At 69.2% G+C, this 57,671-nt stretch carries 45 protein-coding genes (1 of these 45 running past the window's edge); 26 read left to right on the top strand and 19 right to left on the bottom strand.

Annotated features, from left to right (window positions below; translation table 11 throughout):
• A protein-coding gene (locus tag Q664_RS36945) for a response regulator (protein ID WP_043406936.1) crosses the window boundary here: on the bottom strand, positions 1–1,805 show its 5' portion. It extends 256 nt beyond the left edge of the window; only the first 1,805 of its 2,061 coding nucleotides appear in the window; it begins with the start codon at positions 1,803–1,805; its stop codon lies beyond the left edge, outside the window.
• A gap of 83 nt (positions 1,806–1,888) precedes the next feature.
• Between Q664_RS36945 and Q664_RS36940 the strand changes: the two genes are divergently transcribed.
• Together Q664_RS36940 and Q664_RS36935 are read left to right on the top strand one after the other, a co-directional pair.
• The gene (locus tag Q664_RS36940; RefSeq protein ID WP_043406933.1) at positions 1,889–2,698 is read left to right on the top strand and encodes a DUF2270 domain-containing protein; all 810 of its coding nucleotides are present in this window, start codon (positions 1,889–1,891) and stop codon (positions 2,696–2,698) included.
• A 65-nt stretch (positions 2,699–2,763) separates the two neighbouring features.
• On the top strand, positions 2,764–3,768 hold the full coding sequence (locus Q664_RS36935) for an isocitrate dehydrogenase (NAD(+)) (protein WP_043406931.1): 1,005 nt from the start codon (positions 2,764–2,766) through the stop codon (positions 3,766–3,768).
• A gap of 62 nt (positions 3,769–3,830) precedes the next feature.
• Here the strand turns inward: Q664_RS36935 and Q664_RS36930 are convergent, their stop codons facing one another.
• The 3 genes from Q664_RS36930 to Q664_RS36920 are packed head-to-tail and all read right to left on the bottom strand — an operon-like array spanning position 3,831 to position 5,897.
• Positions 3,831–4,217, bottom strand: coding sequence for a translation initiation factor (locus tag Q664_RS36930; RefSeq protein ID WP_043406928.1), 387 nt, complete (start codon positions 4,215–4,217; stop codon positions 3,831–3,833).
• 13 nt (positions 4,218–4,230) lie between these two features.
• Positions 4,231–5,574: a vitamin K epoxide reductase/DsbA family protein gene (locus Q664_RS36925; RefSeq protein ID WP_052519130.1), complete on the bottom strand. Its 1,344-nt coding sequence runs from the start codon at positions 5,572–5,574 to the stop codon at positions 4,231–4,233.
• Positions 5,571–5,897 (bottom strand): cupin domain-containing protein, encoded by a 327-nt coding sequence (locus Q664_RS36920; RefSeq protein ID WP_043406925.1) that lies wholly within the window; start codon positions 5,895–5,897, stop codon positions 5,571–5,573. Before Q664_RS36920 ends, Q664_RS36925 begins: the two co-directional genes overlap by 4 nt.
• A gap of 38 nt (positions 5,898–5,935) precedes the next feature.
• On the opposite strand from Q664_RS36920, the gene ygfZ reads away from it, so the two are divergent.
• The 3 genes from ygfZ to Q664_RS36905 all read left to right on the top strand — a co-directional run bounded on the left by ygfZ (position 5,936) and on the right by Q664_RS36905 (position 10,567).
• Positions 5,936–7,000 (top strand): CAF17-like 4Fe-4S cluster assembly/insertion protein YgfZ, encoded by a 1,065-nt coding sequence (gene ygfZ, locus Q664_RS36915; protein WP_043406923.1) that lies wholly within the window; start codon positions 5,936–5,938, stop codon positions 6,998–7,000.
• A gap of 152 nt (positions 7,001–7,152) precedes the next feature.
• Positions 7,153–8,418 (top strand): phospholipase D-like domain-containing protein, encoded by a 1,266-nt coding sequence (locus tag Q664_RS36910; RefSeq protein WP_235217024.1) that lies wholly within the window; start codon positions 7,153–7,155, stop codon positions 8,416–8,418.
• An 85-nt stretch (positions 8,419–8,503) separates the two neighbouring features.
• Positions 8,504–10,567 (top strand): sulfatase-like hydrolase/transferase, encoded by a 2,064-nt coding sequence (locus tag Q664_RS36905; RefSeq protein WP_043406920.1) that lies wholly within the window; start codon positions 8,504–8,506, stop codon positions 10,565–10,567.
• 54 nt (positions 10,568–10,621) lie between these two features.
• Here the strand turns inward: Q664_RS36905 and Q664_RS36900 are convergent, their stop codons facing one another.
• Positions 10,622–11,785, bottom strand: a complete 1,164-nt coding sequence (locus Q664_RS36900; protein ID WP_043406917.1) for a 4-hydroxyphenylpyruvate dioxygenase family protein — start codon at positions 11,783–11,785, stop codon at positions 10,622–10,624.
• A gap of 16 nt (positions 11,786–11,801) precedes the next feature.
• On the bottom strand, positions 11,802–12,449 hold the full coding sequence (maiA, locus tag Q664_RS36895) for a maleylacetoacetate isomerase (RefSeq protein WP_043406914.1): 648 nt from the start codon (positions 12,447–12,449) through the stop codon (positions 11,802–11,804).
• Positions 12,450–12,598: 149 nt separating this feature from the next.
• Here maiA and Q664_RS36890 point away from each other — a divergent pair, with 149 nt between their 5' ends.
• Entirely contained in the window at positions 12,599–13,180 is a 582-nt protein-coding gene (locus Q664_RS36890; RefSeq protein WP_043406912.1) for a TIGR02265 family protein, read from the top strand.
• 3 nt (positions 13,181–13,183) lie between these two features.
• Here Q664_RS36890 and Q664_RS36885 read toward each other — a convergent pair whose 3' ends face one another.
• A complete protein-coding gene (locus tag Q664_RS36885; protein ID WP_043406909.1) occupies positions 13,184–14,248 on the bottom strand; it encodes a hypothetical protein in 1,065 nt (354 codons plus the stop codon).
• A gap of 175 nt (positions 14,249–14,423) precedes the next feature.
• Positions 14,424–16,796, bottom strand: coding sequence for an FG-GAP-like repeat-containing protein (locus Q664_RS36880; RefSeq protein WP_043406906.1), 2,373 nt, complete (start codon positions 16,794–16,796; stop codon positions 14,424–14,426).
• Between the two features lie 224 nt (positions 16,797–17,020).
• On the opposite strand from Q664_RS36880, the gene Q664_RS36875 reads away from it, so the two are divergent.
• Genes Q664_RS36875 through Q664_RS36855 form a run of 5 tightly spaced genes read left to right on the top strand, consistent with a single transcriptional unit; the run spans position 17,021 to position 22,880 of the window.
• Positions 17,021–18,619 carry a CotH kinase family protein gene (locus tag Q664_RS36875; RefSeq protein WP_043406903.1) on the top strand — a complete coding sequence of 533 codons (1,599 nt, stop codon included), beginning with the start codon at positions 17,021–17,023 and terminating at the stop codon, positions 18,617–18,619.
• A 29-nt stretch (positions 18,620–18,648) separates the two neighbouring features.
• On the top strand, positions 18,649–19,380 hold the full coding sequence (locus tag Q664_RS36870) for a VTC domain-containing protein (RefSeq protein ID WP_235217023.1): 732 nt from the start codon (positions 18,649–18,651) through the stop codon (positions 19,378–19,380).
• Positions 19,377–20,537, top strand: a complete 1,161-nt coding sequence (locus Q664_RS36865) for a porin (RefSeq protein ID WP_084610591.1) — start codon at positions 19,377–19,379, stop codon at positions 20,535–20,537. The genes Q664_RS36870 and Q664_RS36865 overlap by 4 nt, the downstream gene beginning before the upstream one ends.
• Positions 20,537–22,225: a dTMP kinase gene (tmk, locus tag Q664_RS36860; protein ID WP_043406995.1), complete on the top strand. Its 1,689-nt coding sequence runs from the start codon at positions 20,537–20,539 to the stop codon at positions 22,223–22,225. Before Q664_RS36865 ends, tmk begins: the two co-directional genes overlap by 1 nt.
• Positions 22,212–22,880, top strand: coding sequence for a DUF4956 domain-containing protein (locus Q664_RS36855; RefSeq protein WP_043406893.1), 669 nt, complete (start codon positions 22,212–22,214; stop codon positions 22,878–22,880). Before tmk ends, Q664_RS36855 begins: the two co-directional genes overlap by 14 nt.
• Positions 22,881–22,896: 16 nt before the next feature.
• Here Q664_RS36855 and Q664_RS36850 read toward each other — a convergent pair whose 3' ends face one another.
• The gene (locus Q664_RS36850) at positions 22,897–23,817 is read right to left on the bottom strand and encodes a DUF3616 domain-containing protein (RefSeq protein ID WP_235217022.1); all 921 of its coding nucleotides are present in this window, start codon (positions 23,815–23,817) and stop codon (positions 22,897–22,899) included.
• Between the two features lie 294 nt (positions 23,818–24,111).
• Here Q664_RS36850 and Q664_RS36845 point away from each other — a divergent pair, with 294 nt between their 5' ends.
• The 8 genes from Q664_RS36845 to Q664_RS36810 all read left to right on the top strand — a co-directional run bounded on the left by Q664_RS36845 (position 24,112) and on the right by Q664_RS36810 (position 32,272).
• On the top strand, positions 24,112–24,840 hold the full coding sequence (locus Q664_RS36845) for a response regulator transcription factor (RefSeq protein ID WP_052519129.1): 729 nt from the start codon (positions 24,112–24,114) through the stop codon (positions 24,838–24,840).
• Positions 24,837–26,228 (top strand): sensor histidine kinase, encoded by a 1,392-nt coding sequence (locus tag Q664_RS36840; protein ID WP_043406891.1) that lies wholly within the window; start codon positions 24,837–24,839, stop codon positions 26,226–26,228. The genes Q664_RS36845 and Q664_RS36840 overlap by 4 nt, the downstream gene beginning before the upstream one ends.
• Before the next feature lie 82 nt (positions 26,229–26,310).
• Positions 26,311–26,736: a hypothetical protein gene (locus Q664_RS58335; protein ID WP_152622556.1), complete on the top strand. Its 426-nt coding sequence runs from the start codon at positions 26,311–26,313 to the stop codon at positions 26,734–26,736.
• Positions 26,737–26,740: 4 nt separating this feature from the next.
• Positions 26,741–27,322, top strand: a complete 582-nt coding sequence (locus tag Q664_RS36830; RefSeq protein ID WP_043406885.1) for a hypothetical protein — start codon at positions 26,741–26,743, stop codon at positions 27,320–27,322.
• A gap of 248 nt (positions 27,323–27,570) precedes the next feature.
• Positions 27,571–28,983 carry an efflux RND transporter periplasmic adaptor subunit gene (locus Q664_RS36825; protein WP_052519128.1) on the top strand — a complete coding sequence of 471 codons (1,413 nt, stop codon included), beginning with the start codon at positions 27,571–27,573 and terminating at the stop codon, positions 28,981–28,983.
• Positions 28,984–29,001: 18 nt separating this feature from the next.
• Complete coding sequence (locus Q664_RS36820) at positions 29,002–29,748, top strand: ABC transporter ATP-binding protein (RefSeq protein WP_043406882.1); 747 nt, start codon at positions 29,002–29,004, stop codon at positions 29,746–29,748.
• Entirely contained in the window at positions 29,745–30,977 is a 1,233-nt protein-coding gene (locus Q664_RS36815; RefSeq protein WP_043406880.1) for an ABC transporter permease, read from the top strand. Before Q664_RS36820 ends, Q664_RS36815 begins: the two co-directional genes overlap by 4 nt.
• Positions 30,977–32,272, top strand: a complete 1,296-nt coding sequence (locus Q664_RS36810; RefSeq protein WP_043406877.1) for a TolC family protein — start codon at positions 30,977–30,979, stop codon at positions 32,270–32,272. The genes Q664_RS36815 and Q664_RS36810 overlap by 1 nt, the downstream gene beginning before the upstream one ends.
• A gap of 566 nt (positions 32,273–32,838) precedes the next feature.
• Here the strand turns inward: Q664_RS36810 and Q664_RS36800 are convergent.
• Entirely contained in the window at positions 32,839–33,225 is a 387-nt protein-coding gene (locus Q664_RS36800) for a hypothetical protein (RefSeq protein ID WP_160174580.1), read from the bottom strand.
• Positions 33,226–33,708: 483 nt separating this feature from the next.
• On the opposite strand from Q664_RS36800, the gene Q664_RS36795 reads away from it, so the two are divergent.
• On the top strand, positions 33,709–34,593 hold the full coding sequence (locus Q664_RS36795) for a hypothetical protein (protein WP_043406872.1): 885 nt from the start codon (positions 33,709–33,711) through the stop codon (positions 34,591–34,593).
• Positions 34,594–34,606: 13 nt separating this feature from the next.
• Here Q664_RS36795 and Q664_RS36790 read toward each other — a convergent pair whose 3' ends face one another.
• The 4 genes from Q664_RS36790 to Q664_RS36775 form a co-directional block, all read right to left on the bottom strand.
• Positions 34,607–35,998: an MFS transporter gene (locus Q664_RS36790; RefSeq protein ID WP_052519127.1), complete on the bottom strand. Its 1,392-nt coding sequence runs from the start codon at positions 35,996–35,998 to the stop codon at positions 34,607–34,609.
• A 14-nt stretch (positions 35,999–36,012) separates the two neighbouring features.
• The gene (locus tag Q664_RS36785) at positions 36,013–36,783 is read right to left on the bottom strand and encodes a 3-hydroxybutyrate dehydrogenase (RefSeq protein WP_043406979.1); all 771 of its coding nucleotides are present in this window, start codon (positions 36,781–36,783) and stop codon (positions 36,013–36,015) included.
• Between the two features lie 11 nt (positions 36,784–36,794).
• Positions 36,795–38,219, bottom strand: a complete 1,425-nt coding sequence (locus Q664_RS53160; RefSeq protein ID WP_052519126.1) for a hypothetical protein — start codon at positions 38,217–38,219, stop codon at positions 36,795–36,797.
• Positions 38,220–38,317: 98 nt separating this feature from the next.
• Positions 38,318–39,760 carry an esterase/lipase family protein gene (locus Q664_RS36775; protein WP_043406869.1) on the bottom strand — a complete coding sequence of 481 codons (1,443 nt, stop codon included), beginning with the start codon at positions 39,758–39,760 and terminating at the stop codon, positions 38,318–38,320.
• A gap of 318 nt (positions 39,761–40,078) precedes the next feature.
• Between Q664_RS36775 and Q664_RS36770 the strand changes: the two genes are divergently transcribed.
• A complete protein-coding gene (locus Q664_RS36770) occupies positions 40,079–42,991 on the top strand; it encodes an extracellular catalytic domain type 1 short-chain-length polyhydroxyalkanoate depolymerase (protein WP_235217021.1) in 2,913 nt (970 codons plus the stop codon).
• Positions 42,992–43,350: 359 nt separating this feature from the next.
• Complete coding sequence (locus tag Q664_RS36760; RefSeq protein WP_235217020.1) at positions 43,351–48,246, top strand: ATP-binding protein; 4,896 nt, start codon at positions 43,351–43,353, stop codon at positions 48,244–48,246.
• Positions 48,247–48,249: 3 nt separating this feature from the next.
• Here Q664_RS36760 and Q664_RS36755 read toward each other — a convergent pair whose 3' ends face one another.
• Together Q664_RS36755 and Q664_RS36750 are read right to left on the bottom strand one after the other, a co-directional pair.
• Positions 48,250–49,095 (bottom strand): class I SAM-dependent methyltransferase, encoded by an 846-nt coding sequence (locus Q664_RS36755; RefSeq protein ID WP_235217019.1) that lies wholly within the window; start codon positions 49,093–49,095, stop codon positions 48,250–48,252.
• Positions 49,096–49,426: 331 nt separating this feature from the next.
• Positions 49,427–49,990: a GspE/PulE/PilB domain-containing protein gene (locus tag Q664_RS36750; RefSeq protein WP_052519125.1), complete on the bottom strand. Its 564-nt coding sequence runs from the start codon at positions 49,988–49,990 to the stop codon at positions 49,427–49,429.
• A gap of 302 nt (positions 49,991–50,292) precedes the next feature.
• Here Q664_RS36750 and Q664_RS36745 point away from each other — a divergent pair, with 302 nt between their 5' ends.
• A complete protein-coding gene (locus tag Q664_RS36745) occupies positions 50,293–52,239 on the top strand; it encodes a S9 family peptidase (protein WP_043406861.1) in 1,947 nt (648 codons plus the stop codon).
• 18 nt (positions 52,240–52,257) lie between these two features.
• On the opposite strand, the gene Q664_RS36740 is transcribed toward Q664_RS36745, so the two are convergent.
• The 3 genes from Q664_RS36740 to Q664_RS36730 form a co-directional block, all read right to left on the bottom strand.
• Positions 52,258–52,887, bottom strand: coding sequence for a hypothetical protein (locus tag Q664_RS36740; RefSeq protein WP_043406858.1), 630 nt, complete (start codon positions 52,885–52,887; stop codon positions 52,258–52,260).
• Between the two features lie 32 nt (positions 52,888–52,919).
• Entirely contained in the window at positions 52,920–53,312 is a 393-nt protein-coding gene (locus Q664_RS36735; RefSeq protein WP_152622555.1) for a hypothetical protein, read from the bottom strand.
• 206 nt (positions 53,313–53,518) lie between these two features.
• The gene (locus Q664_RS36730; protein ID WP_043406852.1) at positions 53,519–53,845 is read right to left on the bottom strand and encodes a hypothetical protein; all 327 of its coding nucleotides are present in this window, start codon (positions 53,843–53,845) and stop codon (positions 53,519–53,521) included.
• A gap of 106 nt (positions 53,846–53,951) precedes the next feature.
• Here Q664_RS36730 and Q664_RS36725 point away from each other — a divergent pair, with 106 nt between their 5' ends.
• The 3 genes from Q664_RS36725 to serA all read left to right on the top strand — a co-directional run bounded on the left by Q664_RS36725 (position 53,952) and on the right by serA (position 57,510).
• Positions 53,952–54,329 (top strand): SpoIIAA family protein, encoded by a 378-nt coding sequence (locus Q664_RS36725; protein ID WP_043406850.1) that lies wholly within the window; start codon positions 53,952–53,954, stop codon positions 54,327–54,329.
• A 146-nt stretch (positions 54,330–54,475) separates the two neighbouring features.
• On the top strand, positions 54,476–56,152 hold the full coding sequence (locus Q664_RS36720; RefSeq protein ID WP_043406847.1) for a trypsin-like serine peptidase: 1,677 nt from the start codon (positions 54,476–54,478) through the stop codon (positions 56,150–56,152).
• Positions 56,153–56,259: 107 nt separating this feature from the next.
• Positions 56,260–57,510, top strand: a complete 1,251-nt coding sequence (gene serA / locus Q664_RS36715; protein ID WP_043406844.1) for a phosphoglycerate dehydrogenase — start codon at positions 56,260–56,262, stop codon at positions 57,508–57,510.
• Positions 57,511–57,671 lie beyond the last annotated feature (161 nt).

The following is a 57,671-nucleotide window of genomic DNA, read 5'->3' as shown; positions in this document are numbered from 1 at the left end:
GCGGCGTCGTAACGGCGCTCGTCCCACATCTTCAGCGCCACGTCCCCGCTGTTGGCCACCTTGACGTCGTAGCCCTCCTCGCCGAGCACCTCCGCCATCATCCGCGCGTTGTCCGGATCGTCGTCCACCACCAGCACCCGGCGCGTCTGCTGGAAGCGCCGCGGGCCCGCCGCCGCCTCCGGGCTCTCCCGCCCCCGCTCCGCCTCCTCCTCGGACCGGGCCAGGGGCAGCCGCACCACGAAGGCGGCCCCGCCCTCGGGCAGGTTCTCCACCGTCAGCTCACCGCCCCAGCGCTGCACCTGGTTGCGCGCCACCGCCAGCAGCAGCGAGAGCTGCGGCGCGCCCGCCTCGCGGTTGAGCGGATCGAACATGCGCGTCATGTCCTCCGCCTCGTACTGCGTGCTGGAGTCCGCCACCCGCAGAGACACCCAGCCGTCCGCCTCCCGGCGCGTCTCCACCAGCACCCGCCCGCCCTGGTCGCTCAGACGCTCGCGCTCGGCCAGCAGCAGGTTCACCACCAGCTCGCGGAAGAAGCCCGGGTCCGCCCTCACCGCCCCCGGCTCGCCCAGCCGCTGCTCCACCGTCACCGGGTGCTCGCGCCCCTCCAGCTCCGCCCGCGCCAGCTCCAACGCCTCGCGCACCGTCGCGTCCACCTGCACGTCCGACAGCTGCTCCTCGGTGCGCTGGACGTTGAACTCCTGGAGCCGCGCCACCAGCTCGCCCACCTGCCCCACCGTCTTGTCCAGCGCGTCCAGGTGCTCGGGCTTGAACTCGCGGCGCAGCAGGGTGATCCGCAGGCGCAGCACGTTGAGGAAGTTGTTGAGCGCGTGCGCCGCGCCACTGGCCAGTTGCCCCAGGGCCTGGGTGCGCGTGCGCTGCAACAGCCGGCCCTGCAGCCGTCGCACCGCGTCGTTGGCGCTCATCAGCGCCTTCGTCTTGGTGGCGGCCTCGGTGCGGTCGGTGAAGGTCTGGATGACCCCGGCCAGCTCGCCCTCCTCCTCCCAGATGGGCGTGGCGCTCATCTCCAGGGTGGCCTCGCCCCCGCCGGGCCGCTCCACCACCATCATCACGCCGCGCACCGGCCCCCGCTCCTTCAGCGCCCGCATGAAGGGCATGTCCGCCACCTTGAAGGACTCGCCATTGGGCTGGCGCGCATTCACCTGCGAGAGCACCACCGACAGCGGCGACTGCGAGCGCGAGCCCACCACCGCCCGCATGGGCACGCCGATGAGCCGGCTCACCGGCGGCGTGGCGAAGGACACCGTGCCGTCCACCTCGGCCAGCAGGATGCCCACCTCCACGTGGTGCAGCACCGACTCCATCACCGCCGCCTCGCGGAAGCGCACCTCCTCCGTCCTCAACACCCGCGCGAAGGAGGCCTGCGCCGAGGCGTGCGCCTCGCCCACCAGCTCCACGATGAAGGTGGCCACCTCCGGCTCCAGCACCCCCTCGTTGCGCCGGGCGTAGACGTAGAGGAGCACCTCCTCCAGCGACTTGAACTCGCGCGCCAGGTCCTCCACCTCGAAGCGCTGGTTGTACCGGCGCGCCCCGTGCGAGCGCACCACCTCCGGCCAGAGGGCCAGGGCGTCCCTGCCCCGGTCCCTGAGCAGGCGGACGAGCTCGTCGATCAACCGGCGCAGGGGCGCCCGCAGGTTGCGCCCGGAGATGTCCAGCTCATACGTCTCGGCGCGGATCCGCTTGGACCACAGACGCACCACGCGCTCCGACTCCTCTTCCAGGAGCTGGAGCACGGCGGCCACCGCATCCACGGGTGGCGGGGTGTCATGGAGGAAAGGGATGGCCATGGTTCCTCCGGGAGAGAGTGGGCACGGCGGCCCGCCCCGGCCACCCGTGCGTCCGGGCCGCACACACCAGGGGAGAGCAACCGATGGCGAGTGACGGCAACGAGCGCGACAAGAACGAATACGAGGCCCTGCCGCTCTCGGACGCGTCCATGGCGCAGCTGTTCCGGGGCGAGCTCAGCCGCTCGGACACCTGGCGGTCGCGCCTGGACAACACCACCAACTGGTCCATGACGACCACCGCCGCCGTCGTCTCCTTCGGCTTCTCCGGCGGCGCCGAGCCCGTCGTCTTCCTGGTGGGCATCGGCATGGTGCTCTCGTTCCTCTTCATCGAGGCGCGCCGCTACCGCTACTACGACTTGTGGATCCGCCGCGTGCGCCTGCTGGAGGAAGGCTACTGGGTGCCCATGCTGCGCCGCGAGCCGGTGGACCCGGACGCCCTGCGCGAGCTGGCCGGCATCATGGAGCGGCCACAAATCCAGCTCTCGGTCTTCTCCGCCATCTCCACGCGCCTCAACCGCGCGTACGGCCCCATCCTGCTGGTGCTGACGCTCTCCTGGTTCGTCAAGGTGTACAGCCAGCCGTGGCCGGCGAGGAACTTCACCGAGTTCGTGGAACGCGCGCACATCGGGCCCATCCACGGCGGCTTCGTGATGGGCTTCTTCTTCCTGCTGGTGCTCGTCTTCTCCTACCTCTTCGTGGCCTCGTTCTTCACCAAGGCCCCGCTGGGCGAGCTGCGCACCCGGCCACGCGGACGCCGCGCCGCGTTGTGGGAGTCCTTCTACCGGCCCTACGCCACGCTCGCCCCGCGCCGCCGGGGCCGCCGCAGGAGCCCGCCCCGGCCTCCGGAGCCGCCCTCCGAGCCGCCACCCATCCAGACTCCACCGATGCATTAGCCAGGCTGCGCCCGGCGCGTTTTCCCGCTTTCGGGGCCCTGTCTTTTGTGCTTGAAGCGCGAGACATGGCGAATACGCGTACGGTTACGGTCATCAATGGCGACGGCATCGGCCCCGAGGTAATGGCGGCCACCATCCGCGTCCTGGAGGCGCTCAAGGCCCCGCTCGAGTTCGAGTTCAAGGACGCGGGAGCCGAGGTCATCGCCAAGTACGGCACCAACCTGCCCCACGAGACGGTGGAGGCGGTGCTGCGCAGCGGCGTGGCCCTCAAGGGTCCCACGGGCACGGTGGTGGGCGGCGGCATGGCGTCGGCCAACGTGGGCCTGCGCAAGCGCCTGGACCTGTACTCCTCGCTGCGGCCCGTCAAGAGCGTGCCCGGCGTGAAGACGCGCTACGACAACGTGGACCTGGTGGTGGTGCGCGAGAACACCGAGTCGCTCTACGCCGGCCTCGAGCACATCATCGTCCCGGGCGTGGTGGAGTCGCTGAAGATCATCACCGAGAAGGCCTCCACGCGCATCGCCCGCTTCGCCTTCGAGTACGCCCGGAAGCACGGGCGCAAGAAGGTGACGAGCGTCCACAAGGCCAACATCATGAAGCTGTCGGATGGCCTCTTCCTCGACTGCACCCGCAAGGTGGGCCGGGAGTTCCCGGAGATCCAGTACGAGGAGGTCATCGTCGACAACATGTGCATGCAGCTGGTGAAGGACCCGACGCGCTACGACGTGCTGGTGATGGAGAACCTGTACGGGGACATCCTCAGCGACCTGTGCGCGGGCCTGGTGGGCGGCCTGGGGCTGGTGCCGGGCGCCAACATCGGCGAGCGCACGGCGATGTTCGAGGCGGTGCACGGCACGGCGCCGGACATCGCGGGCAAGGGCCTGGCCAACCCCACCGCGCTGATGATGTCGGCGGTGATGATGCTGGACTGGCTGGACATGCGGGACGAGGCGCGCAAGTTCGAGAACGCGCTGGCCAAGGTGCACGGCGAGGGCAAGGCGCGCACGGGCGACCTGGGCGGCAGCGCCACCACGCGCGAGTTCACCGACGCCGTCATCTCGGCGCTGTAGTCCACTCCCCTCTCCCCCTGGGAGGGTGTCGAGCCTCCCGGGCTCCACCCTCCGCCCCCGCGTCACCCCACCGTGACGCGGCGCACGCCGCGGGCTTCCAGGAGCGCGGGGAGGCGCTCGCGCTGGTCGCCCTGCAACACCAGGGTGTCCTCCTCCACGGTGCCGCCGCAGCCCAGGCCGCCCTTGAGGGCCTTGAGCCACTTCTCCAGCTCGGCGGCGGACAGCCCCAGCTGCTCCACCACCGTCACCTCCTTGCCACCCCGCCCCTTGCGCTCCATGCGCACCACGGCACGGGCGGGGCCCTTGGGCCCTTCGGACACCTCGGCCTTCACGGGCGCGGGAGCCGGCCCCGCGGGCAGCTCCTCGCGCTTGAGGCTCAGCGCGGCGAAGGGGTTGTGGAAGGGCGCCGCCGGAGCGGGCGCCTCGGGCTTCTTGTCGCGCTTGCCCATGGCGTCCGTCCGCTCAGTGGGGGTGATCGTGCGCCTGCAGCGCCCGCTGCTGCGGCGCGGGCAGCACCTTGAAGGCCGCCGCGTCCGGGTTCCCGTCCGACATGATGAGGGCGTAGAGGAAGGACGGGATGGGCAGCGCCTCGCGGCCGTTGATGACCACCAGCGGCGTGCCGTGCAGGTCGTGCTGCTGGGCGTACGCGATGTCCTCCGCCAGCTTCTTCTGCGTCTCCTCGCTGGAGATGCACGCCTCGAGCTGCGAGCGCGTCACCGTGCCGGAGGACATGATGCTCAGCACGTTCTGCGGATTGAGCGTGGACTGGGCGGCGAAGAGCTTCTCGCGCAGCTCCCAGTAGTCCGGAGCGTCCTCGGTGCAGATCTGCGCCTTGGCGGCCATGCAGCGGGTGCCGGAGCCATCGGTGGCCTGCGGCGGCAGGGCGCTGTTGCACTGCGAGTCGAGCGGGTACTGGCGCGCCTCCAGCGACAGCTTGCCCTCGGGGATGCGCTTCTTCATGAGGGCGAGCACCTCCACCAGGCTCTTGCAGTGCGGGCAGCGGCTGTCCGTCCACTCCACCATCTTCACCGGCGCGTTCTCGGGGCCATGGCGGCGGCGCGCGGCGGACAGGGCCGGCAGCGGCGTGTCCATCTTGTAGCGGGCGAGCGCGTTGGAGACGGCCTGCTTCTCCTGCGGGGGCAGGCTGAGCAGGTACGCCTCCAGCGAGCCGGGAGCGGCGGGGGAGGTCATGGAGGCCAGCTGCTCCGCGGCGGCGTTGGCCTTGGGCGTCTGCATGCCGGGTATCAGCAGCGCCACGTAGGCGGCGACGGCGAAGCCACCCGTCCACTGAAGGGCGCGGCCCCACTCACCCGTCTGCGGCACCACCGGGCCGGGCAGGCCCTTCCAGGCCACGGCGGCGAAGGCGAGCGTGAGGGCATAGGTGCCCAGACACGTGGGACACAGCGCACCGGAGCTCGCGCTCGCGAGGCCGAAGACGAGGCTGGCCGCCACACCGGCCGCGGCCGTCAGACGCAGGCCGTTGGTGGCGGGACGCACGGTGTGCCCGCTGCCGCGCCACGCCAGGAAGAGCGCCGCGAGCGCCATGGCGACGATGCCCCACACCAGGCCGAGCACGGCCACGGGCATGCCCAACCGCTCATGCACGCCGCTGGCGAAGGCGGAGTTCCACACCGTCTCGCAGTTGATCTGCTCGGAGATGCCACAGCTGGTGGTACCGCCGCCGCGCAGGGTGAGGAGCTCCTTCCACTGGTAGATGGAGAGCGCCGCCTCGGCGAGAGCCAGGCCCAGCAGCGCCGCGGCACCACGGACGGGGACAGGAGGGGGCGGATTGGCCTTCTTGCTCATGCGTGCTCCGGAGGGGGGGTCATCAGGACGAGGAGGCGGGCGTTGTCGGGGCTGTCATTGGTGACGCCGTGTTCGACGCCCGCGGGTGCGAAGAGGGAGGCGCCGGGGCCATGCGAGGCCTCGTCGGCGCCGATGCGGAAGCGGCACCGCCCCTCGAGGACGAGGTACACCTTGTCCGAGGTGGCGTGCCGGTGGGGCTTCTGGCTCTGGCCGGGCGTCAGGCAGTACACGTCCAGGAAGAAGCGCTCGGACTTGAAGAGGTTGTGCTTCTGGAGCTTCTCGGCCGAGAAGCCCAGGAAGTCGGACAGGTGTTTCACATCCATCGTGGCATTCACTCCCGGCCCTCTATATAGCGACGGTCATGGAACCGCTGTCTCTGCATTTTCTTCATGAGCAGGCAGGAGCCCATTTCCTGGAGATCAACGGCCGGGAGGCCGTGGCCGACTACGGGGATGTGGAAGCCGAGTACCGGGCGGCCCGGCAGGCGGTGGCCCTCCATGATGCCACCTACCGGGAAGCGCTGCGGATAACCGGCGAGGACCGCGTGTCCTTCCTGCACGGGATGGTGACGCAGGACGTGAAGGGGCTGGCGGCCGGGGCGGCCACCTACGCGGCGATGATCACCGTGAAGGGCTCCATGGTGGGTGACGCGCGCATCCTCCGGCGCGAGGCGGACCTGCTGCTGGACATGGAGCCCGGGATGGGCGCCAAGGTCCAGGAATTCCTGGGGAAATTCCTCATCTCCGAGGACGCCGAGCTGCTCGAGGCCACGGGCGAGCTGGGGGTGCTGCGGCTGCTCGGCCCCCGGACAGCCGAGCTGCTGGGCGCCGTGTCGGGCGGTCCCTTCGCTCCCCTGCCCCCGGACGCCACCCGGACCCTGTCCCTGGCGGGCCCGGAGGTGCTGGCGGTGGGCGGCTCCGGACAGGAGCCGGGGGTGGACCTGCTGGTGCCCCGGGGAGGGCTGGAGGCGGTGTGGAAGGCGCTGGCGGCGGCGGGTGGGGCCTTCGGGCTGAAACCGCTGGGCTGGCGGGCGCACGAGATGCTGCGGGTGGAGGCGGGGGTGCCGCGCTACGGCCAGGACATGGTGGACACCACCATTCCGCTGGAGGCGAACCTCACGAACGCCATCTCCTACAACAAGGGGTGCTACATCGGGCAGGAGGTCATCGCCCGAGCCACCTTCCGGGGACACATGAACCGGAAGCTGTCGGGTCTGCTGCTGGGGAGCACCGAGGCGGCGCCGGGCACCGAGCTGAAGAAGGACGGCAAGAAGGTGGGTTGGGTGACGAGCGTGGTGCGCTCGCCGCTGAAGGGCCAGACGGTGGCGCTGGGGTACGTACACCGGGACCACCTGGAGCCGGGGACGGTGCTGGCGGTGGGCGACGGCCCCGCCGAGGCCACCGTGGCGGCCCTGCCCTTCACCTGAGCCCATCTCCCCTCTCCCTCTGGGAGAGGGACGGGGTGAGGGTATTGGAATCACCCGGGTTGGCTCACCGGGTGGACCTCATTTGACTTTCAGGTTTCGCCTCTCTATACGGCAAATCGACTTTTCTCGATTTTCCAGAATCAGGAGAGGATATGCCGCGTTCGAAGCCGGGCGTTCGCTTTCTGAGGGCGCTGACCGTGGGTCTCTGCACGTGGGTGGCCACGGGGTGCGAGCCCTTCGCGGAGCAGGACAGCGGTGAGGTGGACGTGGGCGCCATCCGGTCGGGAGTGAGCGTCGCGTCCGGGACGGTGGGCGGCAAGGCGGTCTGGGCGCACTTCAGCAACCCGCCCGCGTTCGCTGGCCGGGACTACACCATCATCACGGAGCTGAGGCGGCTCATCGACTCGACGCCCGCGGGCGCCACCATCCGGGGCACCATCCACTCCATCAGCATCGACGGGGTGGCAGATTCGCTCCTCGCGGCGCAGAACCGCGGCGTCTCGGTGTCCGTCGTGCTCGACGGGAAGAACGCGAGCTCCACGGACCCCGCGGTGGTCACCATCAAGAAGCTCACCAACCACCGGTTCTGCACCAACTCGAGCGGCGGTGGCGGCTGCATCGGCACGAGCGCGGCCGGCAACATGCACACGAAGATGTTCACGTTCAGCCAGGCCAAGGACCCCAATGGGGTGGCCCGTCCGTACGTGGTGTGGTTCGGCTCGTCCAACCTGACCTATGCGAGCGGCCCGGACGCGTTCAACAACACCCTCACCATCTACGACGCCGTGACGCTGTACGACGGCTTCAACGCCAACTTCTCGGACATGTGGAACCGCCGGCACTTCTCCGGCAACGACTACTACGACTCCGCCAGCGGCCGAGGCTACTACCTGGCCAACCCCGCGGATGGCTACGCCTCGCCCGAGGGGCTGAACCAGACGGACACCATCGTCACCCGCCTCAACGACGTCACGCCCGACGCGAACTGCCGGCTGCGCATCGGCATGGCGTTCGTCACCACCGGGCGTCCGGAAATCCTCGCGCAGGTGAAGCACTACCGGGCCGGCGGCTGCGCGGTGTGGATGGTGGTGGGCGGAGACTCCACGGATGGCATCAGCATGCCGCAGTCCGTCTACAACGAGCTGCTCGACGCGGGCGTCAAGATCCGCCGCAAGGACAAGGTCCACGACAAGTTCTTCCTCGTCTACGGCAAGTACGGCACCAGCTACGGCTACCGGGTCTACTCCGGCTCGCAGAACTGGTCCCAGGACGCGCTCAACGAGAACGAGGAGATGTTCGTGAAGATGGCGCCCGAGACCGGCACCGTGCACCCGCTCTACGACGGGTACTACAACCACTTCAACGACGCCTATAACAACGGCGTCACATGCACCAAGGCCAACTACCCCTGCCGGTAGTAGGCGATCCACTCATGAGGGGGCACACTGGGGCGTGCCGGGGCTACTCCAGGCCTCGCGAAGGGAAGCATCCGGAAAAGGACCCATGCCCACTCGCCCCAACATCCTGTTGATCACCTGCGATCAGTACCGCTTCCCGCGCTTCTCCTACGGACCCGATGGCGGCTTCCCCGAGCCGCTCAAGCAGATCCTCGGCTTCCAGGGAGAGGTGGACGAAAGCAATCCCTACGCGAAGTTCTTCCCCGGCCTGCTGCGGCTGCGAAAGAACGCGGTCGTCCTGCGCAATCACACCATCGCCGCCAGCGCGTGCACGCCGAGCCGCGCCGTCATCTACACGGGCCAGTACGGCACGCGCACGGGCGTCACGCAGACGGATGGCCTGTTCAAGAACGGTGACTCCTCCAACTTCCCCTGGCTGGACGCCGATGGCATTCCGACGCTCGGCACCTGGATGCGCGAGGCCGGCTACAGCACGCACTATTTCGGCAAGTGGCACGTGAGCAATCCGCCGGAGCACTCGCTCCAGCGCTACGGCTTCGATGACTGGGAGATGTCCTACCCCGAGCCCCACGGCTCGCAGCCCAACAACCTGGGCATCTACCGCGACGAGGGCTTCACGGACTCGGCCTGCGCCTTCATCCGGCGCAAGGGCCTGGCGCTCAACTACAACCGCGCCTATGCCTCGGACCAGGCCAGGGATCCCAACTCGACCGGCCCCGATACCCAGGACATCAAGCCCTGGTTCGCGGTCGCCTCCTTCACCAACCCGCATGACATCGCGACCTACCCGGGAGTGATCGCCCAGGCCCTGCCCGCCGACAAGCCGGCGGAGCCCATCACCCTGCCCAATGGGAAGACGCTTCCCGTGCCCACCACGCAGTCCCTGTTCGGACCGCTCACCGTGCCGAACCAGGGAGACGTCACGCCGCCCCCCATCGCGGGCACCATGCGGCTCCCCCTCAACCCCCTGGACTTCCCCAAGGACCGTGCCCGGGCCTCCCCCACGCAGAACGAGTCGCTGGCCGACAAGCCGACCTGCCAGCACGACTACGCCTACAAGATGGGCCTCGCGTTGTCCGCGAAGGCCGGCTTCAACATCGCCAGCGCCGTGCCCACGGCCAATCCCGAGCAGGCCCTGGAGCTCGCCGTCTTCCTGGCCCTGCGCAACTGCATCCCCTTCCAGCTCACGGACAAGCCCGACGAGGGCTGCCTGCTCTTCCTCCAGCTCTATGCCTGGCTGCACTCGGTCGTGGATGCGCACATCGACGCGGTGCTCACCGCCCTGGAGGAGTCCGGGCAGGCAGACAACACCCTCGTCGTCTTCCTCACCGACCACGGCGAGTACGGCGCCGCCCACGGCATGATGCTCGAGAAGTGGCACACCGCCTATCAGGAGGCGCTGCACGTCCCCGTGGTGGTGAACTACCGGCCCTGGGTGAGGAATCAGCTGGAGCAGCACGGCAAGGAACCGGCCAACCCCGGCATACCGCCCCCCGGGCAGGTGCTGCGCCAGGTGGACGCCCTCACCAGCCACATCGACATCCTGCCGACCATCCTCGGCCTGGCCGGCGTCGGCCCCGAGCAGCGCGAGAAGATCAGCCGCACGCTCGCCGAGCGCCGGCCCGTGCCTCCGCTGCCGGGAATCGATCTGTCACCGCTCATCCGGGGCGAGTGGGCGCCCCACGTCGTGAAGCATCCGGACGGCAGCCCGCGCGAGGGCGTCCTCTTCATCACCGACGATGAGATCACCGCGCCCCTGCCCCCCTCGCGCACGTTGCAGGAGGCCCACTCGTACAAGGAGTTCGAGGTCTACAAGGCCACCGTGGACGCCGTGCGCACGGGCAAACACGGCAAGCAACCCGTGGACCTCGCTCCGGGCTCCGTCCGGCAACCCAATCACGTGCGGTGCGTCCGCACGATGGAATACAAGCTCGCGCGCTACTTCGATCCTTCCGGCAAGGCCGCGCAGGAGTGGGAGCTGTACGACCTCGCGAAGGACCCCAACGAGACGACCAATCTGGTCCAGGTCGCCGTCACACCCCCCACGGCCCGGACGGATCTGCCCTCCTGGACGAATCAGGCCACCGTCCAGGCCACGGCCGACCAGCTGGCCAGCCTCCTGGCGAAGCTCGAGAAGCGGGACCTGTAGGCCGGCTGGAGGGCAACGGCCCCTCGCGAGCCGTTGCCTCCCGCCCGTCCGCCGTCAGGCGCGCCCTTCCGACTTCTGCTGACGCTCGATGCTCTCGAACAGGGCTCGGAAGTTGCCCCCACCGAAGCCCTGGTCTCCCTTGCGCTGGATGATCTCGTAGAAGAACGGGCCGGCACCCGGGTCCTTGTAGAGCGACGCCGCGTCCTTCATGAAGATCTGCAGCAGGTAGCTGTGCTCCCCCGCGCCGTCCACGAGCACCTCCAGGTCGCGCAGCACCTGGATGTCCTCGTCGATCTTCTTGATGCCCAGGTCCTGGATGCGCTGGGGCAGCGCGTCGTAGTACGTGCCCGGGGTGGGCATGAAGGAGATCCCCGCCTTCTCGCGCATCGCCTTCACCGAGGTGAGGATGTCCTTCACCACCAGCGCCAGGTGCTGCACGCCGTCACCCCGGTGGTCCTCGTTGAAGATGTTGATCTGCGAGGCCTTGAAGAAGGGCCGCAACGGCTCGTTGTTGGCGAACTTCACCCGGCTCACGGGATCCCACACCACCTCGGAGCGCAACCCCGAGCCGTGCGCGCGCTTCTGCTGCGCGGCCACGTCGTCGGTGTGGAACTGAATCTCCCAGAACTTCTCGAAGCCCATCACGTGCTCCATCCACAGGAGCATGGGCTTCATCGTCTGGAAGTTGGACGTGATGTGGTCGATGTGCGTGAAGCCGTAGCGATTGGTGCCGCCGCGCGGCTTGTCGTGCTGCACGAAGCCCGGGAAGAGCGCCTTGTACCCATCCCGCTGGATGAAGCGGAACGTGGTGTCGCCGAACGGCGTGGTGATGGAGAACTGCGCCAGCCTGCCACCCTTGTCGTCCGTGTGGCGCTGGATGTCCGTGATGAAGGTGGCGCCGCGCTGCTCCAGCAGGCGGTACGTCTTGTCGATGTCCTCCACCTGGTAGTTGAGCGTGCCCACCCCATCCGGGTGCTTGCGCAGGAAGCGCCACGCACGGCCGCCCTCGCCCACCGGCTCACTCACCACCAGCACCACGTTGCCCGCCTGGAAGACGGCCGACTTCTGCCGCCCCTCCTTCTCCAACTGTGGCGAGGACACGCCCTGCTCGGCGAAGTCCAGCCCGTCCACGTAGAAGCGCCGGCTGCGCTCCAGGTCGTGCACGTACCAGTGGACGCTCTCCAATCCCTTGATGCCCAGCGACTCGAGCTTCGCCATTGTCGACTCCTTCAGTTCAAGCCGGCACCGCGTCGGGCTGCCGGTCCGCATGTGCCACCTGGAAGGCGGGAAGGCTGGCGCACGCCGCTTCGATACGGGTGAGCAGCGGGTACGGCTGCAGGTCTACTCCGAAACGCCGGGCCCCGTAGAGTTGGGGCACCAGGAAGACGTCCGCGAACGACACTGTGTCACCCAGGCAGTACGTCCCCGCCGTCTCCTGCGCGACCTCCTGGAAGGCCGCCAGGCCCCGGTCTATCCAGTACGCGCACCACGCCTTGTCGTCCCCCTTCAGTTCCCCCTTGATGCGCTGCAGCACGGACAGGTTCTGCAGCGGTTGGATCCCCGAGTTCACCATCTCCGACAACATCCGGCAGCGGGCCCGGAGGAAGGGGTCCGCCGGCAGCAGGGCGGGCGAGGGGTGGCGCTCCTCCAGGTACTCGAGGATGGCCATGGACTGGGCCAGGCGGTGCACCCTGCCTCCCTCGGAGACCTCCAGCGTGGGCACGGTGCGCATGGGGTTGATGGCACGGTAGGCGTCGGAGTTCTGCTGGCCCCCGTCCTTCACCAGGTGCACGGGCACGTACTCGTACGGCAGACCCTTGAGGTTGAGCGCGATGCGCACGCGCCAGGAGCACGACGAACGCCAGTAGCTGTGGAGCTTCATGGTTTCACCACCTTCTGGAGGAAGTGCCTGAAAGACATGCGCGTCATGCCAAAGGCCCCCACTCCGAGTAAAGGTTGTCCAGTTGTCCCCTACCCGGAGTCGCGATTTCTCGACCCGGCGTGGAGTACCGGTAAGCTGTCACCCCAGCCATGCCCTCGAACAAGACCGAGCTCGCTGCCCGCATCGCCCTGACCAAGCCCCCGGACTCCGTGCGGGGCATCTTCTTCCGGGTGGTCTTCGAGCTCATCGAACGCAAGGGAGGCCCCCAGGCGCTGCGCCAGGTGCGCACCGGCGCCCTGGCCAAGGACATCGCGGACCTGCGGACCTACCCCGCCTCGGACTACCTCACCATGCTCTACGGCGCGGTGGACGCGCTCGAGTGGAAGCTGGGCAACGAGAACCAGGTCTTCAACGCCTGCGGCCGCGCCTGCGTGCAGAACTTCTCCACCGGCCCGGGCCAGGTCGTCTTCGGCATCCTCGGCAAGGGGGATCCGCAGCGGCTCTTCGCCCAGACGCGCGTGGCCTTCAGCACCGTGGTGACGTACGGCAAGCGCGAGCACCGCCCCGCCGGCCCCAAGGGCTGCATCCTCTCCTACCGCGGCGACATGCAGCCCGCCGCCTACCACGTGGGCATCTTCGAGGGCGCGCTGGAGTCCCTCGGCTTCAAGGGCACCGTGAGGGCCAACGTGCTCGGCCTGGACTCGGTGGACTACGAAATCACCTGGGAGTGAGGCTCACTCCAGGCAGGTGAGCGTCAGCTCCATCACGCCCACCAGGCGCTCGCCCACCGAGGCCCAGCAGTAGAAGCGGTAATCGCGGCCCTCCACCCCGTGGAGGTGGGAACCGAACGTCACCGACTCACCGGCGTAGGCCAGGCTGTCGGCGCGCACCTCGCCCTGCTTCACCAGGTAGCGCACGGCCGGGTTGCCCACCAGCTCGCGCAGCAGCGAGCCCGCCAGTCCGGACAGGCCGCTCATCACCACCGCCACCGGCAGCACCGGGTGCAGGGCGAAGTGGCCCTTGCACAGCTCCGCGCTCACCGGGCCCAGGGTGGCCTTCAGGCACTCCCCGTCCCGCACGTAGCCGTGGAGCGGCGGCGGCTGGCGGTGGGGGTTCGTCCGCATCGCGGCGAAGTCGCCGGACGTGCAGCGGGGCCCGCGCTCGGCCCGGGGCTCGCGGCGCATCTCCTGGCGCGCTCCCTGGAAGAGGCGCAGGAAGGCCGCCGCGGACAGCACGTTGTAGTCCACCTCCAGCGAGAAGAGCGCCTGGCCCCGCGCGTCCAGCAGCCGCGTCTGGGCCGTGGCGGTGCGCTTGTCGCGGAACTCCGCCTTCGCCGTGCCCACCAACAGCTCGGTGGCCCGGGGCAGCGGGCTCGCGTGCAGCCGCTCCAACCGCGCGCGCCGCGCCAGGTAGTAGTGCTGCCCCTCCTTGGGGTTCACCAGCGCCGACGCACACGAGCCGAGGATGGCCAGGTGCCGCCCCACCTCCGCCGCGTTGATGGGCGAGGCCTCGCCCCCCGTCTCCTGCTCCACCGGCACCCGCGCCGTCAGCTCGCCCTCGCCCACCGCCCGTACCTCGCTCAGCGCGTAGTACGGATCCCTCACGCAGATGCGCGAGAACAGCTCCTGCCGGTTCAGCTCCTCGGGGAGCTCACCAGGGAGCCGTGACGTCTCCGGCATGAAGTGCATCGGCTCTCCCCACGGGCTGGCCAGCGCGGGCGTGGCCAGCGCGGCGACCGCGGGAGAGGACCGTGAGGGCCGTGGGGGGACGGCCAGAGATGAATGCAGTGCGTTACCCATGCTTCTTCCCTCGTGTTGGAGCCTCGGGGGGGTGGGTGCACCCTAACCCATGCCCCCAGAGTCAGGTAGGGAAAAAATTTGCCGTGAGCCCAAACCTCGTCATGGCTCGGACAAGCGGGCCGGGAAAGCTGATGGGTAGTGAGAGCTTTCCCGGCCCGGTGTCAACCACCGGACATCACGGCAGGGAGATGCCGAGGCTCACGCGGATGCCGAAGTCGCACGAGTCGGTGTTGCCGGAGGAGTCCGTGGCGGTGCACGTGACGTTCGTCAGGCCCAGCAGGAAGAGGGAGCCGGGGGGCCGCGAGCAGGTGACGGTCACCGGGCCGCAGTTGTCCTGGGCCGAGACGGCGTAGCGCACGGCGACCCCGATGCTGCCGAGGCTCAACCGGGCATCCACCGACAAGGGGCAGGAGATGGTGGGCTTCGCCGAGTCCACCACGGTGACGATGCCCACGCACTGCGCGCTCGCCGCTCCGTCCGAGGCCGTCAGGGTGACGGGGTGGCTGCCCGGGCCGAAGGACGCATCCGGAGACTGGGAGATGGAGAGCGGCGCCGGCCCGTTGTCCGGATCATGGCTGCCGTTGTCCACGCTGGCGCTGCCCCGGCACGAGGCATTCGCGGGCACGGTGACGTCACGGCAGAGGGCCACCGGCGGCAGGTTGCCCGCGGGCGGCGCCTCGCAGGTGAAGTCCACCGAGGCGGAGGCGGTGTTGTTGTCCTCGCGGCACTCGGTGTCGCGGCCCGTGCCCGTGCCGTCGTCATCCACCCGGACGAAGAGCTCGGAGGTGCCGGAGCTGGGGGAAAGCACCGAGGTGGTGACGAGGACCTCCGCGCCCGCGGGCACCGCCTCGGCGAGCCGGGCCACGGTGAGCAGCGTGCCGCCCGAGGCCGGGTTCCCCGAGTAGAAGGCCACCTTCAGGCCCGCCGCCGCCACCGCCTGGCCCTGGTTGCGCACGCGCGCGGAGAGGCCGAGCGAGCCCTCGCCATCACACGTGGCGGACACGTCGGACACGGAGAGGTCCGAGGCGGCGAAGGGGCCAGGGCCGTCACCGTAGTAGCCGGCCACGTTGGCGTGGAAGGTGTTGAGCCTGGGGTTCAACCAGTAGCTCGCCGGGTGCGCCGGGATGGAGCCGTCGTCGTTGACGTTCGTCACCGAGTAGGCGTGCTGGTTCCAGATGCGCCGCGTGCCGGCCCAGTCCTCCTCCTGGTCGCGGAACACGCGCACGCCGTGGGTGCCGCCCGGAGACGCATGGTCGTTGGAGACCACCACCAGTTCCGCGGCATGGTCCCCATCCACGTCCGCGATGACGGGGTTCTCGTGCGTGGTGCCCGAGGTGTTGGGAATCTCCCAGCGCACCGCGCCGGTGGCACCGTCGTAGATGCGCAGCTTCAGCTCGTCGGCGAAGACGACCTCGAGCTTGCCGTCGCCCTCGAAGTCGAAGGTGGTGGAGCCGGTGCGGCCGGAGCTGTAGTCCTGGATGGAGCTGGACCACTTCACGGTGCCGTCCGCCGCGAAGACGGAGTATGCCCACTCGCCGGGCAGGCCGATCTCCAACAGGCCGTCCCCGTCGAAGTCCGCGATGTTGGGCGAGCCGCCATGGCCACCGGCGGGGACGTCCACGCTCCACAAGAGCGAGCAGTCGTCATCGAGCAGGCTCACCTTGCCGTGGCCCGCCACCACCACCTCACCCGCCGCGTCCTCGTCGAAGTTGGCCACGCCCGCGAAACCGTGGGGAATCTCCGTATTGGCGCACTTGAGCGTGCCATCGGCGCGGTAGATGGCCCGGTCGTTGATGACCTCCTGCGCGCCGTCCTGGTCGATGTCCGCCGCGAAGGAGACGGGGCCCGTGTACTGCGCGCCGCCCATGCCATCCGAGCCCACCCACTTCAGCGCACCGGTGTGGCTGTAGACGCGGTTGCCGTCGAGGATCTCCACGGTGCCGTCGCCGTCCAGGTCCGCCAGCGAGGGACCGCCCCACTCGTTGTAGTCGTACGCGTCCTCGGCCGAGCGGAACTTGAAGGTGCCATCGTTCTCGAAGCAGAGGATGCCGCGGCCGTTCTCGGGGATGCCGCAGATCTCCACCAGGCCGTCGCCATCGATGTCACCGGCGGCGATGCTCGCGGCGGGCTTCACCCGGGCGTAGGGGTCCGTGACGGACCAGAGATCGCGCCCGTCATCTCCACTGACGGCCCGGAGCACCCCGTCCCCGCTGTAGTTGGCCCCCGAGAAGGTGCTGAAGACGATGTCCGGGATACGGTCCCCGTTCACGTCCACCACCACCGGCGTCATCATCACCTGCTTGTGCTCGGGCAGCACCTCGCTGCCCGTCCACGCCCACTGCAGCTCCGGCGCGAAGCCTCCCGTGGGGGGCGACCGCACCTCGCAGCGCTCCGAGAGGTTGTCCTCGCTCCGCGTCTTCGGCTCGTCCTTCACGTCCGTGGTGCCGCACGCCCCCGCCCCGGACAGCACTCCCAGCGCGATGAACAGCCGTCCACACCACGGCCCCGTTCCACCCACACGGCCCTGCCTGCCGCCTCGCGTCTTCATATGGCGTCTTCCTCCACTCGAGACTCACAGCCCCCATGCCGTTGGGGGCGCCTGAGTTGGAATTGAAGGAAGGGTCCAGGAGTGGATCTTTTCCCAGGCGGTGAGAGGGCCGTGCCCCCGTATTCACATCCAAAATATTTCGTCACACCCGCGTAAAGAACAGGTCACGAGCCCCCTTCAGGGTGACCACTCGAAGCACCACGCCCCCCTTCGAGAGGACCCTTATGAAGAGAAGTCCGCGACTTGGAGCACTCGCCACGCTCGCCCTCACCTTCGCGACCGCCTGTGGCGGCATCGAACGGCCCGAGGGCTGGAGCGAGGAGTCTCACGGGAAGGATGCACCCCCCGCCTATGACGTCGTCTTCGCCCAGGGAAAGGTGAACCGGATCGACGTCGTCATCACGCCGGAGGACTGGCGGACGATGCAGGACGACATGACCTCCATGCTGGGGGCATTCGGCTCCGGTGGCGGCATGCCCGGCGGTGGTGGAGGCGGAGGTGGCATGCCGGGTGGCGGCGGCACGGTTCCCCCCGAGCTCGTGCAGGCCTGCCAGGACAAGGCGGAGGGAGACGCCTGCACGGCGACCCTCAACGGCAGCACCTTCACCAGCACCTGCGGCAAGTCTCCGGATGGCACCCAATTGCTGTGCCGGCCCACGAGAGCGCCCGGCGGGGGCGGCGGTGCCCCGGGCGGCGGCGGCGCTCCAGGTGGCGGCGGAGGGGACATCATCCCCAACACGCCGGTGTACGTGCCCTCCACGGTGAACTTCAACGGGAAGACCTGGAACTACGTGGGCATCCGCATGAAGGGCAACTCCTCGCTGTCGCAGACGTGGCGCAGCGGCGTGGGCAAGCTGCCCTTCCGGCTCAACTTCGACGAGTTCGAGGACCAGCACCCGGAGATCGACGACCAGCGCTTCTACGGCTTCGACAAGGTGTCGCTCGGCAACGGCGCGGCCGACACGTCGCTGCTGCGCGACAAGGTGGCCACGGACATCTTCCGCGAGCTCGGCGTGCCCGCCGGACACACCGCCTTCGTCGCCCTGTACGTGGACCACGGCGAGGGGCCCCGGTACTTCGGCCTCTACACCCTCAACGAGGACCCGGATGAGCCGCTGCTCGACAGGAGCTTCGGCGGCCACGAGGGAGCGCTCTACGAGGCGGATGGCGTGGGCGCCCGGTGGCAGGCCTTCGACCAGGAGTCCTTCGACATCCAATCCAACGAGGAGCAGGGCTGGACGGCCGTGGAGGAGGCCATCGCCGCGCTCAACTCGGACCGCACGGACGCGGCGGCCTGGCGTGCGCGCCTGGAGGCGAAGCTGGACGTGGAGGGCTTCCTCCAGTGGCTCGCCGTCAACACGGCGCTGCAGAACTGGGACGCCTACGGCGCCATGGCGCACAACTACTACCTCTATTCCGACCCGGACGATGGAGGGCGTCTGCACTGGATTACCTGGGACCACGACCGGGCCATGGGTGACGGCATGGGGCGGCCGTCGTCGCTGACGCAGGACACGGTGGACGCGACCTGGCCGCTCATCCGCTTCCTGATGGATGACCCCACCTACGCGGAAATCTACAAGCGCTACGCGCTGGACGCGGCGCGGGGCCCGCTGTCCCCGGAGTCGCTGCGGGCCCGGCTGCGCGAGGCGCATGAGCTCATCGCCCCGTACGTGGTGGGCGAGAACGCGGAGCAGGCGGGCTACACCTTCATCAGCAGCCCCCAGGCCTTCGAGGACTCGCTCAGTGGCACCAACGGCCTGCTGAACTTCGCGGCGAAGCGTCAGGCCGAGGTCGAAGCCGCGTTCGGAACGGCCCCATGAACGCCCCGGCCCGGACGAGCCCTTCCCCCATGTCCACCCCCGCGCCAGAGCTGGACCATGAGCGGCGTTTCCAGCCCTCGCGCGAGGCCCTGGAGAACTTCCTCCGGGACACCCGGCAGTGGACCCACCCCCGCGTGTACGACGCCAGTCTTCCGTTCTCCTTCACGCGGACGACGTACTTCGACACCGAGGGGCTGGACTTCCTGGGCTCGTGCCGGGCCGGACGCCCCCAACGCCTGCGGCTGCGGGAGTACGCGGGGACGGTGAACCTCGCGTGCCCTCCCGTGCTGACGGGAACGCGCTACCTCGAGATGAAGACGAGCTCCGGGCAGCGGCGCACCAAGATTCGCGCCTCGCTCTCCGCGGACGAAGCGGCGGCGCTGCTCTCGGGCAGGCCCCTGCCCGGGGAGAGCGCGGCGGCCACCCTGCTGCGTCAGGTCGCGTCCTCGCCGGTGAAGCCATGGGTGACGGCGTGGTACCGGCGCAACACGTACGCCAACCCGGATGCCAGCGTCCGCATCACCGTGGACGAGGAGCTGCTCTTCGCCCTCCCGCCGGAGCAGAGCACGGCGGGCGAACCGGCCGCCCCCTCCCGGCTGCTCCACCGAGCCCCCGCCACGCTGCTGGAGGTGAAGTGGCAGGGGGACTCCCCGCCCTGGCTGGAGTGGCTGCTCTGGAAGCTGGAGCCCTTCGAGACCCGCGGCTCGAAGTTCGAACACGGCATGCGCGCGCGTCTCGCCGGCACGCCGTCCAGGCAATGACTTTCAAGGAAACCCCCGCCGTGCACAGCCCCCGCCTCCTGGCCCTCGCCACGCTGCTCCTCGTGTCCTCTGCCCGGGCACAAGAGCAGGACAATGAACCTCCCGCCGCCCCGGAAGCCCCCAAGGCCCCGGACACCGTCCCCCAGACACCCACGCCTCCCGCCGGGGAGAGCGAGGGGAGCCTGAAGCTGCCCTCCGCGTTCGGCACGGTGGAGGTGGGAGGCCGCTTCTCCATCCGGGAGGCGGTGGATGCCAAGGGGGCGGACGCCTGGGCCGGCAAGCTGTCCATTCCCGCCGCGCGCCTCGAGGTCACCTACTCCTGGAAGAAGACCCTGCGGGCCGTGGTCGAGTTCGACATCGCCGATGGGCTGAGCGGACTGAAGGACGCCTATGCCTGGCTGAACATCTCCGGCGGTTTCGCGATCCGGGCCGGCCAGTTCAAGGTGCCGCTGTCGCTCGTGGAGCTGGAGTCCACGACGCGGCTCCCGCTGGTGCGCCGGGGCCTGCTGCGCGATGTGCTCAATGACGGGCTGGGGCAGACTGGCCGCAGCCTGGGCGCGCAGCTCGAGTGGAAGTGCACGGGCTGCACGCGGGCCCTCAAGCTGCGTGCCGGTGTGTGGCAGTTGGGCGGGGACGAGAAGGTCGCCGTGCAGAACGGGCTGGGCCTCACGCCTGGCTTCCGGGGAACGTGGGAGGTGTTGGACTCGCTGGAGCTGGGCGCGTCCGCCCTGGGCAGCTCCTCGTCCCAGTGGACGGCCGGCTTCGACGTGAGGCACGCGCTGCCCCTCGGCCCGACCGAGCTGCGCACCTGGGCCGAGGTGCTCGTGGGGCGCACCACCCAGCTCGTGGGCAGCGACGGGCCGCTGCTCATGGGGCGGGCGCTGACGGCCTGGCGCATCGGCGGGAGCAAGAAGGGCGCGCTCTACGTCGAGCCCTTCGTGATGGTCTCCGCGCTCGACACCCACCTCCAGCTCCAGGACGACCGGCTCTGGGAGCTGGGGGGCGGACTCAACTTCGGACAGAGGAACCGCTGGCGGTTTCAGGCCCAGGTGGAGAGCCGCCGGGCCGAGGCCTCCGTGCCGGCCGCGGTCCAGTCCCTCGACAACAGCCTCGCCGAGCGGCGGGCGGTGATGTTGCAGATGGAGGTCAGCTTCTGATGTTGATTGTCTTCGAAGGAATCGATGGCTCCGGCAAGACGACGCTGTCCAACCGCGTGGCGCGCGAGCTGCGCCGGGCGGGGCTGAGCGTGCGGCACGTGCGCGAGGACGGCAAGCTGGCCTCCCCCGTGTCCGAGGGCTTGCGGCTCTTCACCAAGAACCCGCGCAACCTCGCGCTCACCCCCATGGCCGAGCTGCTGCTGTACGCCGCCCGCGAGACGCAACTGCTGGAGGAGGTGACACGCCCCGCGCTCGCCGAGTACGAGCTCGTCATCGCGGACCGATTCCTCTACACCGCCGAGGTGCTCGCCCGGTGGGGACGCGGGCTCCCGGAGCACGAGGTACGGCCCATCCTCGAGGCCTGCGCGCGGGGCCTGCAACCGGACCGCGTCTTCCTCATCGACGTGGACCCGGCCATTGCCCGCGCCCGCCGCCGCATCACCAGGCTGCTGGCACCGCCCCAGGGCACCTCGTCCCGGAAGGGACTGGCGGGAGTGGGCATGCAGGCGCGGCTGCGCGCGGGCTACCGGGCCCTCGCGGCGGAGGCGCCGGAGCGGTGGAGCCTCGTGGAGAACGCGGACGTGCCGCTCGACACGATGGTGGGCCTGCTGGTGCAGGAGGTGCTGCGGCTCGTGAAGGGCGACGTCCCCTCCTCCAACCACCCCGTGCGCGCCCGGCCGGCGCCGCCCCTCCGCTCGCTGGCCGAGGTCCGGGGATGCTTCCTCGCGCGGCTGGATGGCTGGATGCAGGAGGAGCCGCAACTGGCCGCGTGGTTCCTCGCGGGCCTGGAGGGTCCGGACATCGACGAGCGCCGGAGCCAGCTGGCCGGAAAGCACCCCGAAGTCATCGCCTATGGCCTGTCCGGACTCACGGACGCGAACGCGTGGGAGCTGCGGCGGCAACTGGAGGAGGCGGCACCGGTGCAGGTGCTCGGCTCGCTGAAGGACCTGGCCTCGGATGTGCCCAAGGCCTGGGCGCTGCGCGAGCGCTGGGAGACGCGCAAGCAGGAGGCGGTGGCGGAATCGCTCGGCGGGCTCGACTCGGAGCGGGCCTGGGCGATGCGCGAGCGCATCTACTTCTCCGCCGCGGAGCAGGTGGTGGGCTCGCTCGCGGGGATCGGCGGTGAGCGGGCCTGGCGGGAGCGGAGCCGCTGGCTCTCGGACATGGGAGGCGAGGCGGCACTCGGGCTGGAGCGGGTGGCGCGCATCGCCTGCCGCTCCATCCGGGGCGTGGATGACGAGCGGGCCTGGGAGTGGCGCGAGCGCGCCTTCGAGGCGGCTCCAGACGCGGTGCTCCGCACCCTGGACGGGCTCGACAGCGAGCGGGCCTGGGAGATGCGCGAGCGGCACGTGGCGCGCGCCCCGCGGGCGGTGCTCGGCACCCTGGAGGGCCTGGACGTTCCTCGCGCCTGGGCCCTGCGCGAGTCCTTCGGCGTGCAGTGCGAGGAGGCGCTGGACTCCTTCGTGGGCATGGAAGGCGCCACGGCGTGGAAGCTGCGCACGGCGCTGGCGGACACCTGGCCCGCGGCCACGGTGAAGAACCTCGGGCCGCTGGCCTTCACCTCCCGGGGGCGGGCGCTCATCGAGCGGCTGTTGGAGAGCCACCCCCATGACTTCGCCCTGCTGCGCCAGGCCGTCCGCGCCACGCGGGACACCACCACCCAGGAGCTTCGCGATGCCTCCGCCTGATGCCCTGACGCAAGCCTCCTCCGTCAGCCCCCATATCCTGCCCACCCTCGAGGCCCTGCTGCGCTTCAGCCTCGCCCTGGTGCTCGGCTCGCTCCTGGCCTACCGGCCCTGGCGCCGGTGGATGCCCAACGTCCCGGCCCCCGTCCTCTCCACCGTCCACACCCAGTTGCTCATCGCCGTGGCCGGCGCGGTGATGACGACCGTCATCGGCGACAGCATGTCGCGCGCCTTCGGCCTGGTGGGCCTGGGCGGCTTCATCCGCTTCCGCTCGGGCATCAAGGACCCTCGCGACGCGGCCGTCATGTTCGTGCTGATTGGCGTGGGCATGGCGTGCGGATTGGGCGCCTTCCAGATCGCCCTGGTCGCGACGTTCTTCCTCGGCGCCGTGCTGATGATCCTGGACACGACGGCCAGGAACGACACGCAGTGGGTGAAGCTGTCCCTGGACCTGGATGACGTGGGCGCGGCGCTGCCACCGCTCCGGGCCCTGCATCCGGGCGCGCGTGTCGTCACCCTGGAACAAGCGCCCTCGGCGTTGTCTGGCACGGCGGTCGTGGAGATCGCCATGCCCCAGCGGATGGACGGCTTCGAGCTGCTCCAGGCCGTGCGCGGCGCGCTGCCGGGAGTCCGGAGCGCGTCCATCGATCCGGGTTGAGCATCACCCCTGAACGTCACTTCTTCCCGGGCAACCGCAACCAGACGCCCCGGAAGCGCTTCTTCGCCGCCTCCGGGAGCCGCTTGCACTCGACGCCGTCGATCAGGCTGCTCCCATCATCACTGAGGACGAGGATCTCCTCCTTGTCCTCGAACGTGACGAAGGCCTCGGGGTTGAGGCCGGTGAAGTCGGCGCCCTCCACCGCCCTGGGCTCTCCGGCCCCACCATCCCAGGTGAAGAGGCGCGAGCCTCCGTGCCCGGAGATGGGGCCGCCGATGAAGAGGTACTGTCCCCGCCACCAGGAGATGGCGCGAATCCCCAGCCCGCCGAGGTCCAGCAGCCGCGCGGGCCCCAGGCGTGCCTTCTTCCCCTGGAGCAACTCCATGGGGTTCAGGAGCACGACGGTGAGTGCCTTGCCCTGGGGAAGCGGATTGCGGAAGCCGATCAGGATGGACTTCCCATCCGCCATCGCCGTCATGCCCTCGATGTTGAGGCCGCCCTCCTCCTTCGGAGCATGCGTGGCGGCCGAGCCGAGGCCGAACGCTTCGAGCTGGGGCGCCGCGAGCAGCTCATCGAGCAGCCGCGTGTAGGGCTTGCCCTCGAGCCGGGTCGTCCCATCCTCCAGGGTGCGCGTCGCGAAGAAGCGGAAGCGGTTGGGATCCACCTTCCCGGAGCTCTTGCGCCCATGGGAGGTGAGCCAGAAGGAGAGCGGCGGTATCTCCGTCGCGGCCTCGATGTCCGTCTCGGGAGCCCGCTTCTTCCCCGAGGGGAGCTCCAGCGCCGGCGACAGGTCGAAGGTCTTGACCGGGCCGCCTCCGCTCTTGCCGTCATAGACGCGGATGACGTTGTCCTCGTCATCCGCGACGGTGAACATCCACGAGCCTTGCACCACGGCGCCCGACGCATCGCACGCGCCCTCGAAAGTCACTGATTTCATGGCCGGGGCCGGGGCCTGCGCCGAAGCGCCCAGGAGGGCGGTCATGACAAAGGCGGTCTTGAACATGCCGCGAATCATAAGCAACCGGGCCAGGGCCCGCGCCCACCATGTCCGCTCGGAAATATTTCGTCATCCCTCCGAAGCGCGCGGTTAATAAGCGTTGTGCATCTTCCAGGATGCGACCCGGGAGCAACCGTCCAGCCGTATCCGACCCCCTCCAAGTGCTCCCGGGTCGTATCTTCTATCGCTGAGCCCCTTGGGGGCGGACGGCACGGCGGGAGGAGAGAGACGCGTATGGACTCGACGACACACTCCACCACGGACGAAGGAACCATCCAGGTATTGCTGGTGGAGGACGACGAGCGCCTGGCCCGGCTCACCAGCCGCTACCTCCAGGAGCACGGCATCATCGTCACCGTGGCCCGCACCGGTCCCGAGGGCCTGGCGGAGGCCGCCCGCCACGACTACGACGTCCTTCTGTTGGACCTGATGCTGCCGGGGCGGGATGGGATGGAGGTCTGCCGCGAGCTGCGCACGCGCAGTGATGTCCCCATCATCATGTTGACGGCGCGCGGCGAGGAGGCCGACCGGGTGCTCGGCCTGGAGTCGGGCGCGGACGACTACCTCGCCAAGCCCTACTCCTCGCGCGAGTTGCTCGCGCGCATCCGCGCCCAGGTGCGCCGGGCCCGCGGGCGTGCCGGCCCCTCCTCCCAGCCCATCCAGGCGGGCAAGCTGTCGCTGGATCCCCGCAGTCTCAGCGCCACCCTGGATGGCAAGGTGCTGCCGCTGACCTCGTATGAGTTCACGCTGCTGCGCGCGCTGGCCGAGCGCGCCGGCCGGGTGCTCAGCCGCGAGCAGCTCCTGGACCTGGTGAAGGGCAACGCGGACGAGGTGTTCGACCGCTCCGTGGACGTGCACATCTTCCGCATCCGCCAGAAGATCGAAGAGGACCCGCGCAACCCGAAGCTGCTCAAGACGGTGCGAGGCGCGGGCTACCTGCTCGCCACCGGTGACGACACATGAAGACCCGGCTTCCCGGCCGCCTGCTGCTGCGCATCTACCTGGTGGGGCTCGCGCAGCTGCTGCTCATCGCCTTCGCGTTCAACCTGGCCCGCCGGTACGCCGAGGAAGGGAACCGGCCACGGTTCTCCGAGCGGGCCGCGGCCTACGCCGCCTCCAGCTGGGCCCTGTTCCTGGACGAGCCCGGGAAGTTGCGAGAGGTGGTGGACCAGGCGGGCCAGCAGCTCCGGATGCAGGTGACGATACGCGCCCCCGATGGCCAGCTCCTCGCCTCCAACATCCCATCCCCCCACCCGCCCCTGTCCTCCGAGGAGCTGCGCCGGCTCGAACGGGAGCGCACGCTGAGCAACCCCGAGCCGCCCCACCTCGTGCGGGTGGCCATCCCGAAGACGGGCGCGATGCGGGCCTACGCGCTCATCGATCTGCCCAAGCCGCCCGGGCCTCCGCCCGACCTGGGAATCATGCTCGCCGTGGTGCTCGGGTGCACGGCCATCACGTCCATCGTCTTCGCCCGTTCCCTGGCCGTGCCCCTGCAGAAGCTGGCCGCGGCGGCGCGGGCCTTCGGCGCGGGCACGCTGAGCGCGCGCACGGGCGTGCGCCGGCGCGACGAGCTGGGACAGGTGGCCGAGGCCTTCGACGAGATGGCCGAGCGCATCACCCACCTGCTGCGCTCGCAGAAGGAGCTGCTCGCCAACGTCTCGCACGAGCTGCGCACTCCGCTCTCCCGTATCCGCGTGGCGCTGGACCTGGCCAACGAGGGGGACGCCACCCTGGCGCGCGAGTCCCTGGCGGACATCGCCGAGGACCTGAACGAGCTGGAGCGGCTGGTGTCGGACGTGCTCACCGCGGCCCGGTTGGACCTCGCCACGGAGCAGACCCCGGGCGGCGCGACTCCGCCGCTGCGCCGGGAATTGGTGGAGGCCCAGACGTTGGTGGACAAGGCCGCCGCGCGCTTCCGCGCCACCCACCCATCGCACCGGCTGGAGGTGCACGTGGAGGGGGGAACACTGCCCGTGCTGGAGGCGGACCCGGTGCTGTTGAGGCGCGCGCTCGACAACCTGCTCGACAACGCGGGCAAATACTCCGATCCCCAGAAGACCGTCTGGCTGCTCGCACGCCCGCGGGAACATGGCCTCCAGCTGGAGGTGCGTGACGAGGGCATTGGCATCGAAGCGAAGGACCTGCCCCATCTCTTCACGCCGTTCTTCCGCAGCGACCGCAGCCGGGCCCGGAAGACGGGGGGAGTCGGGCTGGGGCTCGCGCTGTCGCGGCGGATCATCGTCGCCCACGGGGGCACGCTCACGCTGGAGAGCCAGCCCGACCAGGGCACCACGGTCCGCATCACCCTCCCCGCCGCTCCGGAGACGGGGCAGCCGCTGACGGGTACGTAGGATTCGCGTCTATAGGGGGGTGATAGCGTGGGCATTCATGCCAGCACGAATGCTTGGACTCCAACCTCTCCGCTGGTCCCTCGTGATGCTGCTCATCCTCACGGGGTGCACCATCAACCACTATCTACCTCGTCACTTCGATTTCGTGACCGTGGTTGAAAAGACCGAGCCAGGAGCGGACGGCTGGCGTGCCGCCTGCCTCCATGTGCCCGTCATCAACACGCAGGACATGAGTACATTCGTTTGTAGATTTGGTGTCGACATGCCCATCGAAACCGAAGCGGATGGATACTTATCCTTGACGCTGGCCCAGCGCATCGCCGCCGACTGCGCCAACGAGGCTGGGCGCATCGTGCTCAACGCACCCGCTTCTCCGGGTCCTGGCCTTGTCTGCGAGCAGTTCAAGAAGAAGTTCAACGAAATCCTGAACCGCGCGGTGCTGGGTTCACGAGTGAAGACAGAGTGTCACAAGAAAACAACTCCCATGACCATCAACCTCAACCTGTAACCTCATGCCTCCTTCAGCGGAAGACCTGCTTGCCCTCGTCCGGAACTACTTCCGCCCGGACAAGGACTTCAACTACAGGCCGGAAAGCAGTCCCGAGCATGAGCGGTTCTCGGAGCAATGGGAACGGGCACTCGAGCGGATGGACCAATGGCGGGCGTTCCTGCGAGAGCTCAGAGGAGAGCTACCTGACTTCGATATCGGAAACGTCACGGCCCCATGTGACTCGTGTTTCCGCTGCGCTACATATCCGAAGGACAAAATCCGGCCGATAACGAGCAGCTGGTCCGTCGTCGGCTGTCTCAGCATTCTGGCGCCTGTCTATACTGTGTACGGAGCACGCTATACCTACTGGTACACCGACAAGGGCCGGGAGCGGAGCGACGAGGTCTTCCTCTATTCGCTGCCGCCCGAGATGCAGGGTCCCGCCTCCATCATCGCCAGGGGAATCGAGGCAACCTTCGGGGCCGAGGCCCTTCCTCGTGAGATCGCCGAGACTCGAATCCCGCTCATCGTGGAACCGCAGGAGCCGCCCGATACCACCCTGTTTCACGCCCTGTTCATCAGTGAGCCGGAGAAGGTCCCCTGACGGAGGAATGATGTCCTGACAGCCCCCGGCTCGTTCAGGTCCCAGGACCCTTCCCCCAGGAATCCACTTCTACGTACGTAGAAGTGAAACGCGTGACCCCAGGAAACCAGGGGGGGCCATTCATCCAACCAAGCCCCTGCTCCCCTCTCTGGAGGCGGGGCAAACGGCCGAGCAGGCGGCTTTGTCCCGTCATCTTTCGTAACAAAGGCGAGATTCACCGAAATGTCGGGGGGCCTAGATCTGGGCTCATGAGGTCAACGACCGAGCTACCGCGACGCGAAGAGCAGTCCCCCTCCCTCCAGCCCAGGCCCGTGCCGGTGGAAGACACCCGGCGCTGGCATCTGCCCGCCAGGTGGCCCCTGTGGCTGGGCGTCATCGCCCTGGTGGTGGCCGCGGGCGTGTGGCTGCTCAGGCCCAAGGCGAAGGATCCGGCCGCCAGCTACGAGACGGCGGCGGTGCAGCGGCGCGATGTCCAGTCGCGCGTAACGGCGACGGGCACGTTGTCCGCCCTCGTGACGGTCCAGGTGGGCAGCCAGGTGTCCGGCCGCGTCCAGGAAATCCTCGTCGACTTCAACTCGCCGGTGAAGAAGGGCCAGGTGATTGCCCGCATCGACCCGCAGCTGCTCCAGGCGGCGGTGGAGCGGTCCCGGGCCAACCTCATCGCCGCCAGGGCCAACGTGCAGAAGGCGCGCGTGGAGGCGGACAACTCCCGCCGACAGGCCGAGCGCTCCAAGACGCTGCGCGACCAGCAGTTCATCTCCCAGTCGGAGCTGGACACCGCCGAGTCCGCCGCCCAGGTATCCCAGGCCCAGGTGACCTCGTCCGAGGCCGCGCTGGCCCAGGCCCAGGCGGCGCTCAACGAGGCGGAGGTGAACCTGCGCTACGCCACCATCGTGTCGCCCACCGACGGCATCGTCATCTCGCGCAGCGTGGACGTGGGCCAGACGGTGGCGGCCTCGCTCCAGGCGCCCACCCTGTTCACCATCGCCGAGGACCTGCGCAAGATGCAGGTGAACACCAGCGTGGCCGAGTCGGACGTGGGCCGGCTGCAGGACGGCATGCGCACCACCTTCACCGTGGATGCCTGGCCGGGAGAGACCTTCGAGGGCTCCATCCGGCAGATCCGCAACGCCTCGCAGACGGTGCAGAACGTCGTCACCTATGACGCCGTCATCGACGTGGCCAACCCGGAGCTGAAGCTCAAGCCGGGCATGACGGCCAACGTCACCTTCATCACCGCGCACCGGGAGAACGTGGTGACCGTGCCCAACGCGGCGCTGCGCTTCCGGCCCCCGGAGCCCCCCGCGGGAGCGGGAGCGGCGCGGCAGGGCCCTGGCGTGGGCGGCGCGGGCGTCCAGAATGGCGCGGGTGCCCCGAGTGGCGTGGGGGCGAGGGAAAAGCCCGCGCCCGGTACCAAGACGGTGTTCGTGCTGCGCGAGGGGCGGCCCCAGCCCGTGCGCGTGAAGCCCGGCGTAACGGACGGCACGTACACGGAGGTGGAGGGCGAACTGCGCGAGGGAGATCAGGTCATCACCGCCACGGCCGCGGGTACGCAGTCCACGCAGGGCACGGGCCAGGGCTCCGGCCAGCGGACGGGTGGCATGGGCGGCATGGGTGGCGGCAGGTCCGGTGGCGGATTCCGCGCCCCGGGCCCCTTCTAGGCGGACGAGAGGCGCGACATGAACGGACAGCTACAGCAGATGCCGCTCATCGCACTACGGGGCGTGAGCAAGATCTACCAGACGGGCGACGTGGAGGTGGCGGCCCTGCGGAACGTGGACTTCCACGTGGAGCCGGGCGACTTCGTGGCCATCATGGGTTCGAGCGGCTCGGGGAAGTCCACCCTGATGAACATCCTCGGCTGCCTGGACCGGCCCACCTCGGGCCAGTACTTCCTGGATGGGCAGGACGTGTCGCGCCTGGACCGCAACGGCCTGGCCATCGTGCGCAACCGCACCCTGGGCTTCGTCTTCCAGAGCTTCAACCTGCTGGCGCGCACCAGCGCCCTGGAGAACGTGGAGCTGCCCATGCTCTACGCCGGGGTGCCCGCGCGTGAGCGCAAGCGGCGGGCCCGCGAGGCGCTCGAGCGGGTGGGACTGGGCGCGCGCCTGGAGCACCATCCGCGCCAGCTCTCCGGTGGCCAGCAGCAGCGCGTGGCCATCGCCCGGGCGCTGGTCAGCCAACCCCGCGTCATCCTCGCCGACGAGCCCACGGGCAACCTGGACTCCCGCACCAGCATCGAGGTGATGGCGCTCTTCCAGGAGCTCCGTCACGAGGGCATCACCCTCGTGCTGGTGACGCACGAGCCGGACATCGCCAGCCACGCCGGGCGCGTGGTGGTGGTGAGGGACGGACGCATCATCTCGGACAAGCGCCAGCAGCCGGTGCCCGCGGAAATACCGCCGCTCGAGGAGGCCGTGTCATGAACGTGCTCGAGACGATGTCGCTGGCGGTGCGCTCGCTGCTGCGCAGCAAGATGCGCTCCTTCCTCACCGCGCTGGGCATCATCATCGGCGTGGGGGCCGTCATCGCCATGGTGGCCATTGGCGATGGAGCCCGGGCCAGCGTCCAGAAGGTGTTCGACGCGATGGGCACCAACATGCTCATCGTCATGTCCGGCTCCACCAACTCGGGTGGCGCGCGGGGAGGCTTTGGCAGTCAGCCCACCCTCACCTGGGACGACCTGGAGGCCATCCGCACGCAGTTGCCGAGCGTGCGCGCCGCCGCCCCGGAGATGCGCACCAACACCCAGGTGTTCTCCGAGGACCAGAACTGGACCACGAGCGTCACGGGCACCACGCCCGACTACTTCGGCGTGCGCGGCTGGAGCATCGCCACGGGCCGGCGCTTCAACGAGGCGGACGTGGAGGCGGGCGCCAAGGTGGCCGTCATCGGCCAGACGGTGGTGGAGAAGCTCTATGGCGCGGGCTTCGACCCAGTGGGCCAGGTCATCCGCATCAAGAAGACGCCCTTCACCATCATCGGCATGACGGCGCGCAAGGGCCAATCGCCCATGGGGCAGGACTACGACGACAGCATCCTCGTCCCCGCCACCACCTTCCAGCGGCAGCTCCAGTCGCAGAGCCTGGGCAAGTACATCACCGGCGTCCTCAACGTGCAGGCGGACGCCAATGCCGGCACCGCGAAGGCCCAGCAGGACGTCACCGCGCTGCTGCGCGAGCGGCACCGGCTGGCGGAGGACGCCCCCAACGACTTCGACGTGAGGGACCTGTCCGAGCTGGCCAACAGCCGTCAGCAGAGCACCGAGACGCTCAGCCTGCTGCTGGCCTCCATCGCCGCCGTGTCCCTGGTGGTGGGCGGCATCGGCATCATGAACATCATGCTGGTGAGCGTCACCGAGCGCACCCGGGAGATCGGCGTGCGCGTGGCGGTGGGCGCGAGGCCCCGGGACATCCTCGCCCAGTTCCTCATCGAGGCGCTGACGCTGGCCCTGCTCGGAGGACTCATCGGCGCGGCGGTGGGCCTGGGCGTGGCCCGCTTCCTCGCCAGCCAGTTCCAGTGGCCCCTGTTGGTCCGCCCGGATGTCATCTTCATCGCGCTCGGCTTCAGCGCGCTCGTGGGCGTGGGCTTCGGCCTCTACCCCGCGCGCAAGGCGAGCCAGCTCGATCCCATCGACGCACTGAGGTACGAGTGATGAGAACCCTCCTGCCCCTTGTCGCCCTGTTGCTCGCCGCCAGTCCGGCGTGGGCCCAGCAGCGTGTGCTCACCCTGGACGAGGCCCTGCGCACCGCCACCGAGCGGCAGCCGCAGCTGCGCCAGGCCCAGGCCAACACCACCGCGGCCAACGCCCGCGTGGACCAGAACTTCGCCCCGCTGCTGCCCCAGGTGAGCGCCAACCTCTCCTACCAGCGCTCCGTGTCCAAGGGCGAGACCGTGAACACGGCGAACTCCTCCGGCTTCATCAGCCGCGAGGGCTTCAACGCGGGCGCGTCCGTCAACCAGCTCATCTGGGACTTCGGCCGCACCACGGGCCGGTGGCGCTCCGCCCAGCAAACCGCCGAGGCCCAGAAGGAGACGGAGAGCCAGACGCTGCTGGACGTGCTGGCCAACGTGCAGACGGCCTACTTCAACGTCCTCGCCCAGCAGTCACTGGTGCAGGTGGCCGAGGAGACGCTGGAGAACGAGAAGGCGCGCCTGGGGCAGGTCAACGCCCAGGTGCAGGTGGGCACCCGGCCGGAGATTGATTTGCTGCAGCAGCGCACGGCGGTGGCCAACGCCCAGGTGCAACTCATCCAGGCGCGCAACAACGCCGCCACCAGCAAGGCCCAGCTCAACCAGGCCATGGGCCTGGAGGGCCCCAGCGACTACACCGTGCGGGACGCGGTCGTGGCCCCCGTGGAGGGCGAGGCCCTGACCGTGGACACGCTGGTGGACACCGCCATCGAGGGCCGCCCCGAGCTGGCCGCGAGCGAGCACCAGCTGCGTGCCCAGGAGCTTCAAATCTCCGCCACGCGCGGCGCCTATTGGCCGAGGATCTCCGCGTCCGTGTCGGGCTCGCAGGCGGGCGCGGACCCGACGAAACTCCAGTGGGGGCTGAGCGGGCAGGTGGGCCTGAGCTGGCCCCTCTTCGAGGGCGGCGTCACCCGCGCCCAGGTGCGTGAGCAGCAGGCCAACCTCACCCACCTCCAGGCCCAGCGTGACGCGCTGCGCCAGCTGGTGCGGTTGGAGGTGGAGCGCGCGCAACTGGCGGTGAACGCCGCACGCGAGAGCGTGTCCGCCACGGAGGAGGCGCTGACCAATGCCCGCGAGCGGCTGCGTCTGGCCGAGGGCCGCTACCGCGCGGGCGTGGGCAACATCATCGAGCTGTCCGACGCGCAGCTCTCCGCCACCAACGCCGCCGTCCAACGTGTCCAGGCCACGTACAACCTGGCCACTGCTCGCACCGAGCTGGCGCGCGCCCTGGGGCGGCAGCCCGGCCCCACCGGGTGAACAATATCTACCCATCTCTACGGCTGATACGGATAGCGCGCCAGAACCTTCCCCTCCGGGGAGACAGCGTACAATTCGAACCAGTCGGGAGTCAGGCTCACGCCCGCGGCGAAGCGTCCACATCGCTCCGGGCGTTGGTTGATGCGGACGAAATAGAGCCCACCCTGCTCGCCAACAACGGCCTCCAGGGCCTTGGCGGAATAGGTACAACTCCCCGCATACTCCTTCGGGAAACGAGCCAGCACGTGCTGAATCGCCGCATGTGCCGCGAGTACCGCGGGGCCCTCCAACGTGGCCAACGGACGCACGTCAACAGGCCAGTGAATACCAGCTGCGAAGAGGGGCCTTCGCCCGAAGATATCCGCATACAGTTCCGGGAGGCCGAGCTGGAGACTCGACTCTCCACGTCCACCTCCGGGGGACTGGATGAGGACCTCCGGTGCTCTCCCGTCCGCCTCCGGAGCGTTGGATGGAAGGGCCACGGCGCCCCCATCCACCAGAAGTGAAGCGAAGAGGACAAGGTGATTGAGCTTCGACATGTCACCACTCGAAGAAGGGGCGAGTTTCTACTTCAACGCGGGGATGCACTTCGGAGGGGCGCCTCCAGGGCTCAGCATGCTGGAGGGCTGCGGCTGACAGGTCGCCTGGAAATCCCAGCGCTTCGTGTCCTCGCTCCATTTGAATACCTCACCCGCTGGATTCCACTTGTAGAAGCGTGGAGTGTCTCGTCGACCCGTGGCGAGCCAATGCCACGCCGGAATCAACCGTCCTCGCGAATCACGGACCATCCCGCCACTGGGAGTCGCCCCGTAGGCCACCATCATCCAGACGCCCTCGCCTGACTTCACCAGGGGAAAAATGGTCAGATCCGGGCCGCTCATGCTCGTTCCGCAGGGGTGGTTGTGAGCGAAGCCGAGAACGGGCAGGTCCCGGCCGAAATCCTCGTCTTCCACTCCGCCGAAGGGGGGCTTGCATTGGCTCTGCTCCCCGGTCAGCCCCCGGATGGGCCACGACACGCGCCAGTCTTGGGGGGTTCTGTAGATGGCGACGCAGTACTCGGTTGCATCCGGACGTGGGTATCCCGTGTTGGGATCGCAGGCATCCGATGCACCCGGCAGGCCCATCAAGGCCTTGAGTGTCGGCGAATGGGTAGCTCGGTTCGCAGGTAGTAGGCCCTTGGCCCTGAGCATGCGAGGGAAAGCATGAGTGTCCCGAAGACACCATGGCGCGGGAGGAGCTTCATCCACGCACAGTATAGCATCGGCCCTCTGGGCCCCCTCCTCCACCTCCTGGCCCGGAGTGACGCGCCGCACCAACACGAACAATTTCCCAGATTTCGAGAAGTGTCCGTATTGAGCGGGAAATCTTGGTGGTAGGGTTTTCACACGCCCGGCTGGAAGGCAGGCGGGCGTGAACCCCCAGACAGGAAGTTCCCCATGACCCTCCGTACGGCAGTCCTCGCGGCGACGGCCACCGCCGCCCTCCTCGTGGCCCCCGAGGCCTCGGCCACCAACTACACGCTGTGGATCCACGGCAAGAACGGCGGCGGTACCCAGCGCGGCAACTATGCCGACTTCTCCAACTGGGGCCCGTCCTCCGTCGCGGCCGGCGTGAACAAGAAGGCCGTCAACTGGGATGGCCGGCAGAAGATCTCCGTGGAGAACTTCCGCATCCGTGACGCGCTGGACTGCTTCTGCACCGGCACCAACTGGTGCTACGTCGCCGTGCACAGCGCGGGCAACCTGCAGATTGGCTACGCGCTGTCCCTGTACGGCGGCTCGGCGCGCTACAAGAAGAACGCCGTCCCCAACTCCTCGGGCGTGTGCGGCAACACGGACGGCACCACGCAGGTGGGCTGGAACATCAAGTGGGTGGACGTGGCCTCGGGCGCCGCGGGCGGCAGCGAGCTGGCCGACTACGGCGAGTGGGCGACGGGTGACGCCATCGTGGGCGACCTGATGACCTCCACGGCGCGCTCCATGTACAACCACAACACCACGCGCTCGGTGTGGTTCTACATGTTCGCCGCCGCCAAGGGCACGGCCTACTCCGGCATCCTCTCCGGACAGGACGACGAGGCCGTGGCCTACCACTCCACCGGTGGCGTCTCCGCCAAGGGCGGCTTCTGCAACCCCGGTGACTGGTTCTGCGACGGCACCCTGAACACGGGCACCGCCGCCACCAGCAACGGCAAGGCCAAGTGGAGCTACCACACGGTGGAGTTCCGCGATGACGGCGAGAAGCACGACCACTACCAGAACGGCAACTGGGAGAACATCGTCGGCGTGGTGCGCGCCGACGTGGCCACCTACGCGAAGTAGGCCCGGCTGAAGCTCAGGCCACCTCGCGCCGTTCGCCGCTCCCCGCGGCTCCTTCAGGAGGGGCCGTGGGGGCCGATTCGGAGAGGTGCCCTCGGAACGTCTCGGCGGAGAGGTACACGGAGACGAGGGTGACGAGCGCCAGGCCCACCATGTAGAGCGACACGGGCCAGGACTTGCCCCCGGACCAGGACAGCAGGAACGTGGCGGTCAGCGGCGACAGGCCTCCGGCGAACACGGAAGCGAGCTGGTAGCCCAGCGAGGCCCCGCTGTAGCGCACGCGCGTGCCGAAGAGCTCCGAGAAGAAGCTGGCCTGGGGCCCGTACATGGCGGCGTGGGCGATGATGCCCAGCGAGATGGCCACCACGATGAGGGCGGTGGAGCGCGTCTCGAGGAGCCAGAAGAAGGGGAAGGCGAGCACCGCGCAGCCCATGGCACCGCCCAGGTAGACGGGGCGGCGGCCCACCACGTCCGACAGGGCCCCGAAGGCGGGAATGGCCACCAGGTGCACGGCGGTGGCCGCGAGCACGCCATTGAGCATGGTGGCCTTCTCCAGCTTGAGCTGCTCGGTGCCGTAGGTGAGGACGAACGTGGTGACGATGTAGAAGAAGCCGTTCTCCGCGAAGCGCGCCCCCATGGCGAGGAGGATCTGCCGGGGGTAGGTGCGCAACACCTCGAGGATGGGGAGCTTCTGGGGGGCGCTCTCGGCCTTGGACGCTGCGTGAGCGGCCTGCTGCGCGCGGAAGGCGGGGGACTCGGCGACGCTGACGCGGATGAAGACGCCAATGCCGATGAGCACCGCGCTGAAGAGGAAGGGCACGCGCCAGCCCCACGAGACGAACTGCTCCTCGGGCAGCCGGGAGAAGAGGGAGAACACGGCGTTGGCCACCAGCAGGCCCGCGGGCGCTCCCATCTGCGGCCAGCTCCCGTAGAAGCCGCGCCGGTTGGCGGGCGCGTGCTCCACGGCCATCAGCACCGCGCCGCCCCACTCACCGCCCAGCCCGAAGCCCTGGAGGATGCGCAGCAGCACCAGCAAGATGGGCGCCCCCACGCCGAGCGTCTCGTACGTGGGCAGCAGACCGATGGCGAACGTGGCCAGGCCCATGATCATCAACGTGGCGCTGAGCATGGACTTGCGCCCGAGCTTGTCGCCGAAGTGGCCGAAGATGATGCCGCCGAGCGGCCGTGCCACGAAGCCCACCGCGAAGGTGGCGAACGCGGCCAGCGTGCCCATCAATGGGTCGAAGGACGGGAAGAAGAGGCGGTTGAAGATGAGCGCCGCCGCCGTCCCGTACAGGAAGAAGTCGTACCACTCCACGGCCGTGCCAATGAAGCTCGCGGCGGCCACCTTCCAGATGTTCGAGTGCTGCTCCTGCGCGGGCGCTTGGGAGGCGTTGGGTACCGTCACGGTGTTTCCCTTTCTCAACGGGCCGTCCAGCCGCAGTCCATCACCTGGGCGGCCCCGGTGATACCCCCCGCGGCCTCCGAGCACAGGAAGGACACGTACGCGGCCACCTCGCCCGGCTCCAGCAGGCGCTTCACCGCCGCGGGAGCCAGCATGACGCGCTCGATGACCTCCGTCTCCGTCATGCCGTGCACGCGGGCCTGGTCGGCGATCTGCTTCTCCACCAGCGGCGTGCGCACGTAGCTGGGGCAGATGGCGTTGACCGTGACGCCCTTGTCGGCGGCCTCCAGCGCCACCGTCTTCGTCAGCCCCATGAGGCCGTGCTTGGCGGAGACGTAGGCGGACTTGTACGGCGAGGCCACCAGCCCGTGCAGCGAGGAGACGTTGATGATGCGTCCCCACTTGCGCGCGTACATCAGCGGCAGGGCGTACTTCGTCAGCAGGAAGGGCCCCACCAGCATGATGCGGATCATCTGCTCCCAGCGCTCCTCGGGGAACTCCTCCACCGGAGACACGTGCTGGAGCCCGGCGTTGTTCACCAGGATGTCGAGCCGATCCCACTCCTTCTGGGCCCGGTTCACCAGGGACTGGCACTCCTGGCGCGAGGACACGTCGGCCCGCTGCGCCACGGCACCCGGAATTCCCGCGGCCACCGCGCGCGCGCCGGCCTCGTCCAGATCCGACACCAGCACCCGGGCCCCACGAGCACCCAGGTCCTCGGCCACCGCCCGGCCGATTCCACTCGCCGCGCCCGTCACGAGCGCGGTCCTTCCCGTCAACTCACCCATGGACATCCCTTTCAGAGAAGCATGCGCAGCGTGAGGAAGCCCGACAGGTCGCGCTCCTCCAGCTCCGGCTTGCCATCGATTTCACGCGTGTAGGTGGCCACGCGCGCGCCCAGGGCCACCTGGTCGAACATCCACCAGGTCGCGCCCACGTTGAGGAAGGTGGTGGTCGTGCCGATGACGGGCTCGCTCGAGGGCGTGGAGCCGACGGGGGGAATGAAGGAAGGCGTCTGGTCCGCCACGCGCGTGAGCTGGAAGCCCACGCCGGATCTGCCGAAGAGGAAGACGTCCAGGCCGCCGGTCATCGTGAGCGCGTTGAAGCGCGTATCCAGGAGCTCGTTGCTGTAGCCCGCGACCGAGTTGGTCACGTCGTTCTCCACGCGTGCCACGTTGAAGAAGGGCGTCACCTCGAAGGGCAGCGCCGGCACCATGCCCTTGAGCTTGAGCTTCACGTTGCCGCGCACGTTGTAACCCGTGAGCGCCGGATCCAACTTCGAGTTGGCCTGGGTGTTGATGTTGAAGACCTGGGCCATCGCCTTCGCCTCGAACCAGGGGTGGTCGTAGGTGAGCGAGGGGCTGATGACGCGGAAGTGGATGTCGTCATCCGGCTGGCCGTTGCTGAAGGTGCCCAGGGGCTTCTGCCAGAAGCGGCTGTTGCCACCGAAGGAGCCACCCACCATGTAGGAAGACGAGGAGCTCAGCGGGTTGGCCTCGGTGTAGCTCAGGCCGACGGTGAAGCCCCAGCGCGAGTAGCGCGCCTGCACGCCCTGGCCGCGGTTGAAGCCGCTGAAGAGCAGGGGATCTCGCGTGTACTTGTCCGCCAGGAGCACGTCGCCCTGGTGCGCGGAGAAGAAGTCCACGCTCGCCGGGTCCAGGATGATGCCGGCCTCCACCGTGGCGCCCCACCGCTGCAGGCGCAGCACCTGATCTCTCACGGACATGGACGCCGTGCCCTCCCAGATGCCCGAGCCATGGTTGCGGATGTTGCGCTCGAACTCGCTGCGGAAGGTGACGTAGGGCCCCAGCCGTCCCTCGGCGCCGAAACGCGCGATGGCGATCGTCGTGAGGCGGCCCTCCTTGTCGGGGTTGGGGTTGACCAGCAGGTTCTCCGAGTGGAGACCGCCCGCGATGGCGAGCACCGGGCTGATGAAGTACGTGTCGCCGCCCAGCGCGAAGAGGGGCCGCGTCGCGGGCGTGGGCGTGCCCAGCACCAACGCCTCCGGGTCCTGCTTCTCGGCCGGATCCAGCCGGGCGGGAGCCGCGGGCGCCGCGGGCGCGAGGACGGGAGCGGCCTGGGGCGCGGTCCGCGCGACAGGGGCATCAGGGGTGGCCGCGGCGGGGGCCTCGGAGTCCTGCGCCCGGGCCGGAGCGGACACCAGGGCGGACGCCAGCGTGCACACGAGCGCCACGCGGGAAGCGGTGGGGAAGGACGGGTTCATGGGGGGAGACTTTCCTGGGCTGCTCTCCAGAAGGGAGACCGCCGCCCGCGCGGCAGCCACGGCCACGGGCGGCGGAGGAAGACCAACAGGGACGGCGGCTAGTTCGCCAGATAGTCCATGACGAGCTTCAGGCCCGCATCGGAGCGCACGGAGCCGAAGTGGTTGGCGATGAAGCCCTTGCTGAAGTAACCGCTGGTGTCGTAGTCGTTGAGCGTCGTCAGCTTGTTCGTCACGCACCCCGGCATCTCGATGCGCGAGGCCGACTCGGACACGTACAGGTCCTGGTAGTTGGCGCCCTGCTGGATGTCCGTCATGGTGATGGTGAAGTACTTCACCACGTTGCCGCCGCACTGGCCCGTCTTGCCGAAGGCGAAGTCACCGTCCGCGCACGGGGTGGCGAACAGATCGCGAGGCCCGTTGAGCGGCGCGTGGAAGTACGTCTGCACGTAGTTGGCGCGGCTGCCCATCTCGCACACGATGGTGCCCCGCATGGTGGGGTTGGTGGAGCACAGCGTGCTGGGCGGATCGAAGGTGGACACGCCGTGGTTGGCGCCCGAGCCGAGGATGACGTGGCTCACGCGCGTGAAGGGGTTGATGGCGTCCGGCTTGCCATCCACGAAGTCCACGTACAGCCGGCGCAGCGCATCGCGCACCACCGTCACGCCCAGCGAGTGGCCCACGAGGGCGATCTTCCGGTTCGGGTTGTTGAGCATCACCGCCTTGACGAGGCCCTGGAGGATGGGCGTGGACCAGCCGTGGTCGATGTTGCCCGACGCGTTCTCCGAGGTGCTGTTGGACGAGGGGTCCACCGTGACGACCAGGTCCGTGCGGAAGTCCACGGCGACGACCTGGTAGCGATCGGAGATCAGCTTCTCGGCGAGCTGCGCGCGCGCCTCGGTGTCCGGGCTGAACTGCACCTTCTCGAAGGTGGCGTTGATGACGGTGCCCGCCGGCAGGAGGAACTTCTCCCAGGAGTGCGGCCGGGTGGAGTTGCCGTGCACCAGGATGACGATGGGCTTGGAGGTGTCCTCGTTGGTCTGCGTGTACTGCTTGGCGGCGCAGGGATAGCCCTCGATGCGGGCCAGGTCCCCGTCCACGTGGCCGGTGGCCTTGTTGGCGACACCGACGGTGCTGTCCGCGTTCCACTTGCCGTCGTTGTTGCCGTCGATGAAGGGCGTGCGGCCCTCCGCCGTCGAGGTGTTGGACTTGTCGTAGTAGAGGTTGTCGATGGAGCAGCCGGGGTGGTTGCTCAGCGGGCGGTACTTGCCGTCATAGTCCTTGTAGGTGGCGGGCGTCTGCCGATCCGTGCGCGTGGGCTCCGCCATCTGGGCCGCGTCCCGGAAGGACCAGCCCGCTACGTCCACGCCCTCCGCCTTCAGCGCCTCCTGCAGGTCGGCGATCTGCTCGCGACAGTTCTCGAGCGTCACCGGGACCGAGTACGGGTCCTTGTTACCGCCACCCGTCGTGGTGGGACATCCAAGCAGCGTGCAGGCGGCGAGTCCGGTCGCGTAGAAGCGGAGGGAGAACCTGGACATCCTCATGTGTGGCTCCTGTGGGAAGACGAGCGGCGTTGGGGCACTGCGCGAGTCGGGGTGACGCCTGCTCGAAGCCGGCCATCGGGCGGCGGCGGCATACTACCGTAACATGAAGCCGGACTCATGTTTGTATGATGCCCGGTTCAGGTTCTCCCCTCCCGCCTGCCTTGACGTCGCGCGTCATACCCGGCGGTGCAACCTGATGCCGGGTTCATGTTTTCATGATGCTAGCTTCATGTTCGCAAGGGTTTGACATTGCGCGTCAATAAGCAGCATTCAAGGGATTATGGTAAGGCATTACCTCCCCTTTCCCAGGGAGAACCCATGATGAAGCGTCGTTTCGGAGGAGCAGTGGGGGCACTTCTCACGCTGGCGGTGCTCGGGTGCGAGGGCATGCCGCCGCCAGAGGAGGCAGCTCCCCTGGAGGCGCTGGGCGTTGCCGAGAGCCCGTTCACGCAGGTGACGAGCTTCGGCACCAACCCCGGCAATCTGAAGATGTGGAAGTACGTGCCGGCCAACATGCCGGCCAACGCGCCGCTGGTGGTGGCGCTGCATGGCTGTACCCAGCAGGCCAACGCGTACCCCAACACCGGCTGGAGCGCGCTGGCGGACCAGCTCAAGTTCTACGTGCTGTACCCGGAGCAGGTGAGCGGCAACAACCAGAACATCTGCTTCAACTGGTTCGAGCCGGGTGACATCACGCGAGGCCAGGGCGAGGCGCTCTCCATCAAGCAGATGGTCGACAAGATGAAGGCCGACCACGCCATCGACGGTCGCCGCGTCTTCGTCACGGGCCTGTCCGCGGGCGCCGCGATGACGCTCGTCATGGCCGCGGCCTACCCGGACGTCTTCGCCGGGGCCGCGCCCATGGCCGGCGTCCCGTACAAGTGCGCGACCTCGATGACCGAAGCGTTCTCCTGCATGAGCCCGGGAGCGGACAAGACGCCCGCGGCGTGGGCGGACCTGGTCCGCAACGCCTACCCCGGCTACACGGGCCCCTACCCGAAGATCTCCATCTGGCACGGCACGGGCGACTACGTCGTGAAGAACACCAACCAGAACGAGGCCGTGGAGCAGTGGACGGCGGTGCACGGCATCGATCTGACGGCGGACGTCAATGACACGGTCGCCGGCTACCCGCACAAGGGCTACAAGGACGCCGCGGGCAACGTGCTGGTGGAGACCTATGCCCTCACCGGCATGGGGCATGGCACGCCCATCGACCCGGCCACGAAGTTCCCCGGCGGCAGCGCGGCGTGCGGCACGGCGGGCGCGTACATCCTGGACACGGACATCTGCTCCACCTGGTACGTGGCGAAGTTCTTCGGGCTCGACAACTCCGATGCGGTCCCGCCCACGGTGAGCCTCTCCGCGCCGGCCAACGGCGCCACCGTGAGCGGCACGGTGCGGGTGGCGGCCAACGCCACGGACAACGTCGGCATCGCCAAGGTGGAGTTCTCCATCGACAACACCCTGGTGGGCACCGACACGGCGTCCCCCTTCGAGTACAGCTGGAACACCGCGGCGGCCACCAATGGAACCCATACCCTGGTGGCCAGGGCCCATGACGCCGCGGGCAACACCGCCACCTCCAGCACCGTCTCCGTCACCGTGACGGGCGGCATCTCCGACACCACGGCGCCCACCGTGGCCATCACCTTCCCCACCGTCGGCTCCACCGTGGCCGGCGCCGTGGACATCGCCGTCACCGCCTCGGACGACACCGGGGTTACCAAGGTGGAGTTCCTCATCGACGGCGCCGTGGTGGGCCAGGGCGTCGCGTCACTGGCGGCCGGGCCGTACACGTACAACTGGAACACCACGGCGTACACCCCGGGCGTCCACAACCTCCAGGCGAGGGCCTACGACGCCGCGGGCAACACGGCGGCCTCGGCCTCGGTGTCCGTGACGGTGGACCAGGACTCCGTGCGCTTCACCGAGCGCTTCTCCAAGGCCGGCCCCGACAACCCGGGCTGGAGCATCTCCGAGTGGGCGCTCGACGCCAGTGACCAGAGCGGCATCACCGGGAGCCAGTCCCTCCTGGGCTCCGCCACGCCGGCCTTCAACACCGTCACCCGCACCGCGAGCGTCAGCGTGACGCTCACCGCCAACCCCCGGCTCACCTACTGGCGCAAGCTGGACCTCTCTGGTGCCAACACCCTGGCCTCGGCCAGCTTCAGGGTCGTGGTCAACAACGGCACCGACAACGTCGTGGACTCCGTCACCCGGACGGGCATGGGCACCACCACCGAGGCCACCTGGACGCAGCGGGCCGACATCGACCTGTCCGCGTACGCCAACCGGACCGTCGTCCTGAAGTTCATCGTCACGGCGACGGACACCGGCTCGAGCGTCAGCCGTGCGAAGGCGTGGGTGGACAGCATCTCCGTGGGCCCGCCGAGCGCCTCGTCCGACACCACGCCCCCCACGGTGAACATCACCGCCCCGGCCAACGCCGCCACCGTCAGCGGCACCGTGGACGTGACGGCGAACGCCACGGATGCCGCCGGCGTGAAGAAGGTCGAGTTCTACATCGACGGCTCGCTGGCGGACACCGACACGGCGGCCCCGTACGTCTTCACCTGGAACACGGCGGGCGTGGCCAACGGCGGCCACTCGCTCATGGCCAAGGCCTATGACGCCGCCAACAACGTGAGCACGGACAACGACACCTCGGTGACCGTGAACAACACCAGCGGCGGGACCACGACCGTGTCCTTCTCCAGCATCGCGGCGGATGACGGGTACGTGAAGGCGAACGCGGATGGGAGCTCGCCCGCGGTGGGCACCATCACCACGCCGGCCATCGGCAAGGGCACCGACGGGAAGCTCAACCGGACCTTCTTCTCGTTCGACACCTCGTCGCTGCCGGACACCGCCACCCTCGTGCGCGCCTCGCTCGAGGTGACGCTGTCCTCCGCGGGAGGTGACCCGTGGTCCGACCCCGCCGCCGGCAACACGCTCGTCATCGATCTGAAGAACGGGGTGTTCGGCACCAGCGCCACCACGGAGACCACCGACTACGCCGCGGCCGCCACCGCCTCCGCCGTCGCCGAAATCATCAAGTTCACCACCGGCACGCAGAGCTCGGCGGACTTCAACGCCTCGGGGCTGGCCTCCATCAACAGGACGGGCAAGACGCAGGCCCGGCTCCAGTTCAAGCAGAACCCCTCGGGTACCTCGTACCTCTTCCTCACCGAGGGCACCGGCGCCACGCTGACGGTGGAGTACAAGTAGCCCTTCAGTCCGAGCAGTTCCCTGGGGAAGGGACCCGCGTCCGCCACGGGCCCCTTCCCCCATGGTCCGCCCGCTCCCCTGCTCTCCGGGCGACAGCACGGGCGGCCCTCCCCATACCCGAGGGGATGCGGAAGTGAGCCCGCCTGCTCATTTGAAGCACCCTACCCTCTGGCGCATGAGCCGCCTCGCCCCCCTTGGCACCGCACTCGGCGGTCCCAAGCTTGTCGATGACGCGCCGACCCCACCACCGTAGGTGGTGCGACCAGAGGGGGAGGGCATTGATGGCGGAGGGCTACGAACAGGCTGGACCCTCTCTGGAAGGGGCGCATCCCGGCAGGCGTCTGGGCAACCGCTTTGAGTTGACCCAACGCATCAAGCAGGGCCGTGGCATCACCACGTGGCTCGGGGTGGACCTGCATACCGGGGCCCGGCTCGTCATCAAGACGACATCCGCCCTGTCCCTGGTCTCCACCGCCCGCCAGCGTCTGGAGCACGAGGCCGGCGTGCTGCGCTCCCTGCACAGCCCCTACCTCGTGCCCGTCCTGCACTTCGGCACCGGGGGAGACCTGCTCTTCCTGGTGACGCCCTTCGTGGCCGGGGCATCGCTCCAGGAGCGGCTCGCCAGCGGCACCCTGTCCGTTCCCGAGGCGCTCATCGTGGGCCAGTGTGTGCTGGCCGCCCTCGCCGAGACGCACGCCCACGGCATCCTCCACCGGGATGTGAAGCCCTCCAACATCATCGTCGAGGGCCGTCCCACCCTCACCCGCGCCACGTTGGTGGACTTTGGCCTGGCGCGCAGTGAACGGCTGGACCCGTCCCTGCGCGACCTGCCGGTGGGCACCGCGCGCTACCTCTCGCCCGAGCAGGCCGGGCTCCTCAACCGTCCGGTGGAGGCCACTTCGGACCTGTACGCGGTGGGCACCGTCCTCTTCGAGGCGCTCGCCGGCCACCCGGCCTTCGACGGCGCCTCCGTGGGCGAGGTGTTGCGCCAGCACCTCACCAGCCGGCCCCGGCTGCGCACCACCGGTGTGGAGGTGCCCCGCGCGCTGGAGGAGGTCGTCTCGCGTCTGCTGCAGACGGATCCCCAGGACCGCTACCAGTCCGCCGAGTCCGCGCGAGAGGACCTGCGCGCCATCGAGGCCGCGCTGGCCCGGGGCGAGCAGGATCCCGAGCTGGTGGCGGGCGCCCATGACATGCGCCACAGCCTCACCGAGCCCTCCTTCGTGGGCCGGCACGAGGAGCTGGCGCTGCTGGAGCGTGAGCTGGAGCGCGCCCGCACGGAGCCGGGGCGGCTGCTGGTGGTGGAGGCCGAGAGCGGTGGAGGCAAGAGCCGGCTGCTGGAGGAGTTCGCCACGCGCGCGCGCCAGCACCGGGCCTGGTTGCTACAAGGACAGGCCGTGGCCCAGTCCGCGCAACGGCCCTTCCAGCTCTTCGCGGACGTGGCCTCGGGCATCGCCTCGGCGGCCCTGGAGCGGCCCGCGCTGGCGGAGTTGCTGCGCGAGCGGTTGCAGGAGCAGGCGGCCTCGGTGTGCACGGTGCTGCCGCAGTTGCAGCCGGTGCTGCGCCCCGCCCAGCAGGGCCTGGGCCCCGAGTCCCTGGGCGAGAGCCGTGGCACCTGGGCCCTCACCACGCTGCTGGGCGCGCTGGGCACGGAGGCGGAGCCCTCGGTGGTGCTGCTCGAGGATTGTCAGTGGGCGGATGAGCCGACGCTCCGGTCATTGGAGAGCTGGCAGCAGGCACGCCGCAGCGTGGGCGGGCACGTGATGATCATCGTGTCCTTCCGCAGCGAGGAGGTGGGCCCCGGCCATGTGCTGCGCCGGCTCAACCCGGCGGCGCACCTGCGGCTGACGGCCTTCGGGCCCGCGGACGTGGCGCGCATGCTGGAGTCCATGGCCGGCACGCTGCCGCGCGAGGCGATGGAACTGGTGGTGCGGCTGTCCGAGGGCAATCCCTTCATGGCCTCGGCGGTGCTGCACGGACTGGTGGAGGACGGCGCGCTGGTGCCGGGGCCCCGGGGCTGGCAGGTGGAGCCCGAGGCCATGGCGCACGTGCGCTCCTCGCGGCAGGCGGCCTCCTTCCTGGTGCGCCGGCTGAAGCTGCTGCCGCCGGAGTCCCTGCGCCTGCTGTCGGTGGGCGCGGTGCTGGGCAAGAACTTCGACCTGGAGCGGGTGGCGAGCCTGTCGGGCACGACGCGCGAGCGGGTGGTGGCGGGGCTGGTGGAGCCGCGGCGCCGGCACATGCTGTGGGAAGGCACGAGCGGCCGCTACACCTTCGTCCACGACAAGCTGCGCGAGGCGCTGCTGGGCCTGCTCAAGCCCGAGGAGCGCCGGGAGCTGCACCGGCTGGCGGCGCGCGCCATCGCGGCCAACCCGCCGGCGGACCCCTTCGAGCTGGCCTACCACTTCGACGCCGCGGGCGAGTACACCCAGGCCCTGCCGTACGCGCTGGTGGCCGCAGAACGGGCCCGGCAGCAGTTCGCCCTGGAGACGGCGGAGCACAACTACCGCATCGCCGAGCGGGGCGCGTCCGGGGCCGACCCGGGCATCCGCTTCCGCATCAGCGCCGGCTTCGGGGACGTGCTCATGCTGCGCGGCGGCTATGACGCCGCCCAACAACAGCTCACGCTCGCCCAGTCGCTCGCCCATAACCGGTTGGATCAGGCTCGCACGCTGGCCAAGCTGGGCGAGCTGGCCTTCCGGCGCGGCAACGTGGACGAGGGCAACGCGGCCATGGAGCAGGCCCTCCGGCTGCTCGGCCGCTTCGTGCCCCGCTCGTCCGCCGCGTTGAGCCTGGCGGCCCTCTGGGAGGTGGGCGTCCAGGCGGGCCATACCCTGCTGCCCAGGCTGTGGCTGGCGCGCCGTCCCCTCGAGGAGAGCGAGGAGGACCTGCTGGCCGTCCATATCTACAGCCGGCTGGCCTACAACTACTGGTACCTGCGCGGCCGCATGGCCGTCATCTGGGCCCACCTGAGAGACCTCAACATCGCCGAGCGCTACCCGCCCACACCCGAGCTGGCCCAGGCCTACTCGGAGCACTCGCCCGCGATGACCACCCTGCCCTGGTTCCGCCGGGCCAACGCCTACGCGGAGAAGTCCCTGGCCATGCGCCGGGAGATGGGCGACGTGTGGGGACAAGGACAGACGTTGCACTTCTACGCCCTGGCCCTCTACGCGGAGAGCCGCTTCGAGGAGAGCATCGATAAATGCCGCGAGGCGGTACGGCTGCTGGACCGGACGGGAGACCGCTGGGAGGTCAACAACGCCACCTTCAACACCATCATGTGCCTGTACCGGCAGGGGAAGTTGAAGGAGGCGCTGGAGGCCAGCCAGCGGCTGCACGGCGAGGCCCTGGCCATTGGAGACAGGTACGCGGTGCGGCTGGCGCTGGAGGCCTGGGGCAAGGCCTCGGGAGGCCGCATCCCCCGCGGGCTGCTCGAGGGGGAGATCTCCAACCCGGAGGCGGATCCCCAATCGCACTCGGGCGTGCTCCAGGCGGAGGCCATCCGTCAGTTGCGCGAGGGGGACGCCGAGGGCGCGGTGGCCACGCTGGAGGAAGCGCAGCGCATCGCCGAGGCGGCCCACCTGCATTCGGAGTACGTGTCGCCCATTCCGGGCTGGCTGGCCACCGCCCTGCGTCAGAGCGCCGAGCAGGTGTCCCCCCTGGCCCCGCATGAGCGCAAGGCGCTGCTGAAACGGGCCGAGCACGTGGCCCGGCGCGCGCACGACGTGGCGAACACCTACCGCAACAACCTCCCGCACGCCCTGCGCGAGCGGGCCCTGCTGGCGGCCATGTCCGGACACGCGCGCCGTGCCCGCCGCTGGCTGGAGCAGGGCCTGAGCGTGGCCAACGAGCTGGGCATGCGCCACGAGCGCGCCCAGACGCTGCTGGCGCGAGGGCAGGTGGGCCGGGCACTCGGCTGGCCGGGCGCCGCCGCGGACCTGGAGACGGGCACCCGCGAGTTGCAGGAGCTGGAGCAGGGGCTGGGACAGGAGAGCGCTGGGAGCGCGGAGCGCTCGGACACCCTGTCCCTGGCGGACCGCTTCCCCCGCGTGCTGGACGCGGGCCGGCGCATCGCCTCCGCCCTCACCCGCGAGGCGGTGTTCGACGCCGCGCGCCGCTCCATGATGGAGCTGCTGCGCCCGGAGCACTGCGTGGTGTTCGACCCGGAGGCGCTGCTGCCCGAGGACGAGCTCGCGTCCGCGGGCGTGGGCCGGACCGCCATCGCCCGGACGCTGGAGACGGGACGCCCGGCGGTGATGGGCCAGGGCATGCCCGGCGGCGTCAGCGAGAGCATGGAGTTGCTGGGCGTTCGCTCGCTGCTGTGCGCGCCCATCCAGGTGCGCGGCAAGACGGTGGCGTGCGTGTGCGTCAGCCACCGTCAGGTGGGCGAGCTCTTCGGTGAGGACGAGGAGCGGCTGGCCTCCTTCGTCTGCATCCTGGCGGGCGCCGCGCTGGAGAACGCCGAGGGCTTCGAGCGCATGGCCGCCCTCTCCGAGGAGCGGGGCCGGCTCTACCGCGAGGAGCAGGAGGCGGTGCGGCGCCGCGACGACTTCCTCTCCATCGCCGCGCACGAGCTGAAGACGCCCCTCACCTCGCTGCAGCTCCACATCCAGGGCCTCATGTCGCAGGTGCGCCAGGGACTGGAGCGGCTGCCCCCGGAGCGGCTCGGTGCCAAGCTGGAGTCCGCCAACCTCCAGACGCAGCGCCTGGGCAAGCTGGTGAACGAGCTGCTGGACATCTCGCGCATCGCCCAGGGACAGATGCTGGGCAAGCTCGAGGACGTGGACCTGGTGCAGCTGGTGCGCGGCGTGGTGGATCGCTCACGCGAGGCGCTCACCCGCGCCGAGTGCGAGCCGCGGCTGAGCCTGCCCTCCGTCATGGTGGGCCACTGGGACGCCATGCGGCTGGAGCAGGTGGTGGTCAACCTGCTCACCAACGCGACGAAGTATGGCGCGGGCCGTCCCATCGAAATCACCGTCGAGGGAGACGCCACCCAGGCGCGGCTCCGGGTGCGCGACGAGGGCATCGGCATCGCCGAGGAGGACGCGGCGCGCATCTTCGAGCGCTTCGAGCGCGCCGTGTCCGTGCGCCACTACGGCGGCTTCGGCATCGGGCTGTGGATCGTCCGGGAAATCGTCCAGGCGCTCGGGGGCACCATCGAGGTGGAGAGCGCCCTGGGCAAGGGCGCCACCTTCACCGTCACGCTGCCCCGCCGCGGCCCCGAGGAGCCGCGCGAGGCGCATGAGACGCACTGAGCTTCAGCGGCGGGTGAGCGACAGGTAGATGACGTTGTCCACGCTGTCGCGGAACAGCTTCACCTCGGCCAGCTCGGAAGGGTCTATCTCCGCGGTGAGGGCCCGCATCTGGCTCTCGTCGCGGTAGACGAGCCACCAGTCCATGAAGGCTTCCATGTACCCGGACTCGGGGGGGATGACGGCGAAGTTGGCCACCAGCAGCTTTCCGCCCGAGCGCAGCATGTGGAAGAGCAGCCGGGTGAGCCGTGCGGCGGTGCCCTCGGCCAGGTAGTCGTACAGGCCCGCCGAATAGACGAAGTCCATGTCCCGGAAGGAGGTCTTCCCCAGGAGCAGGGAGCGCACCGAGCCGCACACCGTCCGCACCGGACCGGTGGGGAACTCCCGGGCGATCTCCGCCAGGCAGAGCGGATCCTGATCGAAGGCGATCAGCTCGCCGAGCCGGTGGTCTCGCACGGCCGTGGACAACTCCGCCTCGCGCAGGTAGCCACACGCCACGGAGAGGATGCGCGGCAGGTGCACCCGCTCGGCGGTGGAGTCGATCTCCGCCGCCAGCAATTCGCGCCGCTCGCGCACGCTGCGCGCGCTCGGCTGGTCATGCATGTAGCGGTAGATTTCCCGGCCCTGGTACTCCAGGCCGTCCACGTGCGCGTGGTCGTTGTAGAGGTAGTCGATGAGCTCGGCGTCCCCCGCGTAGCCACGGGGACGCTCGAACGCATGACGGGTGAAGGGACACTGGTGGATGACTTCACGCAGAGGGTGGGTGCGCACGGCTTCCAGGCAGAAGCGGCGCCACTCCTCCCGGTCCCACTTGCGGCGAAGGGTCCGCAGTCCCCGGTGCAGGGACTCCATGCCGGACTGAACGTCTCCGCCCTGGGTGATTTGCGCGTGAACATCATCCAGCCACGACGTGGCCCGAACGAACGCATCACTCCAATCGACCCACTCCATCACAGGCGAGGCCAATTTGTTCCGCGGGTTGGGGGCATGACCAGGAGAAACTGCATCGCTCGAAGAGGAGGGAGGTCCTTCCATCGCCACCAAAACGAAGAGACCTTCCACTCCCTTCCCCTGGAGAAGACCACCGGCCCCGCGCTGCCCTGGAGGGCAGGAGGGCGTGTGATCCAAAATGGAAGCAGGCACGTAACGCGACTCGCGCTCTCCATCCGCCTGGCCCGAAGCGCTAGAGCGCGAAATAGTCCCGGGTGATGCGCAGGCGCACGTGCGCGTCCTCGGGATTGAGCTCGATGGAGCGCTCGCGGGAGCGCTCGCGCGCGGCGAGGACTCCCACGCGCCCCAGCAGGTGCTCGATGTCCTCGGCGAGCGCGAGCACCGGGCGCACCGAGCAGCCGGTGGCGAAGGCCATGTCGTCGAGCTTCACCAGGTTGCCCGGCTCGCTGGTGGCCACGAAGACGGTGCCGCGCACCTCGTCACGCCACTCCACCCGCAACGGGCACATCCGCAGGCGCTCGAGCACCCGCGGCGGCACGCACCGCACCATGCCTTCTGGAATGCGCTCCAGACCCTCGCGGCGGATGAAGGGCACCTGGAGCTGACGAGCCAACGAGATGAGCAACTGCTCCGGCCCGAGCAGTCCCATCCGCACCGCGGCCTCCCCCAACCTGCACCGCCACCGCGCCTGGAAGGCGAGCGCCGTCTCCACCTGCGCCGACGCCAACAGCCCGCTCGCCACCCACAGCTCGCCCAGCCGCATCCGCCGCACGCCCACGACCACCCCCCACGCCACACGCCCCCAACGAACGAACTACACGCGCTCGGGCGCCCCCCGTCCCCCCACCACCCCGACCCGCCCGAGCGCTCCCGGCCCCAATCCCCTCAACCCACCCCCGACCCCCAACCCGTGCGCTCTTCATTGCGCGCCGCGTGCCACGCTCCACCTCATGGATTCCAATGGGTTGGCCACCCCGTCCCCGAGTGCCATGCCGGTAAGCGGGAAGAAATTCAGGGGTGGGATGGCGGGAAATCGGGAGGAGCACTCCCCGTAGGTAGAGTGTCCGGCAGGCGATTCATCTTCCCCGTGGAGACTTCATGCAACCCAGGTCCACCCTCCTGCGAGTGCTGGCGGCGGCCGCGCTCGTGCCCACCCTCGCGCTCGCGGCGCCCAAGAAGGCACCGGCAACGGCACGGGCCCCGGCCAGCACGCGGCCCTCGAAGCAGTACTCCATCGAGCAGTTCATGGCGACGACGAAGCTCGGCGGCGCCTCCTTCTCTCCGGACGAGAAGCGCGTCCTCTTCACCTCCAACGAGAGCGGCATCTTCAACGCCTACACCGTGCCGCTCACCGGCGGGAAGGCGAAGGCGCTCACGCAATCCAAGACGGACTCCACCTACTCCGAGAGCTTCTTCCCCAAGGACGAGCGCATCCTCATCTCTCGCGACCAGGGGGGCAACGAGCAGAGCCACCTCTACGTGCGCACCCCGGACGGCAAGGAGCGAGACCTCACGCCCGGCGAGAAGCTCAAGGCCCGCTTCATGGGCTGGAACCAGGACGACTCGGCCTTCTACGTCCTCACCAACGAGCGCGACGCGCGCTTCTTCGACCTCTACCGCTACGACGCGAAGACGTACGCGCGCACGCTCGTCTACCAGAACGAGCAGGGCTTCAACATCTCGGACGTGTCGCTCGACGGGAAGTGGCTGGCCTTCAACAAGCCACGCACCAACCAGGACACGGACATCCACCTCTACAACGTGGAGACGAAGGAGCTGAAGCACATCACCCCGCACCAGGGAGACGTGTACTTCACCGTGAGCAGCTTCGATCCGGCCTCCACGGCCCTCTACTTCCTCACGAACCAGGACTCCGAGTTCAAGCACGTGGCCCGCTACGAGCTGGCCACCGGCAAGACGGAGGTTGTCGAGCGCGCGGACTGGGACGTGATGTACACCTCCTTCTCGCGCAAGGGTGGCTACCGCGTCACCGCCATCAACGAGGACGGCCGCACCGTCATCCGCGTGCACGACGTCAAGGCCGGCAAGCCCCTGGCGCTGCCGAAACTGCCCGAGGGAGACATCACCTCGGTGACCATCTCCGACAGCGAGAAGCGGATGGCCTTCTACCACAACGGAGACCGCTCTCCGTCCAACCTCCACGTCTATGACTTCGGCACGAAGAAGGTCACCCGCCTCACCGACGCGCTGAACCGGGACATCGACGCGAAGGACCTCGTCGACGCCGAGGTGGTGCGCTTCAAGTCCTTCGACGGGATGGAGATTCCCAACATCCTCTACAAGCCGCACCAGGCCACCGCCACCGCCAAGGCGCCCGCCATCGTCTGGGTGCACGGTGGCCCGGGTGGACAGACGCGCAAGGGCTACGCGGCGATCCAGCAGTACCTCGCCAACCATGGCTACGTGGTGCTGGGCATCAACAACCGCGGCAGCTCCGGCTACGGCAAGAGCTTCTACGGCGCGGATGACCAGAAGCACGGCCGCGAGCCGCTGCTCGACTGCCTCGAGGCGAAGAAGTACCTGGCCAGCCTGCCCTACGTGGACGCCGAGCGCATCGGCATCGCTGGCGGCAGCTACGGCGGCTACATGACGCTGGCCGCGCTCGCCTTCCACCCGGATGCCTTCAAGGTGGGCGTGGACATCTTCGGCGTGTCCAACTGGCTGCGCACCCTCCAGAACATCCCCCCCTGGTGGGAGAGCCAGCGCGAGGCCCTCTACAAGGAGATGGGCGACCCGGCGAAGCAGGAGCAGATGCTGCGCGAGATTTCTCCCCTCTTCCACGCGGAGAAGATTTCCAAGCCGCTGCTCGTCCTCCAGGGCGCCAATGATCCGCGCGTCATCCAGCCCGAGTCGGATGAGATCGTCCAGGCGGTGAAGAAGAACGGCGTCCCCGTGGAGTACGTCATCTTCCCCGACGAGGGCCACGGCTTCAGCAAGCGCAAGAACGAGGTGGAGGCCTACTCGCGGATGCTCGGCTTCCTGGACAAGCACCTGAAGGGCGCGGGCCCCGCTCCGGTGAACTGAAGCGGGTGGGCCGGGCCGTCACCACGTCACGCCGAGGTTGAGCGTGCCGGAGTAGCGGCCCGCCTTCCCGACGGTGAGCGCCGCGGGCTCGCCCACGTTGGACACGGGCGCGCCGGTGACGTAGCGCTGATCGAAGAGGACGGTGTAGTGGAGGCGCGCGTCGGCGGTGAGGCCCCGGAAGGACGCGCGCACGCCCAGTCCGAGCGGGACATTGCCCACGAGGTCATCGCCGAAGCCCCGCACGGTGCCGCGGATGTTGTAGACGCTGAGGCCCAGGCCGCCCATCACGTAGGGCCGCACCCTCGAGCGGAAGAGGGCCACGGTGGCCGCCGCGTGGAAGCCATGGCGCACCAGTTCCACGCCGTCCGCCGAGGCCTGGGGATCGCGCGTGTCGAGCCCATTCACCGCGCCCGAGAAGCCCGCCTCCAGGCCCACGTCCAGCACGCCCAGCAACGGAGGGGGCAGGACGTCCAGCATCACCCCGTACGTGACCCCAGGCTCGATGAGCGGCGCCAGGTTCAGGGTGTAGCCCTCCACGCCTGCCCCCACGGTGACGGACAGCTCGCGCAGCTTGGACCAGGGCGCCGCCCCCGCCACCTGGCTCCCCACGCCCAGCGCGAGGAGCACGCCCCACCCCGCCCGCGTCATTCCCGTTCCCACACGGATGCCCGCGCCGGGCCCTAGTGGCCGAGGAGCTCGGCCTTCTGCTTCACCTCCTCCGCCTGCTGGCCCGTGAGGAGCTCCACCTTGTACGTCTTCTCGGCGCCCGCGGCCGGCTCGAAGCTCACGCGCACCGGCGTGCCCTCGTCGAGGTCATCCCAGCCCACCCGCTGCCCGTCGCGCTCCAGCTTCGTGTCCGGAGTGAGGGCGAACCACACCTCCTGCGCGGACGGCTCGCTCACGCTCTTCACGGCGATGCGGTGGGAGTCCTTGTCGACGTTCGTCACCACGCCCTCCTCCTTCTGCGAGAGGCCGGGCACCGCGGACTCCACGTCCCGCGCCGCCTCCTTCGTCCCCGCGCACCCCGCGCCGCCCAGCACCGCCGCCAGCACGACCGCTCCCAAGCGCTTCACTCGCGTCCCCATACGGACCTCCCGGGCCAGGTCCCCTGGCCCCTGTCCCGGGCCGGCACGCGCCGGACCCAGGGCCTGTGCCAAGCTAGGAACCCGCGAAGAGGAGCGCCAAGGACGCCCGCGTCCCGGCGCCCCACGGCTCGGCCACCCGGGCGTAGGACAGGCAGGCCATCGGGCCCGGGATGCTCGCCCGGGGCCGGGGCCCCCTACGCCCGGAGCGGCTCCACGCTCTCGGGGCACTGCCAATACGTGTACTCGCACGTGGCCGAGGCGGGGTCACACGGCACCTGCATCACCGTGATGAGCTCGCACGGGTGCGCCGGGACGCCGGGCTCCAGGCCCGGAGCCACCTGGGAGGACGGAGGAACCACGGCCTCGTTGCCGCCGATGAACCGCTCCGTCCGCCTCGACGCACCACCCCGCGACTCCTCCACCCGCTTCTGCCCGGAAGACGCCCACGGGGAGCACGTCACCGGAAACAGGGCCGGCAGAGACCCCAACACCGCGCTCAGCACATACAGCTTCCTGTTCATGACTCCCCCTTTCCGGCCGTTCCGGCCCGCCTCCAGGGACGGCCGGAAAAAGGAGAGCTGACGGGGTTTTCGACCTGGGCCCCTCTGAGGCTAGAGTGCGCCCCGCATGCCCTTTCAGATCACCGTCTACGAGGCAGACCGCATCATCGACGTCGTCTATCCCCCGCAGCCCACGGCGGAGGACGTGACGGACTACCTCAAGCGCATCCGCGAGACGATCATCCGCATGGGCGGCCCCTGGAGCGCGCTGGTGGACCAGGGGCAGCTGCGTGTGATGCCGCCGGAGATGGTGGCCACCATGGCCAGCCTCAACGCCTTCGCGCAGCTGCACGGGATGAAGCGCTCGGCGCGCGTGGTGAGTGATGCCGCCTCCGGCCTCCAGGCCTGGCGCATGACGAAGCAGGCCATGCTCACCATCCCCACGCGCACCTTCGAGACGCGCGAGGCCGCCCTGGCCTGGCTGCGCAACCCCGACGACGAGTAGTCCGCCGCACCCGTGGGATGGCCTCCCACGCACGCTCCGTCCAAACGTATGCCCTCGTAGGGTTTATTTGGGGCATCATGGGGTTGCCCGGCTTCCCAGTCTGGCGTGGTTTTCTCACCCCCAAAGAAAAACAGGAGCGAATCCCCATGCGACATCCCCGGTTCGGGCGGATGGCCCGGCCCCTCGTGGGCACGTTGATGTGCACCCTCACGCTCGCGGCGTGTGGTCCCGCGGAGGAGCTGGACGCGGCCCAGGGCGTGCCGGCCAAGGAGCTCGGCGAGAAGCAGAGCGAAGTCGTCTACGGCACGGACAACCGGCAGGACGTCTACGCGCACTCGAACGCCACGCTGCGCCTGCGCGCCCAGCAGGCCACGGTGGCGCTGATGAACCCGTCCGACTTCAACGCCTCCAACCCCAACAACGTCACCTTCACCGGCTCGGCGCTGGGCACCGCCTACAACCTGTGCTCCACCGAGCGCTTCCGGGATGATCCGACGTCGGCCTTCTGCTCGGGCACGCTCATCGCGGACGACCTGGTGCTCACCGCGGGCCACTGCGTCACCAGCGCCTCGGCCTGCGCCGATACGCGGCTCGTCTTCAACTACTACCGCACCGCGGCGGGCACGCTGCAGACGGTCACCACGGCGGACATCTACAGCTGCGCCGCCATCGTCGCGCGCCAGCAGGGAACGGTGAACGGGCAGAACCTGGACTTCGCCGTGCTGCGGCTGGACCGGCCGGCCACGCCGCGTTTCACCCCGGCGCCGGTGCGCACGGGCAACACCGCGCTGACGGTGGGGCAGAACGTGGCCGTCATCGGCAGCGGCAGCGGCATCCCCTTCAAGATCGACTCGGGCGGCTCGGTGCGTGACACGCGCTCGGGCACGCTGGACTACTTCATCGCCTCCACGGACACCTTCGGTGGCAACTCGGGCTCGGGCGTGTACGAGACGAGCACCTACACGGTGGCGGGCATCCTCGTGCGCGGCGAGACGGACTACGTCACCAGCGGCAGCTGCCGGGTGGTGAACGTGTGCAGCGAGACGGGCTGCCGCGGCGAGGACATCACCTACGTCTACCCGGCCATCCGCGCCTACTGCACCGCGACGAACAACGGCAACACGCAGCTGTGCAGCGGCCTGCCGCCTCCGCCTCCGCCTCCGCCCAACTCGTACGCGTACACGGCGAGCAACACCAACAGCGCCCAGCAGAACACGGTGGACAAGACGCTCACGTTCGCCGCGGGCGACGTGGTGGAGCTGGGCACCTGCGGCGTGGACGGCGCCGTGGTGGACGGTGACTCCTTCCTGCGCCTCAACAACGGCGCGGGCACCGAGGTGGCCAACAACGATGACTCGTGCGGCGGCCGTGGCTCCTACATCAAGTACACCGTGCCGGCGGCCGGCTCCTTCACCATCCGCGGTGGCTGCTACTCCAGCGGCAGCTGCGGCGGCACCGTGGTGTGGAAGGTGACGCCGGGCTCGGGCGGCGGTGGCACCAGCGGCTCGTTCAACTTCAGCGCCAGCAACACCAACAGCGCCCAGCAGAACACCGTCAACCACAGCGTGACGGCGGCGGCCGGCCAGGTCCTCCGGCTGGGCACCTGCACGGTGAGCGGCGGTTCCGGTACGGGTGACACCTACCTGCGGCTGTACGGCCCCACGGGCACGCAGGTGGCCGTCAACGACGACGGCAGCGGCTGCGGCACCCTGTCGTACCTCACGTACACCGTCCCCTCGGGGGCGGCTGGCGCGTATCAGATCCGCGCCGGCTGCTACTCCAGCAACAGCTGCAGCGGAACGGTGGCCTACACCATCCAGTAGGCCACACCCGGACACACCGGGCCGCTCGCCCTCGTGACGGGCGGCCCCGGTGTGGGCGCAGCAGACGCTTGACAGCCCGGGGGGCGGGATCTAACGCGGTGCTTCATATGAGCACGCCCAAGTTCCCGTCGCCCTCCACTCCGGTGTCCATCGAAGGCCCCCTGAAGGTCCTGCTGCTGGAGAACATCCACGCATCCGCCGAGGAGATGCTCGCGGCGGAGGGCTACTCGGTGGAGCGGCTCAAGGGAGCGCTCAAGCCCGAGGAGCTGGAGGAGCGCATCCAGGGCGTGCACCTGCTGGGCATCCGCAGCAAGACGAACGTGTGGGAGCCGGCGCTGGCCAAGGCCCCCAACCTGCTGGCGGTGGGAGCCTTCTGCATCGGCACCAACCAGGTGGACCTGAAGTCGGCCAACGTCCACGGGGTGCCCGTCTTCAACGCCCCCTTCAGCAACACGCGCAGCGTGGCGGAGCTGGTCATCGCGGAGATCGTCATGCTCACGCGTCAGCTGGGGGACCGCAACCGCGAGGTGCACCTGGGCCAGTGGCGCAAGGTGGCCACGGGAAGCCACGAGGTGCGCGGCAAGACGCTGGGGATTGTCGGCTACGGGCACATTGGCACCCAGGTGGGCGTGCTGGCCGAGTCCATGGGCATGCGCGTGCTCTTCTACGACGTCATGACGAAGCTGCCGCTGGGCAACTCGAGGCCCACGGCCACGCTGAGCGAGCTGCTGGAGAACTCGGACTTCGTGACGCTGCACGTGCCGGCCACGCCGTCCACGGAGTGGATGATTGGCCCGCCCGCGCTGGCGCGGATGCGCAAGGGAAGCTGCCTCATCAACGCGAGCCGGGGCACGGTGGTGGATATTCCCGCGCTGGCGAACGCACTGCGCTCGGGGCACCTGAGTGGCGCGGCGGTGGACGTCTACCCGACGGAGCCGGAGACGAACAGCGACGGCTTCGCCACCGAGCTGCAGGGGCTGCCCAACGTCATCCTCACGCCGCACATCGGCGGCTCCACGGAGGAGGCGCAGGCGGCGATTGGCAAGGAAGTGGCCACCTCGCTCATCAAGTTCGTGCGCAGCGGAGCCACGACGGGGGCGGTGAACTTCCCGCAGGTGGAGACGCCGCTGATCCCCAAGACACACCGCATCCTCAACGTGCACCGCAACACGCCGGGCGTGCTCCGCGACATCAACAAGATCGTCTCGGACCTCAACGCCAACATCCACGCGCAGGTGCTGAGCACGGACGCGAACATCGGCTACCTGTTGATGGACCTGGACCAGGACGTGGCCAACCCGGTGTGCCAGGCCATCGCGGGCCTGCAGACGGACATCAAGACGCGCATCGTGTCCTGATTCGCGTCAGCGATGTCCGTGAATGAGTGCCCCGGGGAACAAGCGCGTCCATTTTCCCTCGCCCTCCGGGAGAGGGACGGGGTGAGGGTGCCTCGAATCCCGGGTTGAACCCCTGTCCACACTGGGTTCCTTGGGTTGAAGAACAGGTGCAGATACCNCCC

This window comes from Archangium violaceum Cb vi76 (genome assembly GCF_000733295.1).
In the GTDB taxonomy this organism is placed as follows: Bacteria; Myxococcota; Myxococcia; order Myxococcales; family Myxococcaceae; genus Archangium; species Archangium violaceum.
The sequence above is the reverse complement of the archived record's forward strand: the minus strand, read 5'-3'. Positions and strand labels throughout refer to the sequence as shown.

Bases quoted from the DNA above. Each gene is read 5' to 3' on its own strand.
- Q664_RS36795 (WP_043406872.1), top strand. From the start codon at position 33,709: ATGACCCTCCGTACGGCAGTCCTCGCGGCGACGGCCACCGCCGCCCTC.
- Q664_RS36785 (WP_043406979.1), bottom strand. From the start codon at position 36,783: ATGGGTGAGTTGACGGGAAGGACCGCGCTCGTGACGGGCGCGGCGAGT.
- Q664_RS36845 (WP_052519129.1), top strand. From the start codon at position 24,112: ATGGACTCGACGACACACTCCACCACGGACGAAGGAACCATCCAGGTA.
- Q664_RS36730 (WP_043406852.1), bottom strand. From the start codon at position 53,845: ATGAACAGGAAGCTGTATGTGCTGAGCGCGGTGTTGGGGTCTCTGCCG.
- Q664_RS36725 (WP_043406850.1), top strand. From the start codon at position 53,952: ATGCCCTTTCAGATCACCGTCTACGAGGCAGACCGCATCATCGACGTC.
- Q664_RS36825 (WP_052519128.1), top strand. From the start codon at position 27,571: ATGAGGTCAACGACCGAGCTACCGCGACGCGAAGAGCAGTCCCCCTCC.
- Q664_RS36850 (WP_235217022.1), bottom strand. From the start codon at position 23,817: ATGAAATCAGTGACTTTCGAGGGCGCGTGCGATGCGTCGGGCGCCGTG.
- serA (WP_043406844.1), top strand. From the start codon at position 56,260: ATGAGCACGCCCAAGTTCCCGTCGCCCTCCACTCCGGTGTCCATCGAA.
- Q664_RS36840 (WP_043406891.1), top strand. From the start codon at position 24,837: ATGAAGACCCGGCTTCCCGGCCGCCTGCTGCTGCGCATCTACCTGGTG.
- Q664_RS36830 (WP_043406885.1), top strand. From the start codon at position 26,741: ATGCCTCCTTCAGCGGAAGACCTGCTTGCCCTCGTCCGGAACTACTTC.
- Q664_RS36885 (WP_043406909.1), bottom strand. From the start codon at position 14,248: ATGGGTAACGCACTGCATTCATCTCTGGCCGTCCCCCCACGGCCCTCA.
- maiA (WP_043406914.1), bottom strand. From the start codon at position 12,449: ATGAAGCTCCACAGCTACTGGCGTTCGTCGTGCTCCTGGCGCGTGCGC.
- Q664_RS36775 (WP_043406869.1), bottom strand. From the start codon at position 39,760: ATGAGGATGTCCAGGTTCTCCCTCCGCTTCTACGCGACCGGACTCGCC.
- Q664_RS36920 (WP_043406925.1), bottom strand. From the start codon at position 5,897: ATGGATGTGAAACACCTGTCCGACTTCCTGGGCTTCTCGGCCGAGAAG.
- Q664_RS36745 (WP_043406861.1), top strand. From the start codon at position 50,293: ATGCAACCCAGGTCCACCCTCCTGCGAGTGCTGGCGGCGGCCGCGCTC.
- Q664_RS36875 (WP_043406903.1), top strand. From the start codon at position 17,021: ATGAAGAGAAGTCCGCGACTTGGAGCACTCGCCACGCTCGCCCTCACC.
- Q664_RS36815 (WP_043406880.1), top strand. From the start codon at position 29,745: ATGAACGTGCTCGAGACGATGTCGCTGGCGGTGCGCTCGCTGCTGCGC.
- Q664_RS36720 (WP_043406847.1), top strand. From the start codon at position 54,476: ATGCGACATCCCCGGTTCGGGCGGATGGCCCGGCCCCTCGTGGGCACG.
- Q664_RS36770 (WP_235217021.1), top strand. From the start codon at position 40,079: ATGATGAAGCGTCGTTTCGGAGGAGCAGTGGGGGCACTTCTCACGCTG.
- Q664_RS36940 (WP_043406933.1), top strand. From the start codon at position 1,889: ATGGCGAGTGACGGCAACGAGCGCGACAAGAACGAATACGAGGCCCTG.
- Q664_RS36865 (WP_084610591.1), top strand. From the start codon at position 19,377: ATGACTTTCAAGGAAACCCCCGCCGTGCACAGCCCCCGCCTCCTGGCC.
- Q664_RS36880 (WP_043406906.1), bottom strand. From the start codon at position 16,796: ATGAAGACGCGAGGCGGCAGGCAGGGCCGTGTGGGTGGAACGGGGCCG.
- tmk (WP_043406995.1), top strand. From the start codon at position 20,537: ATGTTGATTGTCTTCGAAGGAATCGATGGCTCCGGCAAGACGACGCTG.
- Q664_RS36740 (WP_043406858.1), bottom strand. From the start codon at position 52,887: ATGACGCGGGCGGGGTGGGGCGTGCTCCTCGCGCTGGGCGTGGGGAGC.
- Q664_RS36855 (WP_043406893.1), top strand. From the start codon at position 22,212: ATGCCTCCGCCTGATGCCCTGACGCAAGCCTCCTCCGTCAGCCCCCAT.
- Q664_RS36910 (WP_235217024.1), top strand. From the start codon at position 7,153: ATGCCGCGTTCGAAGCCGGGCGTTCGCTTTCTGAGGGCGCTGACCGTG.
- Q664_RS36810 (WP_043406877.1), top strand. From the start codon at position 30,977: ATGAGAACCCTCCTGCCCCTTGTCGCCCTGTTGCTCGCCGCCAGTCCG.
- Q664_RS36905 (WP_043406920.1), top strand. From the start codon at position 8,504: ATGCCCACTCGCCCCAACATCCTGTTGATCACCTGCGATCAGTACCGC.
- Q664_RS36925 (WP_052519130.1), bottom strand. From the start codon at position 5,574: ATGAGCAAGAAGGCCAATCCGCCCCCTCCTGTCCCCGTCCGTGGTGCC.
- Q664_RS36935 (WP_043406931.1), top strand. From the start codon at position 2,764: ATGGCGAATACGCGTACGGTTACGGTCATCAATGGCGACGGCATCGGC.
- ygfZ (WP_043406923.1), top strand. From the start codon at position 5,936: ATGGAACCGCTGTCTCTGCATTTTCTTCATGAGCAGGCAGGAGCCCAT.
- Q664_RS36930 (WP_043406928.1), bottom strand. From the start codon at position 4,217: ATGGGCAAGCGCGACAAGAAGCCCGAGGCGCCCGCTCCGGCGGCGCCC.
- Q664_RS36820 (WP_043406882.1), top strand. From the start codon at position 29,002: ATGAACGGACAGCTACAGCAGATGCCGCTCATCGCACTACGGGGCGTG.
- Q664_RS36870 (WP_235217023.1), top strand. From the start codon at position 18,649: ATGTCCACCCCCGCGCCAGAGCTGGACCATGAGCGGCGTTTCCAGCCC.
- Q664_RS53160 (WP_052519126.1), bottom strand. From the start codon at position 38,219: ATGAACCCGTCCTTCCCCACCGCTTCCCGCGTGGCGCTCGTGTGCACG.
- Q664_RS36900 (WP_043406917.1), bottom strand. From the start codon at position 11,785: ATGGCGAAGCTCGAGTCGCTGGGCATCAAGGGATTGGAGAGCGTCCAC.
- Q664_RS36755 (WP_235217019.1), bottom strand. From the start codon at position 49,095: ATGGAGTCCCTGCACCGGGGACTGCGGACCCTTCGCCGCAAGTGGGAC.
- Q664_RS36890 (WP_043406912.1), top strand. From the start codon at position 12,599: ATGCCCTCGAACAAGACCGAGCTCGCTGCCCGCATCGCCCTGACCAAG.